A 57,671-nucleotide genomic window follows, 5' to 3' on the forward strand; every position below is an offset into this window, starting at 1 on the left:
GAAGGTTATTCCGTCATTAAATCAACTTCAGTTTTTTTGCCGACGTACCCGCAGCAGATACTGCACCGGGCCCGACACGGCATAACCGAGGAAGATCAACAGCAGAATGCGCGGCGGGTCGCTGAATACCACGGCAAACACCAGCACAACTGCAAGGATCGCCACGAACGGCACCCGCCCACGCAGGTCGAGTTCCTTGAAGCTGTTGTACTTGACGTTGCTGACCATCAGCATGCCCGCAGCCGCCACCAGCAGCGCCACCAGGAACGACAGCTTCGAGCCCTGAATGCCGAAATCGCTGAAGGCCCATACGGTACCCGCCACCACGCCTGCCGCAGCCGGGCTGGCCAGGCCGATGAAGTAACGTTTGTCAGCAGTGCCGACCTGGGTGTTGAAGCGTGCCAGACGCAGGGCAGCACCAGCAACATAGATGAAAGCAACCATCCAGCCGACCTTGCCCATGTCACCCAGTGCCCAGCCGAATGCCAGCAGCGCCGGCGCCACGCCGAAGGCGACCATGTCCGACAGCGAGTCGTATTCAGCGCCGAATGCGCTCTGGGTGTTGGTCATGCGTGCTACCCGGCCATCCAGGCCGTCGAGCACCATGGCCACGAAAATGGCAATAGCGGCAAAGGCGAAGTACTTGCTCGCCTCGCGCGGGTCACCTGCGCTCATGGCGCTCTGCGCGCTGATCGAGCTGATGATCGAGTAGAAGCCGGCGAACAGGTTGGCCGTGGTGAATAGGTTGGGCAGCAGGTAGATACCGCGATGACGGACCTTGCGCCCTTCGGCGTCATGCCCTTCTTCAACGTGCTCATCTACAGGTAGCAGGCTTTCGGCGTCGGAGGGCGTGTTCGGCTCTTCGGGACGTTCGCTCATGAAAATTACCTTGATTGGAAAATGTTCGATACAGGCTTGCGAAGCACAAACTGACGGCAAGCCACTGGTCGCTTTATACCAGAAGCGCGCCGCTTAAACGAAAAAACGCGGCCTAAGCCGCGTTTTTCATCTCATCGCAAAGACTCAGTTCTTGGTCTTGTCGACGATTTTGTTGGCCGAGATCCAAGGCATCATGGAACGCAGCTGCTCACCGATCACTTCGATACCGTGGGCGGCGTTGTTACGACGCTTGGCGGTCATCGATGGGTAGTTGGTAGCACCTTCGGAGATGAACATCTTGGCGTATTCGCCGTCCTGGATGCGCTTCAGAGCGTTGCGCATGGCCTGACGCGATTCGGCGTTGATGACCTCAGGGCCAGTCACGTACTCACCGTATTCGGCGTTGTTGGAGATCGAGTAGTTCATGTTGGCGATACCGCCTTCGTACATGAGGTCAACGATCAGTTTCAGTTCGTGCAGGCACTCGAAGTAGGCCATTTCTGGCGCGTAGCCAGCTTCAACCAGGGTTTCGAAACCGGCTTTGACCAGCTCGACGGTACCGCCACACAGAACAGCCTGCTCGCCGAACAGGTCGGTTTCAGTCTCGTCCTTGAAGGTGGTTTCGATGATGCCGGTACGGCCGCCGCCGACGCCTGCAGCGTACGACAGTGCAACGTTCTTGGCGTTGCCCGAGGCGTCCTGGTAGATAGCGATCAGGTCAGGGATGCCGCCGCCTTTGACGAACTCGGAACGCACGGTGTGGCCTGGGGCCTTCGGCGCGATCATGATCACGTCGAGGTCAGCACGCGGCACAACCTGGTTGTAGTGGATCGCGAAGCCGTGGGAGAAGGCCAGGGTGGCGCCTTTCTTGATGTTCGGCTCGATTTCGGTCTTGTACAGAGTGCCCTGGAATTCGTCCGGGGTCAGAATCATGACCAGGTCGGCAGCAGCGACAGCCGAAGCCACGTCAGCCACTTTCAGGCCGTGAGCTTCTGCCTTGGCAACGGTAGCCGAGCCTTTACGCAGACCGACAGTTACGTCTACACCGGAGTCTTTCAGGTTGCATGCCTGAGCGTGGCCTTGCGAACCGTAGCCGATGATGGCGACTTTCTTACCCTGGATGATGGAAAGGTCGCAGTCTTTGTCGTAGAAAACTTTCATGAAATACCCCTGTTAGATCTCGGCCCCTGCGGAGCCATCGCTATTTGTTTAAGTTAGACGCTGAGCACTTTGTCGCCACGGGCAATGCCGGTAACGCCGCTGCGCACGGTTTCGAGAATCGATGCAGTGCCGATCGCCTGGATGAAGCTGTCCAGCTTGTCGCTGGTGCCGCTCAGTTGCACGGTATACACACTGGCGGTGACGTCGACGATCTGCCCACGGAAAATATCCGTGGTGCGTTTGATCTCGGCGCGCTGAGCGCCGGTTGCCTTGACCTTGACCAGCATCAATTCGCGCTCGATGTGCGCGCTCTCCGACAGGTCGACCAGCTTCACCACTTCTACCAGCTTGTTCAGGTTCTTGGTGATCTGCTCGATCACCTCGTCATGACCAACGGTAGTCAGGGTCAGGCGCGAGAGGGTTGGGTCCTCGGTCGGCGCCACGGTCAGGCTTTCAATGTTGTAGTTGCGTTGGGAAAACAGGCCGACCACGCGAGACAAGGCACCGGGTTCGTTTTCCAGCAGCAGGGAAATGATGTGCCGCATATCAGGTACGCTCCGTCTTGCTCAGCCACATGTCGCGCATCGAGCCGTCTTTGATCTGCATCGGGTAGACGTGCTCGGTGCGGTCAATCGCGATATCGATGAACACCAGCCGGTCTTTCATGGCGAACGCTTCTTCCAGCTTGGGCTTGAGGTCCTTGAGGCTGGTGATGCGGATACCGACGTGGCCATAGGCTTCGACCAGTTTGACGAAGTCCGGCAGCGATTCGACATACGAATGCGAGTGACGGCCGTTGTAGGCCATGTCCTGCCACTGGCGAACCATGCCCAGCACACCGTTGTTCATGTTGACGATCTTCACCGGCAGGCCGTACTGCATGCAGGTAGACAGCTCCTGGATGTTCATCTGGATGCTGCCTTCGCCGGTCACACAGGCCACGTCCTGATCGGGGAAGTTGAGCTTGATGCCCATCGCCGCCGGGAAGCCGAAGCCCATGGTGCCCAGGCCACCGGAGTTGATCCAGCGGTTCGGCTTGTTGAAGCGGTAATACTGCGAAGCGAACATCTGGTGCTGGCCGACATCGGAGGTGATGTAAGCATCGCCATTGGTCACTTCACACAGGGTTTCGATCACGGTCTGCGGTTTGATCACGCTGCCGTCGCCCTTGTCGTAAGGGAACAGGCCGCGGTCGCCACGCCATTCGTCGATCTGCTTCCACCAGGCATCCAGCGCGGCCTTTTCAGGCTGCTGACCGATTTCCTTGAAGATCGCCAGCATCTCGCTGAGCACGCTGTCGACTGGACCCACGATCGGCACGTCGGCCTTGATCGTTTTCGAGATGGACGCCGGGTCGATGTCGATGTGGATGATCTTGGCATTCGGGCAGAACTTGGCCGGGCCGTTGATCACACGGTCATCGAAACGCGCGCCGACAGCCAGGATCACGTCGGCATGGTGCATCGCCTGGTTGGCGGTGAAGCTGCCATGCATACCGAGCATGCCGAGGAACTGGCGGTCGGTACCGGGGAAGCCACCCAAGCCCATCAGGGTGTTGGTAACCGGCAGGTTCAGCGACTTGGCGATCTCGGTCAGGGTCTCGGAGCCACCACCGAGGATCACACCACCCCCGGAGTAGACGATCGGACGCTTGGCGGCGAGGATCATCTCGGCTGCCTTGCGGATCTGCCCCGAGTGACCACGTACGGCCGGGCTGTAGGAACGCAGCTTGACCTTCTTCGGATAGACGTACTCGAACTTCTCCGCCGGGTTGGTCATATCTTTTGGAATGTCGACCACGACCGGGCCAGGACGACCGGATTGCGCCAGGTAGAAGGCCTTTTTCATGACTTCGGGGATTTCCGAGGCATGCTTGATCATGAAGCTGTGCTTCACGATCGGCCGGGAAATACCGATCATGTCGGTTTCCTGGAAGGCGTCGGTGCCGACCATGGTGCTAGGCACCTGGCCCGACAGGATCACCATCGGAATCGAGTCCATGTACGCGGTGGCAATACCGGTGATGGCATTGGTTGCACCCGGGCCGGAAGTCACCAGCACTACGCCAGCCTTGCCGGTGGCACGGGCATAGCCGTCAGCCATGTGGGTTGCAGCCTGCTCGTGACGAACCAGGATGTGCTCGACTTCCGGCTCTTTGAACAGCGCGTCGTATACATGAAGGAGAGCACCGCCAGGGTACCCGTAGATGTGCTTAACGCCTTCGTCACGCAAGAAGCGGACGACCATCTCAGCGCCAGATAAAAGCTCCACGTTGTTCACCTCTAAAACGCCAGAATACCGTCCCTGATGGACGGGTCTTAATAGGTTTACTGCCAAGCAGAGCACGAGCGAACGTCAGCACTGACTGAGCAAGTATTGGGAGCGCCCCAGAGTGTTGCGGGGTTTTCCCACCCAGCGCGAGGTAACGCGTTGCGGGGTGTTACAAGTCGGCGCGGGTATGCGCCTCATGATCTGCTTAGCGGGTCTGCTTCTGGCAGTCCCTCTAAAGCGGAACCTGATTCTTGTGATTCGCCGAGGTTATGTCAAGAAAAATTATTGCCAATTTTTCCTCGAGATGAATTTGTTCCACCACGAATACAGTTCACAGCAGCAGAAAACCAAACAAAAACAAAAAAAAGAGCCGCAATCTGCGGCTCTAGTCTGAAAAAGAGCAGAAATCAGGCGGATGTGCCGATCAATTGGTCAAATTCAGCCAATAGTCGGCGCAGCTCGCGACTTTGCTCCGGGCGATCACTGAAAACCGTTTCAGCCATGACCAGAATGCCCGAGGCGTTCGGCAGCGGCTGGGCGTGTTCGAGGATGAACGCCATGCGTGGCAGGAAAATCCACTGCAGCCACTGCTCAAAGCTCATCACATCGACCGCAAACGGCGTGACACTGGCGAGCGCTTCGGCACTGGGTGCCTGCTCGCTCCACCAGCCCTGACTCCGCAACTCGTGCTCGATCAGCAGCAAATGGTCGGCGATGTCGAGAATGCGTTGCTCGACCATTACAGATTGACCCGGGCTTTCTGCCGAGCCAGAGCGGCACCGGCGCTGTCACCCTGCTTCTCACGGGCCTGGGCAATGGTGTTCCACAGCTCCGCTTGTAAGCTTGGACGACCATTGGCGTAGGTCAGCGCGCGGCGTGCGAGTTGCTCGGCCTGGGCCGAATCACCTTGGGCCAGGCGCACCTGGGCCAGGCGGAACAGCACCTGCGGCTCGCGCGGGGCAATGCGCTGGGCGCGCTCAAGGCTCGACGAAGCGCCATTGAGGTCGCCACCGCCTTGTTGCTGCTGGGCCGTGGTCAACAGCGCCAGTACCGGGCCATCGAGCTGCTCGTCAGCCGACAGGCCGCCAGCTGGCGCGCTGCGCGGGATACCGGTAGGCGCACTGGTCGCCGCCGGGGTGCTGTTCATCGAGGCGATGTCGAACGGCTCGTCGGCAATCGGGTTGGGGTTGGTGGTAATCGGCGTGGTATCGATCGGCGCGCTGCTGATCGGCGCCGCGTTGCCAGCCGGGAAGGTCTGGATCGACGAAGCACCGGCGCCTTGCGGGATCATCACGGTCACGCCGGAGTCCTCAGGCAGCGACTGCGCCTGGCTGGTGCCATTGGCGGTAACCGGCGTGCGCTGGTTGGCGGTGACCCGCTCGCTGTTGGATACCCGGGTGCTCGAGTCGACCACCGGAATGTTGCCGCGTGGAACGCTGGCGCAGCCATGGAGCATGGCCAGCGCGGTCAAGGCAGGAAGCCACCACTTGTTCACTTGTTACCCTCTCTAAATGCGGCTACGGGCCAGTGGGTCATCCCCGCCGGCCCGCAGTGCTCAATTCATCCAACCCTTGACCCAATCCATGACCGAGTCGGCCGGTTGCTGTTCACCACCGCAGGCAGCGCCAGCGGCCGGTTCGCTGCCGCGAATATACGGCATCTGCACTGCTCCCGGACAGCTGCTGTCCGAGCCCTGCCCGCTGTATGGGTCGATCCAGGCCTGGACGATGTTGTCCGGCTGCGGCATGTCCAGTGGCAACGGGTCGGCCTTGCGCATGAAGCTGGTCCAGACCTGCAACGCACCGGTGGCGCCGGTGAACGGTGTCTTGCCGTTGTCGTCGCGGCCGAGCCAGACCACCGCCAGCAGATCCTGGCTGAAACCGGAGAACCAGCTGTCGCGCGAATCGTTACTGGTGCCGGTCTTGCCGGCCAGCGTCAGCGAGCTTGGCAGGACACTGTAGACCGAACGCCCGGTACCTTCACGCATGACCCGCTGCATGGCGTTCTGGACCAGATAAATGGCACCTGGGTCGAAGCTCTGCTGGATCTGGAACGGGTAGCGCTTGAGCGGCTCGCCTTCGGCGGTGAGCACACTGCGAATGCCGCGCATCGGCGTGTTGAAGCCACCGTTGGCGATGGTTTGGTACATGGTCGCGACCTGCATCGGCGACATCCCGCCAGCGCCGAGCAACATCGACGGGAACGCCGGCCAGTCGACATCGACGCCGAGCCGACCAATGGTCTTGAGCACGTTCGGCACGCCGACTTCCAGGCCTAGCTTGGCGGTCGACAGGTTGTACGAATTGGCCAGGCCTTGATACAGGTAAATAGTGCCATGCGCACGGCGGTCGTAGTTCTGTGGACGCCAGACCTGGCCATCCGCACCTTTGACCGAGAACGGCTCGTCTTGCAGCCAACTGGTCAGGGTGTACTTGCTCGGTTTTTCCAGTGCACTGAGGTAAACCGCCGGCTTCACCAGCGAGCCGATCGGGCGCACTGCATCGATGGCGCGGTTGAAGCCGGCAAAGCCGGACTGGCGGCTGCCGATCAAGGCCTGGACTTCGCCGGTTTCCGGATTGGTCACGACCATCGCCGACTCGACCGCATCCGAGCCCTTGCGCCCGGCCAGACGCTTGAACGTCTCGCTCATGGCAGTCTCGGCCTTCATCTGCAGGATCGGGTCGAAGCTGGTGAAGATGCGCAGGCCTTCTTCGGTCAAGTCTTCGTCTCGGTAGTCCTGGCGCAGCTGACGCTTGACCAGATCAAGGAAGGCCGGGAACGAGCTATCGGCGAGGCTGCCGCGCTTGGTCACGCCCAGTGGCATTTTCTTCGCCGCGTCGACTACTTCCTGGCTGGCCACACCCTGCTCGGCCAACAGGTCGAGGACCAGGTTACGGCGCACCAGCGCACGCTCAGGCGAGCGCCGCGGGTTGTAGTAGGACGGGCCCTTGACCATGCCCACCAGCAAGGCGATCTGGTGCAGTTTGAGCTCTTGCAGCGGCTGGCTGAAGAAGAACTGGCTGGCCAGACCGAAGCCGTGCACGGCACGTTGGCCATCCTGACCGACAAAGACCTCGTTGAGGTAGGCCTCGAGAATCTCGCGCTTGTCGTAATGCATTTCGAGCAATACGGCCATCATCGCTTCGGTCAGCTTGCGCGTCAGGCTGCGCTCGCTGGTCAGGTAGAAGTTTTTCACCAGCTGTTGAGTCAGGGTACTACCGCCCTGGCGCATGGCACCGGACGAAGTGTTGACCCAGATCGCCCGGGCGATGCCCTTGGGTGACACACCAAAGTGGCTGTAGAAGTCGCGGTCTTCGGTGGCAACCAGGGTTTCCAGCAGGTACGGAGGCACCTGATCGATCTTGATCAGGATGCGATCTTCGAGGTTTTTCGGGTAGATGCCGCCGATCATCAGCGGCTCGAGCCGGACCACATCGAGCTTGCCGCCATTGGCGCCAGTCATGCCGGCCACATAATCGCCCGAGAAGCGCACACGCACGAACTGCGCAGGTTCCAGGCCTTCATAGAATTGGAAGCCGCGGGTGTTGAGGTCGACATTGTTGCCGTTGACCGACGCCGCGCCTGGGCCATTGGCCGCGGTTTCACGGCGGTAGCCAAGGGCGTCGAGCTCAGTGAGGAAGTCGTCCTTGCTCAGCTTCTGGCCGACGAACAGCTCCAGCGGCCGGGCATACACTTTGGCCGGGATGGTCCAGCGCTTGCCGGAGAACTTCTCCTGGACGATGGCATCGAGGTAGATAGCAAAACCGGCGAGCAGCACCAGGCCGACCAGGCTCAGTTTGAGAGCCCAGCCCAGCCAGACGCGCGAGCGACCAGGCGAGCGTTTTTGCGCAGTACGGGAATTTCGGGATCGAGTCATGGCGGCGGATTATACGCACTTTAATCAAGGCAGGCCCGGCGGTATGCAGGGACGGCACCATTGACCATAATGGCGCATTCGAATTCCCTTATCCCGGAAGGATTGCCCGTGAGCCAAGCCCTCATCAGTGCCCTGCAGAACCCCGCCCTTTACCCGCACCCGGTCAGCGGCTTCCAGCTTATCGAGACGCACATCTCCTGGGTCCTGCTCACCGGTGAGTACGCCTACAAGATCAAGAAACCGATGAACTTCGGTTTTCTCGACTTCACCGGCCTCGACCAGCGTGAACACTTTTGTAACGAAGAACTGCGCCTGAACCAGCGCCTGACCGACGACCTGTACCTGGACGTGCTGCCGATCACCGGCAGCGCCGAGGCGCCGCAACTGGGCGGCGCAGGTTCACCGATCGAGTTCGCCCTGCGCATGCGCCAGTTCCCCCAGAGCAACATGCTCAGCACGCTGCAGGCCAACGGTGAACTGACCGCCAGCCACATCGACCAGATGGCGCGGCAGATTGCCGAGTTCCACCAGCAGACGCCAAAGGTCGCCGCCGAGCAGCCATTCGGCACCCCGGCCAGCGTGATGGCACCGGTCGAACAGAACTTCGAGCAGATTCGCCCGTTCCTCAGCGACAAGGCCGACCTGCAACAACTGGACAACCTGCAAGCCTGGGCCCGCAGCAGCTTCGACCGCCTGCACGGCCTGTTCGAGGCGCGCAAGCGTGACGGCTTCATCCGCGAATGCCACGGTGACATCCACCTGGGCAATGCCACGGTGATCGACGGCAAGGTGGTGATCTTCGACTGCATCGAGTTCAACGAGCCGTTCCGCATGACCGATGTCTGGGCTGACACCGGCTTCCTCGCCATGGACCTCGAAGACCGTGGCCTGAAGTGTCTGGCGCGGCGCTTCGTCAGCCAGTACCTGGAACTGACCGGCGACTACCAGGGCCTGGAGCTGCTCAACTTCTACAAGGCCTACCGCGCCCTGGTGCGGGCCAAGGTCGCCCTGTTCAGCATGCCGGCCGACGCCGATGGCGTGCAGCGCGCCACCACCCTGCGCACCTACCGCAACTACGCCAACCTGGCGGAAAGCTACAGCGCCATCCCTTCACGCTTGCTGGCGATCACCCATGGCGTTTCGGCAGTGGGCAAAAGCCACGTGTCGATGCGCCTGGTCGAAGCACTGGGGGCGATCCGCGTGCGCTCCGATGTCGAGCGCAAGCGCCTGTTCGGTGAACAACTGGCTCAGGCTGCCGGCCAACTGCAAGGCGGCATTTACGCCGAAGATGCCAGCGCCGCTACCTATCAGCGTCTGCATCAACTGGCCGACGTGATTCTGCGCGCGGGCTTCCCGGTAGTGCTCGACGCCACCTACCTCAAGCGCGAACAGCGCCAGGCCGCCGCCAGCGTCGCCAACCAGACCGGGGTGCCATTGCTGATCCTCGATTGCCACGCGCCGGATGCGGTCATCGAAAGCTGGCTGGCACAGCGTCAGGCTGAGCAGCTTGACCCTTCCGACGCCACCCTTGAAGTGGTCAAGGCTCAGCAGGCCAGCCGCGACCCGCTGGACGATCAGGAGCTGCGCGACAGCACCCGCGTCGACACCCAGCAGGGCGCCGCCATGGACGCCGTGATCGAGCAGATTCGTCAGCGCCTGCCCGGCCTGTAACATCTCCAAAGCGCGGGGCAGCAATTGCCCTGTGCTGCCCTGCCCGCCGCGCACGGCGGGCTTTGCGGGCGAATTCGCCAACCCCCGCTACACTCCTGTCTGACCTGCTCACGATTTTCGATATGCCCCCGTTCAGCCATCGCAAGGAGGCTCGATGAACGATGAGTTGCAGCACCTGAAAAACCTCGGCAAGACCTCTGCGCAGTGGTTGCATGCGGTCGGCATCCACAGTGCATCCGACTTGCGCAGGCTCGGCGCGGTCGGCGCTTATCAGGCAGTGAAGAGTAGAGGCTTTCGCGCGTCCAAGGTCCTGCTGTATGCAATCGAGGGGGCGTTGCTCGACATGCATTGGAATGATTTGCCGGCCGAACGCAAGGAAGCACTGAATCAACAGCTGGACGCAAAATGCACGCTGCAGAAAAATCTTAAATAAATTGCAGCGAAGGGATTGACGCAGAAATGAGAATCGTTATGATTATCACAACTGGTCGCGAGACTGGTTGGGTAATTTGAAAGACCTTGGTTCGGACTCTCAGATTATCTCCTCATCAGGCTAATCACGGTTATTGACCCGGCTTTTTGCCGGGTCTTTTTTTGCCTGCGATTCGGGCTCAAGCGCCGCCGCTAGCCGCGGATGATCAGTGCTGGCTGCGCAACTGGGCGCAGTAGTCCTGCTCTGGCAGCGCCGCCGTAAACCAGACATAGTCGGCCATGCCCGGCTGCACTTCGCTGCCGACTTCGGCCAGCAACAAGACTTTGCTCGCGCCCTTGGCGCCGAGATCAGCCAAATGCAGCGGCACGCCGAGGTCGTTGCGCACGTGGGCACTGCCGGCGAACAGTAACGCCGGTTGCGCTGCCGCCAGCAACCGCTCGGCGATACGCCGGTCGCGTTGCTGCTGCACCGCCAGCATTGCCGGCAACTGGCTTTCAGGCAGCAGCCCGCAGTGCCCCTCACGCACTTGCTTGAGCAGTTCGGCTTTGACAGCAGGCGCACTCGAGCGCTGGCCACTCAGCCCAGCAGGCTGCCGGTAGGCCTGGCGCATTTCGCTGGTGGACAGATTGGCCGCCAGCAGCGGGGTCGACTGCTGCAACGCCTGGCGCACGATCGGGCCGTACAGCGCCCAGTCCCAGCCGTCCTGCCAGGCCAGGGCTTTGGCCAGGTCGGCCGGCAGTTGCGCGGCGCCAGCCACCGCGTCGACCCGTGCCTGCTGCTCGGGCTGGAGCATTTCCAACAGCAGGCTGCCTTGCGCTCGGCGCGCCTGCAGCGCCTTTAGCAGCCACAGCTGCAGCGCGTGGTGATCAGGGTTGTCGTGCTTCTCTCCAACCAGCACCCGCGGCGCCTGCGCCAACTCATCCAGCAGTTGCTCAGGGCTGAGCAGGCGGCCACTGGCGAGTTCGCGAATCTGCCCCAGTTGTGCACTGGTGCGGCCCTCGCTGGCTTGCCAGACGGGCAGCGGCGGCAGGCTGGCCTGTCGCGCCTGACAGCCGCCAAATACAACCAGCAAACCAAGCAACAACAGGCGACAGATCATGGGCAAGCTCCTTAGCGCATGATGATCAGCGGGTGGCCGCGTTCAGGATGATCCTGCACCAGCACATCGATGCCGAACACAGCCTTCAGCGCCTCTGGCGTCAGGACCTCGCGCGGGCTGGCCAGGGCGTGGCAACGGCCTTGCTCGAGCAGCATCAGCTGGTCACAGTAGCGCGCGGCCAGGTTCAGGTCATGCAGGATTACCAGTACCGCCGCGCCGCGGTCGGCAAAGCTGCGCACGGCCTGTAAGGTGGTGTGCTGGTGCAGCGGGTCGAGCATCGAGGTGGGTTCATCGAGCAGCAGCGTCGCGCCCGCCTCGCCTGGCCATAATTGCGCCAGCACCCGCGCCAGATGCACACGCTGGCGCTCACCGCCCGACAACGCCAGGTAACTGCGCGCAAGCAGGTGCTGGGCATCTGCGGCGTGCAGCGCAGCTTCGATGATCTCGCGGTCACGCTGCTGGCCGCTGGCATGGGGCAAGCGGCCAAGACCGACCACTTCTTCAACGCGAAAGGCAAAGCCAAGGCTGGACACCTGCGGCAGCACCGCCAATTGCCGTGCCCGCGCCTGCCCGGCCCATTCGGCCAGGCCCCGCCCGCCAAGGCGCACCTGGCCCTGGCTGGGGATCAGTTCACCACACAGCGCGCCGAGCAGGCTGCTCTTGCCAGCGCCATTGGGGCCCAGCACACCAAGGATCTGCCCAGGCTTCACGCTCAGGCTTATATCGTGCAGCACTTCGGTGCTACCACGCTGCAAGTGCAGGCCTTTGGCTTCGAGCATCAGTGGCGCCCCTTGAGCAGCAACAGCAAAAAGAACGGCGCCCCAATGAACGCAGTAACGATGCCGATCGGCAGTTCGGCGGGCGCCAGCGCCAGCCGTGCGACCAGATCAGCGAACAGTAGCAGCGAGCCGCCGGCAAGCAATGAGGCTGGCAGCAGCACCCGGTGATCAGGCCCGGCCAGCAGCCGCACCAAGTGCGGCACCACCAGCCCGATAAAACCGATCAGGCCGGCGGCGGCCACTGCTGCGCCTACGCCCAAGGCGGTGCAGAACACCAGCTCGCGCTTCAGTGACTCGACCTCGACGCCCAGATGCCGCGCCTCCGACTCGCCCAACAGCAAGGCATTGAGTGCCTGCGCCCGCCTGGGCAGCCACAGCGCCACGGCGAGGGTCACCACCAGCAACGGCCACAGCCGGGCATAGCTGGCGCCGTTAAGGCTGCCCAGGTTCCAGAAGGTCAAGGTGCGCAGGGTGGCGTCATCGGCCAGATAGGTGAACAAGCCCACTGCCGAGCCGGCCAGGGCAGTCAGCGCGATACCGGCCAGCAGCATCGTGGCGACATTGATTTGACCGTCACGCCGGCCCAGCCGGTAGACCAGCGCGGTGACTCCAAGGCCACCGGCAAAGGCACATACCGACAGCAGATACGGCGCAAACCACTCCGGGATACCGCCCAGCCAACTGCCGCCGACAATCGCAATAGCGGCGCCGAGCGCAGCACCGCTAGCCACGCCGACCAGCCCTGGGTCCGCCAGCGGGTTGCGAAACAGGCCTTGCATGGCCACTCCGGACAACGCCAGCACGGCGCCCACCGCAAGCCCGAGCAAGGTCCGCGGCAGGCGGATCTGCCCCAGGATCAGCTCGGCCTGCTCCAGCCCATCAGCGGCAATCGGCACGCCGAGCAGGCGCAAGCCGGCGCGCAGGGTATCCAGCAATGGCAGGCTGACCGGCCCCAGCGCCAGCGACAGCCATACTGCGAGCAGGCAGAGCAGGCTCAGACCGATGAACAAGGTGCGCGGCTGAACCCTCTGTTTCATGGGGCGAAGCTGGCCTTGGCCTGTGGATAGAACTCACCCGCCAGCTGCTGCAGAGTCGCCGGCAGACGCGGGCCGAGGCCGCCCACCAGCAGGGTTGGGTCCAGCGACACCAGGCGCTTCTCGCGCACCGCGCGCGAGCTGGCCAGGCCTGGATTTTCCTTGAGCAGCGCTTGCACCGCCTGCTCACCACTCAAGCTGCGGTCGGCAATCACCACCACGTCGGGGTCGAGCGCTGCCAGTGCTTCGACCGAGAAGTTCTTGTAGCCCTGATGCTCGGCAAGGTTACGCCCGCCGGCCTGGCCCAGCAGCCAGTCCCCTGCCGTACCCGCGCCGGCGATCAATGGCTTGGCACCGGCATGGCCGACCAGCAGCAACACACCGGGCGCTTTCTGCGCAGCCTGCGCCTGTTTGACCTTGGTCTGTACGGCGTCCAGCTCATGATGGAACTGTCCAGCGAGCAGCCCGGCGCGGCCGTCTTCGCCAAGCAGACGGCCCAGTTTCTCAAGGTTGGCATCCAGTGCCGCCAGCTCAGGCTTGCTCGAGAACACCTCGACCCGCACCCCGGCCTGGCGAATCTGCGCCAGCACCGGCGGCGGGCCCATTTCGTCAGTGCCGACCAGCAGATCAGGACGCAGGCTGAGGATGCCCTCGGCCGACAATTGGCGCTGATAGCCGATGCTCGGCAGCGCAGTCAGTGCCTCGGGGTGCTGACTGGTGGTATCGACGCCGACCAGCCGCTGCTCACCACCCAGCGCGCTGATCCACTCACTCAAGGCACCGCCGGCACTGACCCAGCGCTGCGGTAGTTCGGCAGCCGCCGTCTGAGTGGACATAACAAGTGCAGCGCACAGGGCAAGCAGAGCAGCAGGACGGCGCATAAGCGGATTCCTTTACAGAAGACAGGCCGTGCGCCTTGTGGCACACGACAGAACTGCGCACCATAGTCGGCCAACGCAACAGCGCACAGTTTGATAATTATTCTCATTGAGCGTCAAGCGCTGCCTTGTGCCAACCTTTTACCGCAGGACGATTTCCCGCGATGCAGCTTCTATGTGCTTCCGAGCAACTTGCTGAAGGCCACAGCCGTGCATTCAACGTAGCAGGCCAGGCGCTGTTTGCCGTGCGTCGCCACGGCCAGGTGTTTGTCTATCGCAACCGCTGCCCGCACAAGGGCATCCCGTTGAACTGGGCAGACGACACGTTTCTGGATGCCAGTGCCAGCCTGATCCACTGCGCCCAGCATGGGGCGCTGTTTCTGATCGAGAGTGGCGAGTGCGTGGCCGGCCCGTGCGAGGGCGAGCAGCTGCACGCCCTGGCCTGCCATGAAGACAGCCAGGGCATCTGGCTCAGCGCGTGAGCAACACCGGCAGCGGGCGGTCGATGCGAATCTGCTGGGCATCCAGGCAGGTGCCGTAGGCGATCACCTCGACGCCTTCGGCAACAGCTGCGCGCAGCGCCGTGGCGTAGGCGGCATCGATTTCTTCGGCAGGCCGCACCGCGTCGATCCCGCTGAGATTGACGCAATACAGCTGCACCGCACGAATCCCCTGGCGGGCCAGTGCCGCCAGCTCGCGCAGATGCTTGGCACCGCGCTGGGTGACGGCATCGGGAAACGCCGCCACTGCGCTGTCCGGGTAGCCGAGGGTGACACTCTTGACCTCGACATAGGCAGGCCCACTGGCAAACTCCAGACGAAAATCAATCCGGCTGCGCTCGCTGCCATAGGCCACCTCGCGCTTGAGTGCGGTAAACCCGGCCAGCTCGCTGATCACCCCGGCGTGCAAAGCCTCTTCAACCAGTGCGTTGGCCCGCCCGGTATTGATGCAGGCCAGCCGGCCCTGTGGCGTCTCGCTGATTTCCCAGGTGCCGGGCAGCTTGCGCTTGGGGTCGTTGGAGCGACTGAACCAGACCTGCCCGCCTTCGCGCATGCAGTTGAGCATCGAACCGGTATTGGGGCAGTGAATGGTCAGCTGCTCGCCGTTGGCCAGTTCGATATCGGCCAGAAAGCGCTTGTAGCGGCGCAGCAGGCGGCCCTGTTCCAGTTGAGGAAACTGCGCCATCAGCCTTGCCAACTACGCAGGCCGCGGGCCAACCGCTCAACCGCCTGTTCCAGCCGCGGCAAGCTCTGGGTATAGGCGAAGCGCACATGGTGCCCAGCCTGATGGCGGCCGAAGTCCAGGCCCGGAGTAAACGCCAGATGCTCGGTTTCGAGGAAGTGCCGACAGAAGGCGAAGGCGTCGCCACCGAACTTGCTGATGTCGGCATATAGATAGAAGGCGCCTTGCGGCTCGACGGCGATGCCGAAGCCAAGGTTGCGCAACGCCGGCAGCAAATAGTCGCGGCGCTTGGCAAATTCGCCACGGCGCTGTTCGAGAATGGCCAGGGTGTCATCCTCGAAACAGGCCAGCGCGGCGTGCTGGGCCATGCTTGGGGCGCTGATGTAGAGGTTTTGCGCAAGCTTCTCCAGATCGGCCACCGCCTGCGGCGGCGCGACCAGCCAGCCCAGGCGCCAGCCGGTCATGCCGAAATATTTGGAAAAACTGTTCAGCACAAAGGCGTCATCGGCCACTTCGAGCACACTCGGCGCATCCATACCGTAGGTCAGGCCGTGATAGATCTCGTCCACCACCAGATGGCCATCACGGGCGCGTATCGCTTGCGCCAGGCCGGCCAGTTCATCGCGGTCGAGCACGGTACCGGTGGGGTTGGCCGGCGATGCAACCAGTGCACCGACGCTGTCCTGGTTCCAGTGCTGCGCGACCAACTCGGCGGTCAGCTGATAATTGACCTCTGGCCCGACCGGCACCAACTGCGCGGCGCCCTCGACCAGCCGCAGGAAATGCCGATTGCACGGGTAGCCCGGGTCTGCCAGCAGCCAGTGTTTGCCGGGGTCGACCAGCAAGCTGCTGGCCAACAGCAGCGCGCCCGAGCCGCCTGGCGTGATCAGGATGCGCTGCGGGTCGATGTCCAGCCCGTAGCGCTTGCCATAAAAGGCAGAGATCGCTTCGCGCAGTGCGGGTAGCCCGCGCGCGGCGGTGTAACGGGTATGCCCCGCCGCCAGCGCAGCCTGCCCGGCAGCGACGATCGGTGCGGCGGTGGTGAAATCCGGCTCGCCGATTTCCAGATGGATCACGTCATGGCCGGCGGCCTGCAGCTCGTTGGCGCGGGCCAACAGGGCCATGACATGGAAAGGTTCGATGGCGCGGCTGCGCGCGCTGTAGGACTGAGCCATTGTGGGCCTTCTATGAAATGCATCTAGACTGGTGAATCAAGCGTCAACATGCCACTGAACGCGTAGCGCGGGCCGCTGTCAACAGTGAGATCGGCCGGGGTAGCGCACCCCCGATCTATCTGGTAAGTTCGGCGGCTCGCAGTCGCAGGGCCGGCGGTCGCCGGAGATGGAGCATCCTGCGCATTGGATCAGATGAGTGAGAGGCGGTCTATTCATGTCCACCCTAGAAAAGCAAAAAGCCAGTCAGAACCTTTATGGGGTTGAGCCCTATCAGGAGAGCAAGGGTGAAGAGTACATGGGTGAACCCATGCGCAAGCACTTCACCAAGATCCTGAGTGCTTGGAAGCAAGAGTTGATGATCGGCGTCGACAAGACCGTTGACCATATGAAAGAAGAGGCGGCCAACTTTGCCGACCCAGCGGACCGTGCCTCGCAAGAGGAAGAGTTCGCCCTTGAACTGCGCGCCCGCGATCGCGAGCGCAAGCTGATCAAGAAGATCGACAAGACCCTGCAATTGATTGTCGACGAGGAATACGGCTGGTGCGAAGCCTGTGGCATCGAGATCGGCCTGCGCCGTCTGGAAGCTCGCCCTACCGCTGACCTGTGCTTCGATTGCAAGGAAGTGGCAGAGAAGAAAGAAAAGCAGGTCGGCAAAGCCTGATCGTGCTTTTCATCGAACGGGGCGCTCAGGCGCCCCGTTTTTCATTGTGAAGATGACGTAAACCATGACTGCCTCCCCCTACGTCGGGCGCTTCGCCCCTACCCCCAGTGGTTTCCTGCACTTCGGCTCGCTGGTGGCCGCCCTGGCCTCGTGGCTGGACGCCCGCGCCGTCAATGGCCGCTGGCTGCTGCGCATGGAAGACACCGACCCGCCGCGCGAGATGCCCGGCGCCCGCGATGCGATCCTGCGCACCCTCGAAGGCTACGGCCTGCACTGGGACGGCCAGGTGGTGTACCAGAGCCAGCGCCATGCTGCCTATGCCGACGTGGTCGAGCACCTGTTCCGTCAGGGGCTGGCTTACGCCTGCACCTGCTCGCGCAAGCAACTGGAGGGCAGCAACGGCATCTACCCTGGCACTTGTCGCAACGCCGGTCACGCCCGCGAGGGCGCGGCGATCCGCTTGCGCGTGCCGGAGCTGAGCTATCGCTTCGATGACCGTGTGCAAGGGCCGTTCGCCCAGCACCTGGGCCGCGAAGTCGGCGACTTCATCATCCAACGCCGCGATGGTTTGTACGCCTACCAGCTGGCGGTGGTGTTGGACGATGCCTGGCAAGGCGTTACCGACATCGTGCGAGGCGCCGATTTGCTCGACAACACCCCGCGTCAGCTGTACCTGCAAGAACTGCTGGGGTTTTCCCAGCCGCGCTACCTGCACATCCCGTTGCTGATCCAGCCCGACGGGCACAAGTTGGGTAAATCGTACCGCTCGCCACCGCTGGCACCTGAGCAGGCCACCCCTCTCCTGCTGCGCGCGCTGCGTGCACTGGGCCAAGCGACCGAGCCTGCGCTTGAGCAGGCCAGCCCGGCTGAGGTGCTGGAGATCGCGCGCCAGCGTTGGCGCCCTGAGGCCATCGCCCGCCAGCTGACCCTGGCCGAGGCTGATCTGCGCTAGTTGCCGGTCCCGCGCCGTGGGCTCGCTGCAGCCCTTGGCGCGCGGTAAAAATCGAGCAAATTCAATTTCTTGCCCACAGCCGTAGAATCCCGCTAGCATCGGCCCGGCCGTTGGCGCCGATTTGCGCCAATAATAAGTGCAAACCCGCAGCGCCCACTCATCGAGGCCCGCATGTACATCTATCGCTTGGTCCTGCTGCTGGTGGTCGGGATCTACCTGTTCTCGCCGGCCATCATGGACTGGTGGATCGAGCCCACCGGCGCCTGGTACCGCCCGTACCTGCTGTGGCTGATCCTGATCGTCGTCACCTTCATCCTGCAGAGCCAACGAGATGCCGATGAGCTTTAGCCTGACCCAGATGATCCTGATCAGCGCCGGGTACCTGCTGGTACTGTTCGGCGTCGCCTGGATCAGCGAGCGCGGGCTGATCCCGCGTTCGGTCATCCGTCACCCGCTGACCTATACCTTGTCGCTAGGCGTCTACGCCAGCGCCTGGGCCTTCTACGGCTCGGTCGGCCTGGCCTATCAGTATGGCTATGGCTTTCTTGCCTGTTACCTGGGCGTGTCGGGGGCGTTTCTGCTGGCGCCGGTGCTGCTCTATCCGATCCTGAAGATCACCCGCACCTACCAGTTGTCATCCCTGGCCGACCTGCTCGCGTTTCGCTTTCGCAGCACCTGGGCCGGCGCGCTGACCACCATCTTCATGTTGATTGGCGTGCTGCCGCTGCTGGCCCTGCAGATCCAGGCGGTGGCCGACTCGATCAATATCCTCACCGGCGAGCCGGTCAAGGCCCGGGTCGCGTTCGCCTTTTGTGCGCTGATCACCCTGTTCACCATCTTCTTCGGCTCGCGCCATATCGCCACACGCGAGAAACACGAAGGGCTGGTGTTCGCCATCGCCTTCGAGTCGGTGATCAAGCTGATCGCCCTCGGCGGGGTCGGCCTGTATGCGCTGTATGGTGTGTTCGGCGGCCCACACGGCCTGGAAGTGTGGCTGCTGCAAAACCAGACCGCCCTCGCCGCGCTGCACACGCCACTGCAGGAGGGCCCATGGCGCACGTTGCTGCTGGTGTTCTTCGCCTCGGCGATCGTCATGCCGCACATGTACCACATGGCCTTTACCGAAAACCTCAGCCCGCGCGCGCTGGTCAGCGCCAGCTGGGGCCTGCCGTTGTTCCTGCTGCTGATGAGCCTGGCCGTGCCGCTGATCCTGTGGGCAGGGCTGCGCCTGGGCGCGAGCACCAACCCCGAGTATTTCACCCTCGGCCTGGGCATTGCCGCCAATAATGAAGCACTGGCACTGCTGGCTTACGTCGGCGGTTTGTCGGCTTCCAGCGGGCTGATCATCGTCACCACCCTGGCGCTGTCGGGCATGGCCCTCAACCACCTGGTGCTACCGCTCTATCAGCCACCGGCCGAAGGCAATATCTATCGCTGGCTGAAGTGGACCCGGCGCGCGCTGATCGTCGCCATCATCACCGCCGGCTTCGTCTTCTACCTGACACAGAACAACCACCAGAGTCTGGCCAACCTCGGCATCGTTGCCTTTGTCGCCACCTTGCAGTTCCTCCCCGGCGTGCTTTCGGTGCTGTACTGGCCGACCGCCAACCGCCGTGGCTTCATCGCCGGCCTGCTGGCGGGCATGCTGGTGTGGATGGTGACCATGCTGTTGCCGCTGCTGGGCAACCTGCAGGGCTTCTATATCCCGCTGCTGGACATGATCTATGTGCTCGACGATACCAGCTGGCACATGGCGGCGATTGCGTCGCTGGCCGCCAACGTCTTGCTGTTCACGCTGATCTCGCTGTTCACCAACGCCAGCAGTGAAGAAGTCAGCGCCGCTGAAGCCTGTGCGGTCGACAACGTGCGCCGGCCACAGCGGCGTGAACTGCACGCCGCTTCGCCGCAGGAGTTCGCCACCCAGCTGGCCAAACCGCTGGGCGCCAAGGCCGCGCAAAAAGAAGTCGAGCAAGCCCTGCGCGACTTGTACCTGCCGTTCGACGAACGCCGCCCTTACGCCCTGCGCCGTCTGCGCGATCGCATCGAGGCCAATCTGTCCGGCCTGATGGGCCCAAGCGTTGCGCAGGACATGGTCGAAACCTTCTTGCCGTACAAATCCGGCAACGAAAATTACGTAACCGAAGATATCCACTTCATCGAAAGCCGTCTTGAGGATTACCACTCGCGCCTGACCGGCCTGGCCGCCGAGCTCGATGCGCTGCGCCGTTACCACCGCCAGACCTTGCAGGAACTGCCCATGGGGGTCTGCTCGCTGGCCAAGGACCAAGAGATCCTGATGTGGAACAAGGCCATGGAAGAGCTGACCGGGATTGCCGCCAAGCACGTGGTCGGCTCGCGCCTGGTCACCATCGCCGAGCCCTGGCGCGGGCTGCTGCAGGGCTTTATCGACCTGCCCGACGAGCACCTGCACAAGCAGCGCCTGGGCCTCGACGGCCAGACCCGCTGGCTCAACCTGCACAAAGCCGCCATCGACGAGCCTTTGGCACCGGGCAACAGCGGCCTGGTACTGCTGGTCGAAGACCTCACCGATACCCAGGCGCTGGAAGACAAGCTGGTGCATTCCGAGCGCCTGGCCAGTATTGGCCGCCTTGCCGCCGGGGTCGCCCACGAGATCGGCAACCCGATCACCGGCATCGCCTGCCTGGCTCAGAACCTGCGCGAAGAGCGTGAGGACGATGGCGAGATCACCGAGCTGTCCAGCCAGATCATCGAGCAGACCAAACGCGTCTCGCGCATCGTCCAGTCATTGATGAGCTTCGCCCATGCCGGCGGCAGCCACCAGAACAACGAAGAGCCGGTGTGCCTGGCCGAGGTCGCCCAGGATGCGATCGGCCTGCTGGCCCTCAACCGGCGCAATTTCGAGGTGCAGTTCTTCAACCTGTGCGACCCGGATCACTGGGCCGAGGGTGACCCACAGCGCCTCGCCCAGGTGCTCATCAACCTGCTGTCCAACGCCCGTGATGCCTCGCCCGCCGGCAGTGCCGTGCGCGTGCGCAGTGAAGTCAGCGAGCACACCGTCGACCTGGTGGTCGAGGACGAAGGCAGCGGCATTCCGAAAAACATCATGGACCGCCTGTTCGAACCGTTCTTCACCACCAAGGACCCTGGCGAGGGAACCGGACTGGGGCTTGCACTGGTCTATTCCATCGTGGAAGAGCATTATGGGCAAATCACCATCGACAGCCCCGCCGATATCGAACGGCAGCGTGGCACCCGGATCCGCGTGACCCTGCCCCGGCATGTCGTAGCGACGTCCCCTGAAATTCGCGACCGTCGAGAGAATTGAATCAATGCCGCATATTCTGATCGTCGAAGACGAAACCATCATCCGCTCGGCCTTGCGTCGTCTGCTTGAACGCAACCAGTACCAGGTCAGCGAAGCGGGCTCGGTGCAGGAAGCCCAGGAACGCTTCAGCATTGCCACATTTGACCTGATCGTCAGCGACCTGCGCCTGCCTGGCGCCCCCGGTACCGAGCTGATCAAGCTAGGCCAGGGCATCCCGGTGCTGATCATGACCAGCTACGCCAGCCTGCGCTCGGCGGTGGACTCGATGAAAATGGGCGCGGTCGATTACATCGCCAAGCCGTTCGACCACGACGAGATGCTGCAGGCAGTTGCGCGCATTCTGCGTGATCGCCAGAACGCCCCGGCGGCCGCCACCAGCAGCCTCGAGCCGCGCAGCAACGGCAAACCGGCTGTTGCCGACAAAGGCAGCCATAATGCCGCCAACGGCGAGATCGGCATCATTGGCACCTGCGCGCCGATGCAGGACCTCTACAGCAAGATCCGCAAAGTGGCACCGACCGACTCCAATGTGTTGATCCAGGGTGAGTCGGGTACCGGCAAAGAGCTGGTCGCACGCGCACTGCACAATCTGTCGCGACGGGCCAAGGCGCCGATGATTTCGGTCAACTGCGCAGCCATCCCTGAAACCTTGATCGAGTCGGAACTGTTCGGCCACGAAAAAGGCGCGTTCACCGGCGCCAGCGCCGGGCGTGCCGGTTTGGTCGAAGCAGCTGACGGCGGCACGCTGTTCCTCGATGAAATCGGCGAGCTGCCACTCGAAGCCCAGGCGCGCCTGTTGCGCGTGCTGCAGGAAGGCGAGATCCGCCGGGTTGGCGCGGTGCAATCGCAAAAGGTCGACGTGCGCCTGATCGCTGCGACCCACCGTGACCTGAAAAACCTGGCCAAGGTCGGTCAATTCCGCGAAGACCTTTATTACCGCCTACACGTGATCGCCCTCAAGCTGCCGGCCTTGCGCGAGCGCGGCAGTGACGTCAACGAAATCGCCAGCGCCTTCCTCGCCCGCCAGAGCGCACGCATCGGTCGCGATGACCTGCACTTCTCCAGCGAGGCCGAGCAGGCGATTCGTCATTACAGCTGGCCGGGTAACGTGCGCGAGTTGGAAAACGCGGTCGAGCGCTCGGTGATCCTCAGCGAGAGCCCGGAAATTTCCGCCGAGCTGCTGGGCATCGACATCGAGCTGAGTGACCCGGACGACGATGACCTGCTTGACGGCATGTCCGCCCTGGGCAGCGTCAGTGCCGGTAACGCCAGCCACGAGCCGACCGAGGATCTGTCGCTGGAAGACTACTTCCAGCACTTCGTGCTCGAGCATCAGGACCACATGACCGAGACCGAACTGGCGCGCAAGCTTGGCGTCAGCCGTAAATGCCTGTGGGAGCGGCGCCAGCGCCTGGGCATCCCACGGCGCAAGAGCAACGCCACCAGCGACAATTGATCGGCGCCCAATAACGGGGCAAGCCGTCTACCACGGGGTTACCGTGGCAGAGGGCTTGCCCCGTTTGCGTTTATGCAGGTAACACCCCAGCGCGCCTGCAAAAATCTGTTACCCATCCCCGCCTGCCGTAACAGCTACCGAGGCGTACGGTAACGAAATTTCTACATTTGCTCCGCTCTCGACCTGAGCAAAACCCGGAAAACCCCCGTATTTGCTGGGTTTTCGAAAGTTGGCACGGCACCTGCTATATCTTTGGTACAAGAACAATAACAAGCATTGCAACTCAGAATAAGAACAAGACGAAACGGCTCACGCACAATAAAAACAAGACGGCGGAGGCGCAGCTAACTGATTCTTTTGGAGAGGAGTTGTGTTTGGGGCTTGCCCCACGACCAGGCAGAGAACAACAAAAACTGCACTAAAGCAGCGCCTACACTGGTTGGATCGACAGATCAGCATCACCTCAGCGGCCAAAGCAATCCGTTTGCTCTTTACCCCCGGTTTGGGGGTCGTCCGCAAGTTTCGCGCTTTGTGGGCAGGGCACTCAACAAAAACAAGAAGCCCAGCAGAAAAACAATAAGAGCACGCAACGACTTCTTGGGGAGCTTAGGCTCCCCTTGTCGTTTCCGCCTCCCGCGCAAGCACCCGTGGCATACCGCCTACACCATCCCCGAAGTAAATGCTAGAATCCCCGCCCATCATGCGGCCATTCTCTATCCCTTGGCCGAACATTCCTTCAAACAGTGCATCCCATGCTGAAGAAGTTGTTCCAGTCGTTCCGTCCTCCCGTTAGTGGTCAACACCACAGGCGCACCACGCCTGAAGTGATCAACAAGAGCCAGCACTCGCTGCAGCGCAGCCAGTTCAGCCGCCATGCGGTGGGCATTGTCGATCGCCTGCAGGCTGCCGGATACCAGGCTTACCTGGTTGGCGGCTGTGTGCGTGACATGCTCCTGGGCATCACGCCCAAAGACTTCGATGTCGCCACCAGCGCCACGCCTGAACAGGTCCGTGCCGAGTTTCGCAATGCGCGAATCATTGGCCGCCGCTTCAAGCTGGTTCACGTGCATTTCGGCCGTGACATCATCGAAGTGGCCACTTTCCGTGCCCACCACAGCGATGAAGACGAGGGCGACAGCCACCGTTCGTCGCATAATGCCAGTGGTCGTATTTTGCGCGACAACGTCTACGGCACCCTCGAAGATGACGCCCAGCGCCGCGACTTCACGGTCAATGCGCTGTACTACGACCCGGTCAGCGAGCGCATCCTCGACTACGCCAACGGCATGCCCGATGTGCGTAACCGCCTGCTGCGCCTGATTGGCGACCCGGTCCATCGTTACCAGGAAGACCCTGTGCGCATGCTGCGCGCGGTGCGCTTTGCGGCCAAGCTCAACTTCGGCATCGAAAAGCACACGGTGCAGCCGATCCGCGAGCTGGCACCGATGCTGCGCGATATCCCGCCAGCACGGCTGTTCGAGGAATGCCTCAAGCTGTTCCTCTCCGGCCACGGCGCCATCGCCTTCGAAATGCTGGTTGACCTGCATCTGTTTGAACCGTTGTTCCCAGGCAGCAGCCACGCCCTGGAAGAGCGCCCAAGCTACACCCACACGCTGATCAGCAACGCCTTGATGAACACCGACCTGCGCGTCAAGCAGGGCAAACCGGTAACGCCGGCGTTCCTCTTCGCGGCCATGCTCTGGCCGGCCCTGCCGGGCCGTGCACTGTACCTGCAGAGCCAAGGCGTACCGCCGATCCCGGCAATGAACCAGGCCGCCCACGACCTGATCGCCGAACAGTGCCAGCGCATTGCAATCCCCAAGCGCTTCACCCTGCCGATCCGCGAGATCTGGGACATGCAGGAGCGCCTGCCACGGCGCAGCGGCAAACGCGCCGACATGCTCCTGGACAACCCGCGCTTCCGCGCTGGCTACGACTTCCTGCTGCTGCGCGAGAGCGCCGGCGAGGAAACCGAAGAGCTGGGCCAGTGGTGGACCGACTACCAGGACGCCAACGACAGCGAACGCCGCGCCATGATCGCCGAGCTCGGTAGCCGTGATGACGGCATCGGCGCCGCGCCACGCAAACGCAAGCGCAGCGGTACCAAGCGCAAGCGCAGCGCTGACGAAGCGTTCGACTGAGCATGAGCGTGCGCGTGTACATCGGCCTGGGCAGCAACCTGGCCGAACCTGCCGAGCAACTGCGCAGCGCCCTCGATGCCTTGGATAAGGCCGAGGGCACGCGCCTGGCAGCGGTTTCCGGCTTCTACGCCAGCGACTCGCTGCTGCCCGGCCAGCCGCGCTACACCAATGCCGTAGCCGCGCTCGACACCACGCTCGAGCCGCTGCAGCTGCTCGATGCGCTGCAGGCGATCGAGAACGATCAAGGGCGCGTGCGTCAGGAACGCTGGGGCCCACGCACCCTCGACCTGGATGTGCTGCTGTTTGGCCAGCAGGTGCTCGACAGCCCACGCCTGAAAGTACCGCACTACCATATGCACGCGCGCCCATTCGTGCTCTACCCGCTGGCTGAGCTGGTGCCTGCCGACTTCGTCCTCGCCGATGGTCGCAGCCTTGCGCAAATGCTCGCCGCCTGCCCGTTCAGCGGCCTCGAACGCCTGTAATTCGGGCGATCTTGACGGCGGTAACGCCAGTAACACCCTTGCCGTAACAATGCGGTAACAGGGTGATTGACTTCCCTCCCCTCGCTCACGACTATAGGCATCCCGTGGCCTCGACGCGCCACACTTAACCTATTTGGGCCCGGGCGGGTCTGAACATCACGAACGATGATGTGCCGCTCCGCATCGCACCTGCGCAAGGTTGTACGCAGGTCGATTGCACAGCGCCTGAACGAGGACTTTCTACATGCCTGAAGTAACCCTGACCACCCTGCATGGCCTCAAGGCCAAGGGTGAGAAAATCGCCATGCTGACCTGCTATGACGCCACCTTCGCCAAGGCTGCCAGCCAGGCCGGGGTCGACGTGTTGCTGGTGGGTGACTCGCTGGGAATGGTCCTGCAAGGGCATGACAGCACGCTGCCGGTGACCACTGCAGAAATGGCCTACCACACGGCCTGCGTCAAACGCGGCAACGACGGCGCACTGATCCTCGCCGATCTGCCGTTCATGGCCCACGCCACGCCTGAGCAGGCCTTCGCCAACTGCGCCAGCCTGATGCAGGCCGGCGCGCACATGATCAAGCTCGAAGGCGCGGCCTGGCTGAGCGAGACCATTCGCCTGCTGGCCGAACGTGGCGTGCCGGTGTGCGCCCACATGGGCCTGACCCCGCAGACGGTCAACGTGCTCGGCGGTTACAAGGTGCAGGGCCGGCAGGAAGCCCAGGCGCGGCAGATGCGCGCCGACGCGATTGCTCTGGAGCAAGCCGGTGCGGCCATGCTCCTGCTCGAATGCGTGCCCAGCGAGCTGGCTGCGGAGATCACCCAGGCCGTGGCCATTCCGGTGATCGGCATCGGTGCCGGTAACGCCACCGACGGCCAGGTGCTGGTGCTGCACGACATGCTCGGCCTGTCGCTGACCGGGCGCATGCCCAAGTTCGTCAAGAACTTCATGCTCGGCCAGGCCGATATCCAAGGCGCCCTGAGTGCTTACGTGGCGGCGGTCAAAGACGTCAGCTTCCCGGCTGCAGAACACGGGTTCAGCGCATGAATACCGTCAAGAGCGTCCGTGAACTGCGCGCAGCCGTGGCCCGCGCCCGCAGCGAAGGCAAGCGCATCGCCTTTGTCCCGACCATGGGCAACCTGCACAGCGGCCACGTCGCCCTGGTGACCAAAGCCACCCAGCGCGCCGACTTCGTCGTGGCGAGCATCTTCGTCAACCCGCTGCAGTTTGGCGCCGGCGAGGACCTCGACAGCTACCCGCGCACCCTTGCCGCTGACCAGGAGCGCCTGCTCGAGGCAGGCTGTCATTTGCTGTTCGCGCCGACCGTGGATGAAATGTACCCCGACGGCACCACAGTGCAGACCCGGGTCAGCGTGCCGCAACTGTCCGAAGGCCTGTGTGGCGCCAGCCGCCCGGGGCATTTCGAAGGCGTGGCCACGGTCGTCAGCAAGCTGTTCAATATGGTCCAGCCCGACCTGGCCGTGTTCGGCGAAAAGGACTACCAGCAACTGGCGGTGATCCGCGCCATGGTGCGCGACCTGAACATGCCGATCCAGATCATCGGCGAGCCGACCGTACGCGCCGACGATGGCCTGGCGCTGTCCTCGCGCAACGGCTACCTGACGCCCGAGCAACGCGCTGCAGCGCCGGCGCTGTACCGCGAGCTGAGCGTGATGGCCGACGCCATCCGCCATGGCCAGCGCGACTTTGCCGAGCTGATCGTGGCCGGTCAGGCCCAACTGCTGGCGGCAGGCTTTCGCCCGGACTATCTGGAAGTGCGCCACGCACTGACCCTGCGCCCGGCCATGGCCGATGACCGCGACGTGGTGGTAATTGCCGCAGCGTACCTGGGCACCACACGCCTGATCGACAACTTGTACCTGCATCTGGACGAGCCCACCGCCTGATTGCAACCCGGGGCCGCCACGCGGCCCCAAATTATCCCCGCCCGACCCCATTCCCCCCGCGCCAGCCATGCCTATAATGATCAACTGCCTGCAACTGCCAGCGGCTGCCAGTTGTCCAAGGCCAGATCATGCATCAAGGAAACCCTTCGCAATGGCGTATTACCGTACCCCCCATGATGTGACGACGCTGCCAGCCTGGCAGGCGCTGCAACAACACCGCGACGCCATGCAGGATTTCAGCATGCGCGACGCCTTCGCGGCCAATCCGCAACGCTTCGATCAGTTCTCCCTGAGCAGCTGCGGGCTGTTTCTCGATTACTCGAAAAACCTGATCAACGATGAGACCCGCAAGCTGCTGGTCAACCTGGCCACCGACGTCGACCTGGCAGCAGCCATCAAGTCGATGTTCAGCGGCGAGATCATCAACGCCTCCGAAGGCCGCCCCGTACTGCACACCGCCCTGCGCCGCCCGGTTGGCGACAAACTCAGCGTCAACGGCGTCAACGTGATGCCCGAAGTGCACAAGGTACTCAACCAGATCACCGAGCTGGTCGGCCGCATTCATGACGGGCTGTGGCGCGGCTACAGCGAAAAACCGATCACCGACGTGGTCAACATCGGCATCGGCGGCTCGTTCCTCGGCCCTGAGTTGGTTTCCGAAGCCTTGCTGCCGTACGCCCAGCGCGGCGTGCGCTGCCACTACCTGGCCAATATCGACGGCAGCGAATTCCACGAGCTGTCGGCCAAGCTTGCGGCCGAGACGACCCTGTTCATCGTTTCGTCGAAGTCGTTCAACACCCTCGAAACCCTGAAGAACGCCATGGCCGCCCGCACCTGGTACCTGGCCCAGGGTGGCTCCGAAGCCGAGCTGTACCGTCACTTCATCGCGGTCTCGAGCAACAAGGCCGCAGCCGTCGCGTTCGGTATCCGCGAAGAAAACATCTTCCCGATGTGGGACTGGGTTGGCGGGCGTTACTCACTGTGGTCGGCGATTGGTTTGCCGATTGCGCTGGCCATCGGCACGGCCAACTTCAAGGAGCTGCTGTCGGGCGCCTACACCATGGACCAGCACTTCCAGACCGCGCCGTTCGAGCAGAACATGCCGGTGCTGCTGGCCCTGCTTGGCGTCTGGTACGGCAACTTCTGGGATGCGCGCAGCCACGCGATCCTGCCGTACGACCATTACCTGCGCAACATCACCAAGCACCTGCAGCAGTTGGACATGGAGTCCAACGGCAAGAGCGTGCTGCAGGATGGCAGCCCGGCGCCAACCGCGACCGGTCCGGTGATCTGGGGCGGCGTTGGCTGTAACGGCCAGCATGCCTATCACCAGTTGCTGCACCAGGGCACCCAACTGATCCCGGCCGACTTTATCGTGCCGGTGGTGAGCTTCAACCCGGTGGCCGACCATCACCAGTGGCTGTACGCCAACTGCCTGTCGCAGAGCCAGGCACTGATGCTCGGCAAGACCCGCGAAGAAGCCGAGGCCGAGCTGCGTGGCAAGGGCCTGAACGAAGCCGACGTGGCCAAGCTGGCGCCGCACAAGGTCATCCCTGGCAACCGCCCGAGCAACACCCTGGTGGTCGAGCGGATCAGCCCGCGTCGCCTCGGCGCGCTGGTGGCGATGTATGAGCACAAGGTGTTCGTGCAGAGCGTGATCTGGGGCATCAATGCCTTTGACCAATGGGGCGTCGAGCTGGGCAAAGAGCTCGGCAAAGGCGTGTATCAACGCCTGGTCGGCGCTCAGGAAGAAGCCGCTGAAGACGGCTCCACCCAAGGCCTGATCAATTACTTCCGCGGTCGTCACCGCGGCTGATCAAGCCCTGCTGCAAGCCCCGGCGCGGGGCCAGCTTGCCCTCTGCAGTAGCGTTCGATTGAGCGGTACTGCAGGGGGCAAGCTGGCCCCGCGCTTTGCATTGCGCCGGCAACCCCGGAGGAACACCCGCGCCGACTACACTGTCCATCGAATAGCCGTTGCACTTCATCCTGCCTTGCGCGCCGCGGTGAGGTGCAGTCCCTTGCCACGACAAGAGCAGGACCACCCGCCATGTTCGATCTCAGCAAGTACCCCACCGCCCTCGCCGTCAGCCAGGCCGCCGAGCTCAGCGCCGACGACTATCAACGCCTCTATCGACAGTCGATCGATGACCCGGACAGCTTCTGGGCCGAGCAAGCCAAGCGGCTGGACTGGATCAAGCCCTGGAGCAGCGTGCAACAGGCCGACCTTGCCAGCGGCGATGCCAAATGGTTCGCCGGCGGCAAGCTCAACGTCAGCTACAACTGCATCGACCGCCACCTGGCCAAACGAGGTGAGCAGACCGCGCTGCTCTGGGAAGGCGACGACCCCAAGGATTCGCAGGCCATCAGCTACCGCGAGCTGCACCGCCAGGTCTGCCGCCTGGCCAACGCACTGAAGGCGCGCGGGGTGAGCAAGGGCGATCGGGTGTGCATCTACATGCCGATGATCCCTGAGGCGGCTTACGCCATGCTTGCCTGCAGCCGCATCGGCGCGATCCACTCGGTGGTATTTGGTGGCTTCTCGCCCGACGCCCTGCGCGACCGCATCCTGGATGCCGACTGCCGCACGGTGATTACCGCTGATGAAGGCGTGCGGGGCGGCAAACGTGTACCGCTCAAGCAGAACGTCGACAAGGCCCTGGCCAGCTGCCCGGCCGTCAGCAGCGTATTCGTGGTGCGCCGCACCGGTGGTGAAGTGGCCTGGGACAACCAGCGCGACCTCTGGTACCACACCGCCACCGAGCTTGCCGGTGACGACTGCCCACCCGAGCCGATGGATGCCGAAGACCCGCTGTTCATCCTGTATACCTCCGGCAGCACCGGCAAACCCAAAGGCGTGCTGCACACCACCGGCGGCTATCTGCTGCAGGCCGCGATGACCTTCAAGGTGGTATTCGATTACCGCGACGGCGAAGTGTTCTGGTGCACCGCCGATGTCGGCTGGGTCACCGGCCACAGCTATATCGTCTATGGCCCGCTGGCCAACGGGGCGATCTCGCTGATGTTCGAAGGCGTGCCCAACTACCCCGACAGCTCGCGTTTCTGGCAGGTCATCGACAAGCATCAGGTGAATATCTTCTACACCGCCCCTACCGCCCTGCGCGCCCTGATGCGCGAAGGCCCAGGCCCCCTACAGGACACCTCGCGGGAAAGCCTGCGCCTGCTCGGCAGTGTCGGCGAGCCGATCAACCCGGAAGCCTGGGAGTGGTACTTCCATCAGGTCGGCAAAGAACGCTGCCCGATCGTCGACACCTGGTGGCAGACCGAAACCGGCGGCATCATGCTCAGCCCGCTGCCGGGCAATGGGCAGATCAAACCGGGTTGCGCCACCCAACCGATGTTTGGCGTGCAACCGGTATTGCTCGACGACAAAGGCGCAGTGATCGACGGGCCAGGCTCGGGCCTGCTGGCAATCAAAGCCAGCTGGCCGGCGCAGATCCGCAGCGTCTACGGCGACCAGCAACGCATGGTCGACACCTACTTCAAGCCCTTCGCCGGCTACTATTTCACCGGCGACGGCGCCCGCCGCGACGCCGATGGCGACTACTGGATCACCGGGCGAGTCGATGATGTGATCAACGTCTCCGGCCATCGGATCGGTACGGCAGAAGTGGAAAGCGCGCTGGTGCTGCACGACGGCATCGCCGAGGCGGCCGTAGTCGGCTATCCGCACGACCTCAAGGGCCAGGGTATCTATGCCTTCGTCACGCCGATGAATGGTGTGAGCGCAGACGACGCCCTCAAGGCTGAACTGCTGGCGTTGGTCAGCAAGGAGATCGGCAGCTTTGCCAAACCGGAGATGATCCAGTGGGCGCCGGCCCTGCCCAAGACCCGCTCGGGCAAGATCATGCGGCGTATACTGCGCAAGATCGCCTGCAACGAGCTGGACTCGCTGGGTGACACCTCGACCCTGGCCGATGCCAGCGTCGTGCAGGGCTTGATCGATACTCGCCTCAACCAATAGCTAGAGGTAGCCCATGGCGGGCTGCCGCGCATTGCAGGTCGCCATGGAAGCCTTACGCCGTCGTATCGAAACCCAGGTCATGAGCCTGACTGGCCTGGCCCTCGGCCAGCTTGACCTGGAGTCACCCAAGGGTGACCCCGGCCTGTTTGGCCCCGACAGCGTCAGCTGGCAGGTCCACGGCGACTTCCCGAGCATGCTGGTCGGCGGTATCAGTGCCTTGATGCTGCAACTGCTGCACCCGCTGGCCCTCGCCGGGGTGTGGGATCACTCCAACTTTCGCGAAGACCTGCTCGGGCGCCTGCGCCGCACCAGCCAATTCATCTCCGGCACCACCTTTGGCTCGACCCGCGACGCCAACTGGTTGATCGACAAGGTACGCACCATCCACCTCAAAGTCGTCGGCACCGCCGCCGATGGCCGGCTTTATGCCGCCAGTGACCCAGACCTGCTGACCTGGGTGCACGTTGCCGAAGTCAGCAGCTTCATGGCCGCCCACCTGCGTTACCGCAACCCGCATCTGGCGCAGGCTGATCAGGACGCGTACTACAACGAAATCGCCCTGATCGCCGAGCGCCTCGGCGCGCGCGACGTGCCACGCTCCTGTGCGCAAATCGAGGCCTACCTGCAACGCATGCGTCCGCAGTTGCGCTGCGATGCGCGCAGCCTGGAGGTGATCGATATCCTGCTCAAGGCACCGGCGCCAAGCCGCCTGGCAGCCCCCGTGGGCAAGCTGATGCTGCGGGCGGGCATCGAACTGTTACCAGGCTGGGGCCGGGATATGCTTGAGCTGCAACAAGGGCCACTGAGCCGGCGCTTGATCCGGGTAGGTATCGAGCGCACCGCGCCAGTCCTGCGCTGGGCCATGCGCGACAGCTCGGCGCACCGCGCGCGGCGGCGAATGGGCATCGAATAAGGTCATTCGGCTGATTCTGCGGAACCGATTTAACGTGCCATACTCCAAGCACTCCCGCTCGGACAGACGATGCTGCACATGCCCAAAGGATTGACTCGCGCCCTCGGCGCCATGCTGGCCCTCGTGGCCTTGTACAGCCTGCTCGGCTTCTTCATCCTTCCAGGCATTGGCCTACGCATTGCCAATCAACAGCTGGCCCAATACGCGACGGTGCCGGCGCAGCTGCAACGCATCGAATTCAACCCGTTCAGCCTAGAGCTGACCCTGTGGGGTTTGCAGGTCGGCGAGCCGGGCAAAGAGCAACTGGGTTTTGAGCGTTTGTACGCCAACCTGTCGCTGGACAGCCTGTGGAGCGGCGCCCTGCACCTGGATGCAGTGGAGCTGGACAAACCGCGCAACGAAATCCTCTTCGGCAAAAACGGCGGCCTCAACCTGACTCAGCTGTTCAAACTGCCGCCCAGCGAAGCCAAGCCAGACGAGCCAGCCAGCGACCCGTTCCCGCTGCGTATCGGCAGCATCAAGCTCACTGAAGGCTACCTGCACTTCCGGGACCTGCGCCCGAGCGAGCCGATCGAGTTTCTTTACGACTCGATGAATTTCGAGCTCAAGAACCTCAGCACCCTCCCCGACGACAGCGCCGACATGACCTTGGTCGCCGTCGGCCCCGCCGGTGGGCGGATCGACTGGAAAGGCACACTCGGCCTGGCGCCGATCAGCTCGCAAGGCACCCTGAAAATCACCGACGGCAACATGAAGGCGTTCTGGCCTTACGTGCGTGACGCGGTGCCGCTGGTGCTGGAAGAAGGCGTGATCAGCCTCGATACCCACTACACGCTCAACCTGTCGAAACAGACCGAGCTGCTGCTCGACAACACTCAGGTACGCATCGCGCCGTTCGCCATCAAGGCACCGGACGGCAGGCAACTGGCGCGGCTGGCCAGTCTCGAAGTCAGCGAAACCTCGATCGATCTGGCCAAGCAACTGGTCACCGTAGGCAAGATCCGTAGCAGCAAGCTGGAGACCTGGGCCGCCTTGGAAAAAGACGGCCAGCTCGACTGGCAGACGCTGTTCGCCAGCCAGCCAGCCAAAGCTACCCCCCAGGAGAAAGCCGAACCTGCCGCGGCCGAGCCGACAGCGCAGGAAAAAGCAGCCGCCGCGCCGAGCAAGCCGTGGCAAGTACTGCTCAAGGACGTTCAAGCGCGTGATTACATGATTCACTTGGCAGACCGCAGCCAGAAAGAACCGGTCACCCTGGATGTCGGCCCGCTCAACCTCGATATGCAGGGCTATGACAGCCTCAACAAGTCGCCGTTTACCCTCAAACTGGATACCGCCGTCGGCAAGCAAGGCAAACTGCAAGCCTCCGGCCAGGTCAACCTGGCCCCGGTCACCGCCAAGCTCGATGTCAGCACCCGCGACATCGACCTGCGCATCGCCCAGGCCTACATCAGCCCGTTCATTCAGCTTGAACTGCGCAGCGGCATGCTCGCCAGCGAGCTCAAGGTCGATCTGCAAAATACGGCGCCGCTGGCCTTTACCGTCACCGGTACCGCAACCGTCAACCAGTTGCATACCCTCGACACGATCAAGGACCGCGACTTCGTCAAATGGCAGCAGCTCGACCTCAATGGGTTGTCATACGTGCACGGCGATGCGCTGACCATCGACCAAGTCAAGCTGCTGCAGCCATATGCGCGTTTCATCATCAACGAAGACCGCACCACCAACGTTGATGACCTGCTGATTCCGCAGCCAGCCGGTGCTACCAAAAGCACCGCAGAAAAACCGGTGACTCCTAGCAACAGCAAGCCACTGGGCATTCGTATCGGCAAGATCGACATCAACGACGGCTCGGCCAACTTTGCCGACCTGACCCTGACACCAAACTTCGCCACAGCCGTGCAGCAGCTCAATGGCCAGGTCGGCACCATCGACAACCGCCAGCCAGCGCCGGCCAAGGTCGATATCAAGGGCAAGGTCGACCGCTATGCACCGGTCACCATCAAGGGCGCGCTCAACCCGTTCAACCCGATGGCCAGCCTGGACATCGCCACCAGCTTCAAACGCGTCGAGCTGACCACACTGACGCCCTACTCAGGCAAGTTTGCCGGCTTTCGCATTCGCAAGGGCCGGCTCAACCTGGACGTGCACTACCTGATCACCAATGGCCAGCTCAAAGCAGAAAACAAGCTGGTGATCGAGCAACTGCAACTGGGTGAGAAGGTCGACAGCCCCGACGCCGTCGACCTGCCGATCCGCTTGGCGGTGGCGCTGCTCAAGGACACCGACGGCACCATCTCGATCGAGCTGCCGGTGACCGGCGACCTCAACAACCCGCAGTTCAGCGTCATGCCGATCGTTTGGCAAACCCTGCGCAATCTGGTCCTGCGTGCCGCCCAGGCGCCGTTCAAGTTCATTGGCGGGCTGGTCTCCGGCGGCAGCTCGCAGGACCTGGGTACGGTCGCGTTCAGCGCCGGCTCCAGCGACCTCAGCGGCGATGCCCAAGCGGCCCTGGACAAACTGGCGACCGCGCTCAACGAACGCCCTGAATTGCGCCTGGAGATCGAAGGCACCAGCGCCCAGACCAGCGATGGCCCGTTGATCGCCGAGCAGCGCCTGGAGCGTGAGTATCAGTCGATCTGGTACAAGATCCTGCAGCGCCGCGGCGACAAGGTGCCGGCCAATGCGTCGATGCTGGTGGTGGATGCTGACGACAAGCCGGCGATGCTCGAAGGTATCTACCGCACCCGCCTGAAACAACAGCCGCCTGCTGAATGGCAGCAGCTGGGGCGTGAAGAGCGTAGCGCCAAGCTGCGTGAGGCGGTGATCAAGTCCTGGGCCGAGAGCGCTGCGCTGCTGCGCCAGTTGGGCCAGGCGCGGGCCGGTAATATCAAGGATTACCTGGTCGACAAAGGCAAGTTGGCGGATGACCGGGTGTACTTCATCGATACCACGCTGGGCCAGGCCGAATCGGATGGGCGCGTGATCACGCCGATGCACCTGGATGCTGAATAAGCGTCTGCATTGAGCGCAACAACGAAAAAGCCCCGGCATGTGCCGGGGCTTTTCGTTATGCGTTGGCCAGATCCATCTGGCCTGCGCAGCAATCCTTATTCGGCTTTCAGACCAGCAGCCGAGACGTCTTTAACGCCTTTGATAGCCTTGGTGATTGCTACTGCACGCTCTTTTTGCGAATCGGTGACTTTCACATCGGACGACAGCGAAACTACGCCTTGATTGGTTTCGACTTTGATATCGCCGCCTGGGATGCCTTTCTCGGTCAGCAGATCAGCTTTGACCTTGGTGGTGATCCAGGTATCGGAGCCATCTTGCTTGGCGCTGTCGACAGTGTTGGCAGCCAGCATAACTGGAGCCTGAACGGCTTGCTGAGCGAAAGCAGCGTTAGCCATGGTCAGAGTCAGAGCGGTAGCAGTAGCGGCAGCAATAGCGAACTTCTTCATACGGGTCACTCCTGTTGTCGAAAGGTCTGCGCCGAGTCAGTTGGCGTCAGATGAATAGACTATTGCAGGGGCTGTGCCAACTTTTCAAAGGCCATAAAACCAATATAAATCAGTAACTTATCAATTTGCTGGAATCCACTCTCTCGTGCATTTTGCAAGCCGGAGCAAATTCCTGCATGCAAGATGCATGTACCCCAGAGTTTTCGCTATCTCGAAATGGACGCGGAAAATGTAGGAGCGGCCTTGTGTCGCGAAGGGGCTGCGTAGCGGCCCTACGATTTAGGCAACGCCGCAGAACTGCCGGGGGCGCTGCGCACCCCTTTCGCGACACCAGGCCGCTCCTACACGGGGCAGTGTTTGACAAATAAAAAGGGCCGCTGTGTGACCCATCGCGACCCAAGATCGCAATGGGCCGCACAGCGGCCCCTATGCGCTGAACATCAGCGCAACCCCGAAGGGTTTATTTCATACCACTACAGCTGGCTTAAACGCCGGAAGCCTTGGCTGCCGCAACGTCTTTGATCGACAGCTTGATACGGCCGCGGTTGTCCACGTCCAGTACCAGTACTTCAACCTCTTCGCCTTCTTTCAGCACGTCGGTGACCTTCTCTACGCGCTCATTGCTGAGCATCGAGATGTGCACCAGGCCGTCTTTGCCAGGCAGGATGTTGACGAATGCGCCGAAGTCGACGATGCGTTCAACCTTGCCGACGTAGATCTTGCCGATCTCGGCCTCGGCAGTGATACCCAGGACGCGCTGGCGAGCTGCTTCAGCGGCTTCTTTGGTTTCGCCGAAGATCTTGATCGAGCCGTCGTCTTCGATATCGATCGAAGCCTTGGTCTCTTCACAGATACCACGGATGGTCGCGCCGCCTTTACCGATAACGTCACGGATCTTGTCGGTGTCGATCTTCATGGCGATCATGGTCGGCGCGTTGGCCGACAGCTCGGTACGCGAAGTACCAATGATCTGGTTCATCTGGCCGAGGATGTTCAGGCGCGCTTCCAGGGCCTGGCCCAGGGCGATTTCCATGATCTCTTCGGTGATGCCGTTGATCTTGATGTCCATCTGCAGCGCGGTAACACCTTTGGCGGTACCGGCTACCTTGAAGTCCATGTCGCCGAGGTGGTCTTCGTCACCGAGGATGTCGGTGAGGATGGCGAACTTGTCGCCTTCCTTGACCAGGCCCATGGCGATACCGGCAACTGGCGCCTTCATCGGCACACCAGCGTCCATCAGGGCCAGGGAAGCACCGCAAACCGACGCCATCGAGCTCGAACCGTTCGACTCGGTGATTTCCGATACCACACGGATGGTGTACGGGAACACGTCAGCAGCAGGCAGCATGGCCTGAACCGAACGACGGGCCAGACGGCCGTGACCGATTTCGCGACGGCCAGCACCACCCATACGACCACACTCACCTACCGAGAACGGTGGGAAGTTGTAGTGCAGCATGAACGGGTCTTTCTTCTCGCCTTCGAGGGTGTCGAGCAGCTGAGCATCACGCGCAGTACCCAGGGTCGCAACGACCAGGGCCTGGGTTTCGCCACGGGTGAACAGTGCCGAACCGTGGGTCTTCGGCAGAACGCCGACTTCGATGTTCAGCGGGCGTACAGTCTTGGTGTCGCGACCGTCGATACGTGGCTTGCCGTTGACGATGTTTTCGCGCACGGTGCGGTATTCGATTTCGCCAAAGATTTCTTTGACCACGGAAGCCGAAGGCTGGCCTTCTTCACCGGAGAACTTGGCGATCGCCTGATCACGCAGCTCGCCCAGACGCGCATAGCGGTCGGCCTTGACGGTGATGGTGTAGCCCTGCGAGATGCCTTCGCCGAATTCAGCGCGGATGGCGTTGAACAGCTCGGTGTTGGCAACGGCTGGTTTCCAGTCCCAGGTCGGCTTGGCAGCTTCGGCAGCCAGCTCTTTGACAGCCTGGATGACCGACTGGAATTCGTCGTGGGCGAACAGTACGGCGCCCAGCATCTGGTCTTCGGTCAGCTCTTTGGCTTCCGATTCAACCATCAGCACAGCGCTGTCGGTACCGGCTACGACCATGTCCAGGCTCGAGGCAGCCAGTTGCTCGTAGGTTGGGTTCAGCAGGTAGCCGGTGCTTTCATGGAAGGCAACACGGGCGGCGCCGATCGGGCCTTCGAACGGGATGCCGGAGATTGCCAGGGCAGCCGAAGTACCGATCATCGCAGCGATGTCCGGATCGGTTTTCTTGCTGGTCGACACGACGGTGCAGACAACCTGCACTTCGTTCATGAAGCCTTCTGGGAACAGCGGACGGATCGGACGGTCGATCAGGCGCGAGGTCAGCGTCTCTTTCTCGGAAGGACGGCCTTCACGCTTGAAGAAACCACCAGGGATCTTGCCAGCGGCGTAGGTTTTTTCCTGGTAGTGCACGGACAGCGGGAAGAAGCCTTTGCTTGGGTCTGCGTGCTTGGCACCGACCACGGTCACCAGCACGGTGACATCGTTATCGACGGTGACCAGGACTGCGCCGGTGGCCTGACGGGCAATGCGGCCCGTTTCGAGGGTAACGGTCGATTGACCGAACTGGAATTTCTTGATTACCGGGTTCACGGTTTCCTACCTTTTCAATGGCTCTGGGGGAACTGGTTTCTTGCGAATTCTTGGGCAGAACGGGGAATCGGCCCCATTGACCGTCCAGATACAACTCGAGGCTGGGAGCCTGGTTGCCGGGCGGATAAACCGCTCGGCAAGACCAGGCTGCCAACCTCGAAGATACGCATGACGAGCCCGTCGGCAACGCTGAAGCAGCGCTGCCAAAGCTTGCGACCCGCCACGCCCACCACTAGCCAGGCCGCTATTAGCGACGCAGGCCCAGACGACCGATCAGGGTGCTGTAACGGGTGGTGTCTTTGCCCTTCAGGTAGTCCAGCAGCTTACGACGCTGGTTAACCATACGGATCAGGCCACGACGCGAGTGGTGGTCTTTACCGTTGATCTTGAAGTGACCTTGCAGTTTGTTGATGTTGGCAGTCAGCAGTGCAACCTGCACTTCTGGGCTACCGGTGTCGCCGACGGCTTGCTGGTAGTCGGTAACGATTTGTGCTTTTTCTTCAACGCTGAGGGCCATTTGGCATCTCCAGTTAAACGGATCCCGCAAGCGGGGTCCAATAGGCCAGGGACGAACCCTGTATTAATAAAAGAGCTGTGACCGTGCCTACTGACAGCCACCCTCGTGTCTTGCGCTGTCGGCTCATGCCGGCAACGCAAGTATCGGTCATTCCGACCGAATCAAGCGACGTGGCGCAACGCGCCCGTCTTCGCTCACTTCACCGATACCGATGAAGCGACCATTGTGATCCTGCACCCGGACCATGCCGAATTGCGGCGCATCCGGTGCACGTACTGCCTGGCCATGCAGCCAGTAGAACGAGCTGTGCTCTGACAACTGCACCACAGGCCAGTCGAGCAGACCGCTGTCGGACGGCATCAGGAAGCGATCGAGCGCTTCGTTGCCACCGTCGGCGTGGGCTTGCTCGAGCTCTTCGAGGGTCACTGTCTGTGCCAGCTCGAAGGGCCCAGCCTGGGTCCGACGCAGCTCGGCAACATAAGCGCCACAGCCCAACACTTCACCGATATCCTCCACCAGGGTGCGGATATAGGTGCCTTTGGTGCAATTTACCGTCAGACGCGCACGGGTGCCTTCGCACTCGAGCAGCTCCAAGCGGTTAATAGTAACAGAACGCGCCTCGCGCTCCACTACCTCTCCCGCACGGGCCAGTTTGTACAAGGGCTGGCCATCACGCTTGAGGGCCGAGTACATCGGCGGTATCTGGCTGATCGGGCCGCGAAATTGAGGCAGGGCTGCCTCGATGTCGGCGCGACCAACGGTCACCTCACGGGTCTGCAGGACCTCACCTTCGGCGTCTGCCGTGGTGGTGGTCTGCCCCATCTGCATGACGGTTTCGTAGCCCTTGTCGGAATCGAGCAGGTACTGCGAAAACTTGGTCGCTTCGCCAAAGCACAGCGGCAGCACGCCACTGGCCAGTGGGTCGAGGCTGCCGGTGTGACCGGCCTTCTCGGCATTGAGCAACCAGCGGACCTTTTGCAACGCTGCGTTGGAGGTAAACCCCAACGGTTTGTCGAGCAGGATGATGCCGCTGACGTCGCGGCGGATTCGTTTGACCTGGGCCACCGATTACTCCTTGGTGTCCGGCTCGACGGGATCCTGGTGCTGGCGGTCTTCTGCCACGGCACGCTCGATCAGTGCCGACAGGTGAACCCCGCGGCTGACGCTCTCATCGTAATGGAAGTGCAGTTGCGGCACGCTGCGCAGCTGCATCGAGCGGCCCAGGTGCAGACGCAGGAAGCTCGCAGCGTTGTTCAACGCCTTGACCGACTGCTTGACCGCATCAGGTTCCTCTTCCTGGCCCATGACGGTGATGAACACCTTGGCATGGCCCACGTCGCGGCTGACGTCGACGGCGGTGATGGTCACCAGGCCGACGCGTGGATCTTTCACTTCACGGCGGATCAGCTCGGCAAGCTCGCGCTGCATCTGATCGCCAATGCGTTGGGTACGGCTGTATTCTTTTGCCATTCGTTGCTACCTGTAACTTAAAGCGGCAAACGCCCGGCCAGGCGTGAAGCCTGACCGGGCGCTACCTGCAGAGGCGTTGCCAACCGCCCTGGGGCGGGGCATCTGCCAGCTCGACCCTTACAGGGTACGAGCCACCTGGACTTTCTCGAAGACTTCGATCTTGTCGCCGACCTTGACGTCGTTGTAGCTCTTGACGCCAATACCGCACTCCATGCCGGCACGAACTTCGGCAGCGTCGTCCTTGAAGCGACGCAGCGATTCCAGCTCGCCTTCGAAGATCACAACGTCTTCGCGCAGAACGCGGATCGGACGGTTGCGGTACACGGTACCTTCGATGACCATACAGCCAGCGACGGCGCCGAACTTCGGCGAACGGAACACATCACGTACTTCTGCAACGCCCAGGATGTTCTCGCGAACATCACTGCCGAGCATGCCGGTCAGGGCTTTCTTGACGTCTTCGATGATGTCGTAGATCACGTTGTAGTAACGCATATCCAGACCTTCCTGCTCGACGATCTTGCGCGCGCCGGCATCGGCCCGCACGTTGAAGCCGAACAGCACCGCGTTGGACGCCAGGGCCAGGTTGGCATCGCTCTCGGTGATACCACCGACACCGCCACCAATCACACGGACCTGCACCTCGTCGTTGCCCAGACCGCCGAGCGAACCCTGCAGTGCTTCCAGGGAGCCACGAACATCGGTCTTGAGGACGATGTTGAGGGTCTTCTTCTCTTCCTGACCCATGGTCTCGAAGATGTTTTCCAGCTTGCCGGCGTGAGCACGGGCCAGCTTGACCTCGCGGTATTTGCCTTGACGGAACAGGGCAACTTCGCGGGCTTTCTTCTCGTCGCCGACTACCGACAGCTCGTCACCGGCTTCCGGAGTGCCATCGAGGCCGAGGATCTCGACCGGGATCGATGGGCCGGCTTCTTTGACTGGCTTGCCGTTCTCGTCAAGCATGGCACGCACGCGGCCATAGTTGGAGCCGACCAGGACCATGTCGCCCTGACGCAGCGTACCGTCCTGAACCAGGATGGTAGCGACCGGGCCGCGGCCCTTGTCCAGACGCGATTCGACGACCACACCACGACCAGGCGCGGTTGGGGTAGCCGACAGCTCGAGGATCTCGGCCTGCAACAGAACGGCTTCAAGCAGTTCGTCGACGCCGGTACCCATCTTCGCCGAAACCTTGACGAATGGAGTGTCGCCACCCCAGTCCTCGGAGGTCACGCCTTCTACCGACAGTTCGTTACGAATGCGGTCGAGGTCAGCGCCTGGCTTGTCGATCTTGTTCACTGCAACAACCAGTGGCACGCCAGCGGCTTTCGCATGCTGAACAGCTTCACGGGTCTGCGGCATCACGCCGTCGTCCGCCGCCACCACCAGGATGACGATGTCGGTCGCCTTGGCACCACGGGCACGCATCTGAGTAAACGCGGCGTGACCAGGGGTGTCGAGGAAGGTGACCATGCCACGGTCGGTTTCGACGTGGTAGGCACCGATGTGCTGGGTGATACCACCGGCTTCGCCAGCAGCAACCTTGGCACGACGGATGTAGTCGAGCAGCGAGGTTTTACCGTGGTCGACGTGGCCCATTACGGTCACGACCGGAGCACGCGAGGTGACTTCACCTTCGAACTTCAGCGATTCGGCCAGGGAATCTTCCAGCGCGGTGTCGCTGACCAGCGTGACCTTGTGGCCCAGCTCTTCAGCTACCAGCTGTGCAGTTTCCTGGTCGAGGACCTGGTTGATGGTGACCGGAGTACCCATCTTGAACATGAACTTGACCACTTCAGCGCCTTTGACGGACATCTGGTTGGCCAGCTCGGAGACGGTGATGGTCTCGCCGATGCTCACGGCACGGATAACCGGGCCGGTAGGGCTCTGGAAGCCATGCTGATTGCGCTTCTTCAGTTTGCCCTTGCCACGGCCACCGCGACGGAAGCCATCGCTTTCTTCTTCGGTGGTACGCGGAGCAGCACGCGGAGTCGGGGTCTTTTCTTTCTCTTTGACCTTGACCTTGACCGACACGCGCGGCGCTTCGCCACGGCCGCGACGGTCTTCGTTGCGGGCACGGTCTTCGGTGCGGCGCACTTCTTCTTTCTTGCGCTCGGCGGCGCGAACCGCTGCTTCCTCGGTCAGAGGCTCTTGCGGCGCAGCTGCCGGGGCCGGTGCAGCGGCTGCAGGAGCAGCGGCGGCAACAGGCTCAGGCTTGCTCGCAACAGCACCCTGCGGGGCGTCACGCTCGGCGATACGCTGACGCGAATCGATGTTGGCTTTTTCGCGTGCGGCGTTTTCAGCCACGCGACGCTCTTCCAGCTCACGCGCCTGCTCAGCCTGGATTTCTTCCGGGCTGCGCTGAACGAAAACTTTCTTCTTGCGTACTTCTACGCTGATGCTCTTGCTACCGGCTACACGCAGGGTGCTAGTGGTTTTGCGCTGCAAGGTAATCTTGCGCGGCTCTTCCGCTTTAGCCTTGTGGCTGCTCTTCAGATGAGTCAGCAAAGCCTGCTTCTCATTGTCGGTCACTACCTGACCGGCGTCGGTGTGCGGCAAACCCGCCTCACGCATCTGCTGCAGCAGGCGCTCAACCGGTGCAGCGACCTCTTGGGCCAATTCTTTCACCGTGACTTGCGTCATGCACTTCTCTCCTCAGGCCGCGCCTAATTACTCGAACCAGTGGGCTCGGGCGGCCATGATCAACTTGCCGGCACGCTCTTGGTCGATGCCGTCGATGTCGAGCAGGTCGTCAATCGACTGCTCGGCCAGGTCTTCGCGGGTAACCACGCCGCGCACCGCCAGTTCAACCGCCAGGTCATTGTCCATACCCTCAAGAGAGAGCAGGTCTTCGGCCGGATGGGCGTCTGCCAGTTTTTCCTCGGTAGCGATGGCTTTGGTCAACAGGCGGTCCTTGGCACGAGCGCGAAGCTCGTTGACGATATCCTCGTCAAAGCCATCGATGTTGAGCATTTCTTCCAACGGTACGTAGGCAATTTCTTCCAGGCTGGTGAAGCCTTCGTCGACCAGCACCTGGGCCAGTTCTTCATCGACTTCCAGCTCGTCGACAAAGTTGCGCAGGATGTCGCCAGTCTCGGCTTGCTGCTTGGCCTGGATGTCCTTCTCGGTCATCACGTTCAGGGTCCAGCCGGTAAGCTGGCTTGCCAGACGAACGTTCTGACCACCACGACCGATGGCCTGGGCCAGGTTGTCCTCGCCAACAGCGATGTCCATGGCGTGGGCATCTTCATCGACGATGATCGCCGCGACTTCAGCCGGCGACATGGCGTTGATGACGAACTGCGCTGGGTTCTCGTCCCAGAGGACGATATCCACACGCTCACCGCCCAACTCGCCGGACACCGCCTGCACACGCGAACCGCGCATGCCGATACAGGCACCTTGCGGGTCGATGCGCTTGTCCTTGGAGCGAACGGCGATCTTGGCGCGCGAACCCGGGTCACGGGAAGCGGCCATGACCTCGATGAGGCCTTCGGCAATTTCCGGCACTTCGATAGTGAACAGTTCGATCAGCATCTGTGGCGCAGTGCGCGACAGGATCAGCTGCGGACCGCGGTTCTCGGTGCGGATTTCCTTCAACAGTGCGCGCAAGCGCACACCGACACGGAAGGTCTCGCGTGGAATGATGTCTTCACGAGCCAGCAATGCTTCAGCATTGTTGCCCAGGTCGACGATAACGTTGTCGCGGGTGACCTTCTTGACGGTGCCGGAGATGATCTCGCCCACGCGTTCGCGGTAAGCGTCGACCACCTGGGCGCGCTCGGCCTCGCGGACTTTCTGCACGATGACCTGCTTGGCGGTCTGAGCGGCGATACGACCGAACTCGATCGAGTCGATCTTCTCCTCGATCACGTCACCAACCTTGGCTTCAGGGTGGGTCTCGTGGATCTTGTCCAGCCAGGTTTCGATCGCCGGATCATCAAGATCCTGCTCATCGACCACGGTCCAGCGACGGAAGGTCTCGTAGTTACCGGTGTGGCGGTTGATTTCCACACGCAGGTCGACTTCGTCTTCAAAACGTTTTTTGGTTGCAGTGGCCAGAGCCACTTCCAGCGCTTCGAAGATCACGCCCGGTGGGACGCCCTTCTCGTTGGATACCGATTCAACAACCAGCAGTACTTCTTTGCTCATCGTACGCCTCGCCTTGCGCAAGCCATTGGGTCCGGTCTAGTCACCGGGCCCGGCACGTCTCAGTCAAAACTGGGAATAATATTGGCCTTTTCGATCGAGTCGATCGGTAGCAGGAACTCTTGATCATCGACCTGGACGATCACATCCTGTTCCTCCACGCCGCGGAGAAGGCCCTGGAAGTTGCGACGACCCTCGAAGGGTGAACGCAGCTTGATCTTCACTTGTTCGCCGGCATGCGAGGCATACTGTTCAAGCGTGAACAGTGGGCGTTCCATGCCAGGAGAGGACACCTCGAGGGTATATTCGGAAGTGATTGGGTCTTCGACATCGAGAACGCCGCTGACCTGACGACTGACAATTGCGCAGTCATCCACCAGCACGCCGCCTTCCTTGTCGATATAGACACGCAAGACCGAATGCTTGCCCTGGGCGATGAATTCCACCCCCCAGCATTGATAGCCCAGACCCTCGACAACCGGGGCCAACAAGGCCTGCAACTGTTCTAGCTTGCTCGACACCTGAACCCCCTCGTGCATGCTGTGCAAATAAAAAATGGGCGAAGCGCCCATCCCTGAAAGCGCCGTTGGACAACGACGCCAAAACTGTTCGGCTAGCAAAAAGCCCCTGAAAAGGGGCTCCGCTCAAAACTGGTTGCGGGGGCTGGATTTGAACCAACGACCTTCGGGTTATGAGCCCGACGAGCTACCAAGCTGCTCCACCCCGCGACAAAGCTGGGGCGAAAGTATAAGACTGAACCCCTGGCGGGGTCAATCAGACTTCCACCGACAAGAAAGCCCGCTAAAGCGGGCTCTCTTGCTTCAATTGGTACCGAGAAGGGGACTCGAACCCCTACACCCTATGGGCACAACCACCTCAAGGTTGCGTGTCTACCAATTCCACCACCTCGGCAATACTACAATTTGAAACCCGTTACTTCTGCTCTTCGGTTGGAGGAACTACATCACCCGCTGGGGCAGTGTTGCTCTTCTGTTCCTGGAGCACCGGTACATCATCATTAACTGCCGGCTTAGGCTGCTGAACTTCCAATACTGCTGGATTTGGCAAACCTGCTTGAGTCAGCTCGTGAGCCTTCTCCTTTGCGAAGTATCCTAACCCAAGTGCAGTTAAAAAGAAAGTGGCAGCGAGTACAGCAGTGAATTTACTTAGGAAGGTTGCCGAGCCCTGGCTTCCGAACACAGTGTTTGAGGCCCCTGCGCCGAAAGATGCTCCTGCTTCTGCACCCTTACCTTGTTGCAACAAGACCAACGCTACCAACGACAGCGCAGCCAACAGATGAAAAACAACTACGACGGTTTCAATCATTTGATCAGTGTCCTGCGGCGCGACAAATTGCACCGAATTCGTCTGCGTTCAGGGAAGCTCCACCAATGAGCCCCCCATCGATGTCCGGCATGCCGAACAGTTCGGCCGCATTGGCCGCTTTCACGCTACCGCCGTAGAGAAGTCGCATATTATCAGCAACTTCCGCGTCCAGCACCTGCAATTGAGCGCGGATGGCAGCGTGCACATCCTGAGCTTGTTGCGGCGTGGCCGTCAAACCTGTGCCAATCGCCCAAACAGGCTCATAAGCAATTACCGCATTGGCCAAAGCCTTAACACCGCACGCGTCGATGATACTGCTTAGTTGACGCCCAACAACTTCAAGCGTCTTGCCCGCTTCACGCTCTTCGAGGGTTTCCCCTACACAGAGCACTGGCGTTAAACCACCAGCCTGTGCCGCTGCAAACTTGCGATTGAGCACTTCATCTGTTTCGCCAATGATCTGACGACGCTCCGAGTGACCAATCAACACCAACTTGCAACCGACTTCAGCCCACTGACTCGGTGCAACTTCGCCGGTCAGCGCGCCTTGCTCAGGCTGTATAGCAGAATTCTGTGCACCTACGGTAATCCCTTTACCCTGCAGGCCGTTAATCACCTCAGTGACAAACAGCGCGGGTGGAAATACCGCAACTTCGACACCGGCTGGCAGGGACAAATTGCCCAGGCCTTCGGTCAGCTCAGCGACGCTAGCGCGGGTACCATGCATCTTCCAGTTACCAGCTACCATGGGGCGACGCATGCTTTACCTCGTCGGTCAAAGTGGGCGCAGATCTTACCCAACCAGATCTGCGCTGGCAAGAGCCTTTCAAGCACAAACTTCAGCAACCACCTTGGCCAGGGCTTCGGCATGGCCGCGGACCTGACTTTCGTCGTCACCTTCGACCATGACCCGCACCAGCGGCTCGGTGCCGGACTTGCGCAGTAACACACGGCCACGACCAGCCATCGCCTCGGTCGCCTTGGCACTGGCTTCGATCACTGCCGGGTGCTCCAGTGGGTCTGCCTGGCCAGCGGCAAAGCGCACGTTGATCAACACCTGTGGGCACTTGCGCAGGGCCTGACGGGTTTGCGCCAGGTTCTCGCCGCGGCGCTTGAGCGCCATCAGTACCTGCAGCGCTGCGATGATCGCGTCGCCAGTGCTGGTGTGGTTGCAGCACACCACGTGACCGGAGTTTTCGCCGCCGATCAGCCAGTCGCGCTCGGTCAGCTCGGCCATCACGTAACGGTCACCGACCTTGGCCCGCACGAACGGGATGTCCAGGTCCTTGAGGGCCAGCTCCAGGCCGAGGTTGCTCATCAGGGTACCGACCACCCCGCCCTGCAGCTTGTTACGCTCCTGCAGGTCTCTGGCGATGATGAACAGCAACTCGTCGCCATCGACGATGGCCCCGGTATGGTCGACCATCAGCACGCGGTCGCCGTCACCATCGAAGGCAATGCCCAGATCGGCATGACCGACCAGCACCGCCGCCTGCAGCGACTCAATGTGCGTCGAGCCGCAGTTGAGGTTGATGTTGAGCCCGTTTGGCTCGGCATGCAGCACGGTGACATCCGCCCCCAGCTCACGGAACACGCTTGGCGCGACTTTGTAGGTGGCACCGTGGGCGCAGTCGATGACCAGCTTGAGGCCTTCGAAACTGGTGCTGCTGGGCACGCTGCTCTTGCAGAATTCGATGTAGCGACCGGCAGCGTCGTTGATGCGCGAAACCTTGCCCAGCTTGCTCGACTCGACTACCTGCATCGGCTGATCGAGCAGCTCTTCGATCATCAGCTCAACTTCGTCAGGCAGCTTGGTGCCCTGGCCGGAGAAGAACTTGATGCCGTTGTCGTCGTGCGGATTGTGCGAAGCACTGATGACGATCCCCGCCTCGGCGTGGAACGTGCGGGTCAGGTAGGCGATGGCCGGAGTCGGCATCGGCCCGAGCAGCATCACATCGGCGCCGGCCGCAGACAACCCGGCCTCCAGCGCAGACTCGAACATGTAACCGGAAATCCGCGTGTCCTTGCCCACCAGCACGCGGCAGGCGCCCTGCTTGCGGAAGGCCATGCCGGCCGCCCAGCCAAGCTTGAGCATGAAGTCAGGAGTAATCGGAGCGACGCCAACGCGACCGCGGATACCATCGGTACCAAAGTATTTTTTGCTCATAGGAACTCCAATGTTCTTATTCGGCGTTTTGCACGGCAGCGATCATGCGCACCACGTCGACGGTCTCAGCCACATCATGCACACGCAGGATGCTTGCACCCTTGGTCATGGCCAGCGCGGCCAGGGCCAGGCTGCCATACAAGCGCTCACCGACCGGGCGATTCAAGGCCAGGCCGATCATGCTCTTGCGCGAGACACCGACCAGTAACGGCCGCCCCAGGCGATAGAGCGCTTCCATGTGCTTGAACAGGCTGAGGTTGTGATCCAGCGTCTTGGCGAAACCGAAACCGGGGTCGAGCACGATGCGCTCGGCACTGATTCCAGCCGCGGCACAGGCGGCCATACGCTGCTCAAGGTAACGCGTCACGTCGACGGTCACGTCGTCGTAATGCGGGTTGTCCTGCATGTTGTCCGGGTCGCCGCGCATATGCATCAGACACACCGGCAGGCCGGTCGCGGCGGCGGCATCGAGGGCCCCGTCACGCTCCAACGCGCGCACATCGTTGATCAGCCCGGCCCCAAGCCTGGCTGACTCACGCATCACTGCGGGCGTTGAGGTATCGACCGAGATCACCACATCGAGGCGGCTGCTGATTGCCTCGACCATGGGCGCAACGCGCTCGAGCTCTTCGGTAACCGATACCGCACGGGCACCCGGACGAGTCGACTCGCCACCGATGTCGATCAGGCTTGCGCCGGCGGCGACCATGGCTTCTGCATGACGCAGGGCCTCGTCGCGCTGGCTGAAGCGACCGCCATCGGAGAACGAATCAGGGGTGACATTGAGGATACCCATGACATGGGTATGCGACAAATCAAGAACCCGGTTGCCGCAAGGCAACCGGGTCGGGTACAGCTGTGAGGTCATGATAAACCTTAGATTTGAGCCGCTGGACCGCCGATCGGCGACTCCGGACGATCATCCTGGGAGGCCGACGTACCCGATGGACCGGTATCGTTGTTATCCCAATCACGAGGTTCACGCGGGGTACGGCCATTCATGATGTCGTCGATCTGATCGGCATCGATGGTTTCGTACTTCATCAAGGCCTCGGCCATGGCGTCGAGCTTGTCGCGATTGTCGGTGAGAATCTGCTTGGCCGTGGCGTAGCAGTGGTCGATGATGCTGCGCACTTCAGAGTCGATCAGCTTGGCGGTTTCGCCGGAAACGCTGGTCTGCTGTGCACCGGCACTGCGACCGAGGAACACTTCGCCGTCTTCTTCGGCGTACATCAGCGGGCCGAGTTTTTCCGACAGGCCCCACTTGGTAACCATGTTACGTGCGATCTGGCTGGCGCGCATGATGTCGTTGGAAGCACCGGTGGTGACGCCATCGAAGCCCAAGGTCATCTCCTCGGCGATACGGCCGCCGTACAGCGAGCAGATCTGGCTGATCAGAGCACGCTTGGACAGGCTGTAACGGTCTTCCTCGGGGAGGAACATGGTCACACCCAGGGCACGGCCACGCGGAATGATCGAGACCTTGTAGACCGGGTCATGCTCAGGCACGACGCGACCAACGATGGCGTGACCGGCTTCGTGGAAGGCCGTGTTGCGCTTCTCTTTCTCGGACATGACCATGGTTTTGCGCTCGGCGCCCATCATGATCTTGTCTTTGGCCAGCTCGAATTCTTTCATCTCGATGACGCGCTTGCTCGAACGTGCGGCAAACAGCGCGGCCTCGTTGACCAGGTTGGCCAAGTCGGCACCGGAGAAGCCTGGAGTACCACGAGCAATCACAGCGGCATTGACGTTGTCGCCAATCGGCGCTTTGCGCATGTGCACTTTGAGGATCTGCTCACGGCCACGGATGTCTGGCAAACCAACCACAACCTGACGGTCGAAACGACCAGGACGCAGCAGCGCCGGGTCAAGTACGTCAGGGCGGTTGGTCGCGGCAATCACGATGATGCCGTCGTTGCCTTCAAAGCCGTCCATCTCGACCAGCAACTGGTTGAGGGTCTGCTCACGCTCGTCGTGACCACCACCCATGCCGGCGCCACGGTGGCGACCGACGGCATCGATTTCGTCGATGAAGATGATGCACGGCGCGTGTTTTTTAGCTTGCTCGAACATGTCGCGAACGCGGCTTGCACCGACACCCACGAACATTTCGACAAAGTCGGAACCGGAAATGGTGAAGAACGGTACTTTGGCTTCACCGGCAATGGCCTTGGCCAGCAGGGTTTTACCGGTACCTGGTGGGCCTACCATCAGCACGCCACGCGGGATACGGCCGCCCAGGCGCTGGAACTTGCCCGGATCGCGCAGGAACTCGACCAGCTCGCCGACTTCTTCCTTGGCCTCGTCGCAACCGGCGACGTCAGCCAAGGTGGTTTTGACCTGATCTTCCGACAGCAGCCGCGCCTTGCTCTTGCCAAAGCTCATCGGCCCGCCCTTGCCACCGGCACCGCCCTGCATCTGGCGCATGAAGAACATGAACACCGCGATGATCACCAGGATCGGGAAGCTGGCAACCAGCAGTTGAGTCCAGATGCTTTGCTGCTCAGGCTGCTTGCCTTCAACAACCACGTTGTTGTTGACCAGGTCACCGATCAGGCCGTTGTCGGCGATGGCCGGACGCACGGTCTTGAAGGTGTCGCCGTCAGAGCGTTTGCCGGTAATGATGGCGCCGTCGACGGTGACGCGCTCGACCTTACCGTCCTTGACCTGCTGAATGAAGTCAGAATAGTTGAGGGTTTGCGGCTCGTTCGGGCTGGAGAAGTTGTTCATCACCGTCACAAGGACGGCAGCGATGATCAACCACAGGATCAGATTCTTTGCCATGTCGTTCAATTAGCTACCCTCTGAGGCCGGCGCAACGACGCAGCCGTGCCTCGCATGATATTCATCGCCCTAACTTACTACATTACCTGCGCAACCGCAGGCACCGTCTGTAACCCTTTGTGAAACCAGACTACACGAAGTTCGGACGATCCTGACGCAGCGGCTGATTGGAATTACCTATCGGCAGCTGCTCAAGCCGCTATCTCACGCCCCTTTGAAGCCTTTAGCCACCATGTATTGCTCACGGGAGCGATCTCGGGACGAGCTCGGCTTGCGCATCTGTACCTTGTCGAATTTGCGACGCACGTCTTTGAGGAACACATCAAAACCTTCACCCTGGAAGATCTTGATCACGAAATCTCCGCCTGGGCGCAACACCCGAGTGCTCAGATCAAGCGCCAATTCGCAGAGGAACATGGCTTTGGGCATGTCTACCTCAGGCGTACCACTCATGTTGGGGGCCATATCGGAAATCACAAGGTCCACATGCGAATCACCTACCGCGGCAAGAATGCTCTGCAGTACCGAATCCTCGGTAAAATCGCCGTGAATGAAGGTGACATCCGGGATCGAGTCCATCTCGAGAATGTCGGACGCGATCAGGCGGCCCTTGCCACCAATCAGACGACTGGTCACCTGCGACCAGCCACCTGGCGCTGCGCCGAGGTCGATCACGCTCATGCCAGGACGGATCAAACGGTCCTTTTCCTGGATCTCCAGCAGTTTGTAGCTCGCACGCGAGCGGTAGCCGTCCTTCTGCGCCTGTTTGACGAAAGGATCGTTGAAATGCTCTGTCAGCCAGTTCTGGCTGCTTTTGGAACGCTGTACCAAGGGGCACCTCGATGAATAGCTTCGTGATTGACTGGGCGCAGCCACGGGCGCTCGGGTAAAATGGCTTCCAATTTTACAGAATCAGACGAAAAGGGTCAGATTATGCCGCTCAACAACGAGCAGAAGAAGCAGTACAAGTCTATTGGTCACGACCTCAAGCCGGTCCTGATTGTCGCCGGCAACGGTCTTAATGAAGGCGTGATCGCCGAACTGGATCGTGCTCTGGCTGACCATGAGCTGATCAAAGTCGAAATTCGCTCGGAAGATCGCGAAGAACGCAAAGCCGCGATCGCCGGACTGTGCAAGGCTGGCCGTGCTGAACTGGTGCAGACCATCGGCAAAAAAGCGCTGATCTACCGCAAGAACCCACAGCCAAACAAGCAACTCTCGAACATCCACCGCAACAAGTGACGGTGGCTCCGCTCAGCGGCGCGCCTGGCGCGCCCTGACCGGGACGGGCTGGGCTACCAGCACGATGCCGGAAAAGCCCAATACCAAAAAGCAGAACATCTGCCAGCGCTCACCTACGGATATACCGTAGCGTAGCGTGTAATAGCTGACGCAGGCAGCAAAGCCGAGCAACAACATCTGCCCGCGAAACTGCCGCCACCAGGCCGGCAGGCCATCGACCCTCGCCAGCACCGCCAGCTGCACCATCAAACCCAACCAGGCCACGCCGACCAACCAACGGTCGATCTGCGTTGCGACGTCCTGCACCAGCAACGGCGCAAGCCCGGTGACCTTGAGTGCGGGCACCAGCCCTACATGGAATACCCACAGGCCGCCGACCCAGAATACCTGGGACAGCTGCCAGAGAATCCCTTCGAGGGAAGGCGCCCGCAGGCGCCGATCAGATGTGTTTGACTTCGACAATCTCGTACTCGACCGTGCCGCTAGGCGTCTTGATCACGACAGTATCGCCTTCTTCCTTGGCGATGATGGCGCGGGCGATAGGTGCACCGACCGAGAGCTTGCCGAGTTTCACGTTGGCTTCATCTTCACCAACGATCTGATACGTAACGCGCTCGTCGGTTTCGGTGTTGGCCAGCTCGACGGTGGTGCCAAAAATGACCTTGCCCGTATGCGGGATGGTCGTCACGTCGATCACCACGGCGTTTTGCAGACGGCCTTCGATGTCGCGGATACGCGCCTCGACCATGCCCTGCTCCTCACGGGCGGCATGGTACTCGGCGTTTTCCTTGAGGTCGCCCAGCTCGCGCGCTTCACCAATCGCTTGGCTCAGGCGTGGACGCTCGGTCTTGCTCAGAAACAGATGCTCTTCTTCCAGGGCGCGAGCGCCCTGGACGGTCATCGGGTATTTGGTAATGCTCATGCTTTGAGTCCTGCATGCAGATCCTGCAAGCGCCGCACGGTCTTTTCAGGGCCGAACTTCAGCGCTTCACAGATGGCTTCACCGGCCGCAATGGTAGTGGTGCAGTAAATCTTGTGCTGCAGCGCATTGCGACGAATCGAATAGGAGTCGGCGATCGACTGGCGGCCTTCGGTGGTGTTGATGATCAGCGACACTTCGTCGTTCTTGATCATGTCGACCACGTGCGGACGGCCTTCGGTCACTTTGTTCACGCGACGTACTTTCAGGCCAGCGGCTTCGATGAGCTTGGCGGTGCCAACGGTGGCAACCAGCTCAAAGCCGAGGTTGATCAGGTCGCGGGCAACGCCAGCCACTTGTGGCTTGTCGTCGTCACGTACGCTGATGAACGCAGTGCCGCCGGTTGGCAGTACTTCGCTGGCACCCATCTGGGCCTTGGCGAAGGCTTCACCGAAGCTGTCGCCGACACCCATGACTTCACCGGTGGATTTCATCTCAGGGCCGAGGATCGGGTCAACCCCTGGGAACTTGGCGAACGGGAACACGGCTTCCTTGACGCTGTAGAAGTTAGGAATGATTTCCTTGGTGAAGCCGATTTCCTTGAGGGTCTTGCCGGCCATGACGCGGGCGGCAATCATCGCCAGCGAGGTGCCGATGCACTTGGACACGAACGGTACGGTACGCGAGGCGCGCGGGTTGACTTCGATCACGTAGATCTTGTCGCCCTGCAAGGCCAGCTGCACGTTCATCAGGCCAACCACGCCCAGTTCCAGTGCCATCTTCTTGACCTGCTCGCGCACTTCGTCCTGCACATGAGCCGGCAGCGAGTACGGTGGCAGCGAGCACGCCGAGTCACCGGAGTGAACGCCGGCCTGTTCGATGTGCTGCATGATCGCGCCGATAACCACGTCGGTGCCGTCGCAGACCGCATCCACGTCCATCTCGATGGCGCAGTTGAGGAAGTGGTCGAGCAGCACCGGGCTGTCGTTGGACACTTGCACCGCTTCACGCAGGTAGCGCTTGAGCTCGTCCAGTTCGTAGACGATTTCCATGGCGCGACCGCCGAGCACGTACGAAGGACGCACCACCAGCGGGTAACCGATCACGCCGGCAGCGCGGATCGCTTCTTCTTCGCTGCGCACGGTAGCGTTAGGCGGCTGCAGCAGGTTCAGGCGCTGCACCATCTGCTGGAAGCGCTCACGGTCTTCGGCGCGGTCGATGGCGTCAGGGCTGGTACCGATGATCGGCACGCCGGCTTCTTCCAGGGCGCGAGCCAGTTTCAGCGGAGTCTGGCCACCGTAGTGGACGATCACGCCTTTTGGCTTCTCGACGCGGCACACTTCCAGCACGTCTTCCAGGGTCAGCGGCTCGAAGTACAGGCGGTCGGAGGTGTCGTAGTCGGTGGAGACGGTTTCCGGGTTGCAGTTGACCATGATGGTCTCGTACCCGTCTTCACGCAGCGCCAGGGCTGCGTGTACGCAGCAGTAGTCGAACTCGATGCCTTGGCCGATACGGTTCGGGCCGCCACCGAGGATCATGATCTTGTCGCGGGTCGACGGGTTGGCCTCGCACTCTTCCTCGTAGGTCGAGTACAGGTAGGCGGTGTCGGTGGCGAACTCGGCAGCGCAGGTGTCAACGCGCTTGTACACCGGGAACACTTCCAGCTTGTGGCGGTGGCGACGCAGGGTCTTGTCGGTAACACCCAGCAGTACAGCCAGACGCTGGTCGGAGAAGCCCTTGCGCTTGAGGCGCAGCATCAGGTCTTTGTCGATGGCCGACAGGGCCAGGGTCTTGACCTTCTCTTCGTCCTTGATCAGGTCTTCCATCTGCACCAGGAACCAGTGGTCGATACCGGTCAGGGCGAAGATTTCGTCGCAGGTCATGCCCGAGCGCATGGCGTCGGCGACGTACCAGATACGCTCGGCGCCTGGCACGGTCAGCTCGCGCTTGAGGATGCTGGCGGCTTCAGGGCTGCTCAGGTCGACTTTCGGGTCGAGGCCGCACGCGCCGACTTCCAGGCCGCGCAGGGCTTTCTGCAGGGATTCCTGGAAGGTCCGGCCGATGGCCATGACTTCACCGACCGACTTCATCTGCGTGGTCAGGCGGGCGTCGGCTTTCGGGAATTTCTCGAAGGCAAAGCGCGGCAGCTTGGTCACGACGTAGTCGATCGACGGTTCGAACGACGCTGGGGTACGGCCGCCTGTGATGTCGTTGGTCAGCTCGTCGAGGGTGTAACCGACAGCCAGCTTGGCGGCGATCTTGGCGATCGGGAAGCCGGTGGCTTTCGAGGCCAGCGCCGAGGAGCGGGAAACCCGTGGGTTCATCTCGATCACGACCATACGGCCGGTGTCCGGGCAGATACCAAACTGAACGTTGGAACCGCCGGTTTCGACACCAATTTCACGCAGCACCGCCAGCGAGGCGTTGCGCATGATCTGGTATTCCTTGTCGGTCAGGGTCTGTGCTGGCGCCACGGTGATCGAGTCACCGGTGTGCACGCCCATCGGATCGAAGTTTTCGATCGAGCAAACGATGATGCAGTTGTCCTTTTTGTCGCGGACAACTTCCATCTCGTACTCTTTCCAGCCGATCAGCGATTCGTCGATCAGCAGCTCTTTGGTCGGCGATAGGTCGAGGCCGCGAGCGCAGATTTCTTCGAACTCTTCACGGTTGTAGGCGATGCCGCCGCCAGTGCCGCCCATGGTGAACGACGGGCGAATGATGCACGGGAAGCCGAGCTTCTCGAGCACTGCGTTGGCTTCGTCCATGCTGTGGGCGATACCCGAACGCGGGCACTCAAGGCCGATGGCCTTCATGGCCTTGTCGAAACGCGAGCGGTCTTCAGCCTTGTCGATGGTGTCGGCGTTGGCACCGATCATCTCTACGCCGAACTTCTCCAGAACGCCTTCGCGCTCCAGATCCAGGGCGCAGTTCAGAGCGGTCTGGCCGCCCATGGTTGGCAGCAGCGCGTCCGGACGCTCGGTCTCGATGATCTTGGCAACGGTCTGCCATTTGATCGGCTCGATGTAGGTGGCGTCAGCCATGGCCGGGTCGGTCATGATGGTGGCTGGGTTGGAGTTCACCAGAATGACGCGATAGCCTTCCTCGCGCAGCGCTTTACACGCCTGGGCGCCGGAGTAGTCGAATTCGCAGGCCTGGCCGATAACGATCGGGCCAGCGCCGAGAATCAGGATGCTTTTAATGTCTGTACGTTTTGGCATTGGGTGCTCACTCAAATCCGCGGGTCAGTCGGCAAGCCGGCTTGAACATGCTCAGGTCAGGCGCTGCCGGACGCAGCCAGGGCTGGTCCGGGGCCTGGATGGCGAATGCTCAGCGGCGCTTGGCCATGGCATCGATGAAACGATCGAACAGCGGCGCGACGTCAGTCGGGCCTGGGCTTGCCTCAGGGTGACCCTGGAAGCTGAAGGCGCTCTTGTCGGTGCGCTCGATGCCCTGAAGGGTACCGTCGAACAGCGACTTGTGGATCGCCCGCACGTTGCCTGGCAGGGTCGCTTCGTCAACAGCAAAACCGTGGTTCTGGCTGGTGATCATGACAACGCCGGTGTCGAGGTCTTGCACTGGATGGTTGGCACCGTGGTGGCCGTGACCCATTTTCACCGTCTTGGCGCCGGAGGCCAGGGCCAGCAGCTGGTGGCCGAGGCAGATGCCGAACACCGGAATCTCGGTCTCGAGCACTTCCTTGATCGCCTGGATGGCGTAGTCGCATGGCTCAGGATCGCCTGGGCCGTTGGACAGGAACACGCCGTCCGGATTGAGCGCGAGGACTTCGCTGGCCGGCGTTTGCGCAGGCACCACGGTCACCCGGCAGCCACGCGCAACCAGCATGCGCAGGATGTTCAGCTTGACGCCGTAGTCGAAGGCGACCACGTGGTAAGGCAGGTCGGCAGCGGCGATTTCGGCATGGTCGTTGGTTTTCAGGTCCCACACGCTGGAGCGCCACTCGTAACGCGCTTTGGTGGAAACTTCCTTGGCCAGGTCCATGCCCTTCAGGCCCGGGAAGCCGCGGGCAGCTGCGATGGCGGCTTCTTCGCTGATGTTGTCACCGGCCAGGATGCAGCCGTTCTGAGCGCCCTTCTCACGCAGGATGCGGGTCAGGCGACGGGTGTCGATGCCAGCGATGGCAACCACGTTGTGCTCTTTCAGGTACTCGGACAGCGACTGGGTCTTGCGCCAGTTGCTGGCAACCAGCGGCAGGTCACGGATGACCAGGCCAGCCGACCAGACGCGGTCGGATTCTGCGTCGCCCGGGTTGGTGCCGGTGTTACCGATGTGCGGGTAAGTCAGGGTAACGATTTGCTGGGCGTAGGAAGGGTCTGTAAGGATTTCCTGGTAGCCGGTCATAGCGGTGTTGAACACCACCTCTCCAACAGTCTGGCCGTCGGCACCGATGGCTTCACCGCGAAAAATGCTGCCATCAGCAAGGGCGAGTATGGCTGGCTTAGTCAAGAAGACCTCCCGTAAATAAAGCCTGAAAGGGCGATCGCAGGTTGCAAAAAAGCGGAGTGACGTATGGACACGTCACCCCGCTTCATGTGCTGAATATCTCTGCGCGCTTTTAGTGAACACACTAAAGCTGTAGCTTACAGAAATTGATGATTTTGGTCTACCGCGCATGTGTCGAAAATGCACACCAATGCGACAGGCACTTTAATTCCGAGTTGGACCCTTCGCGGGTAAACCCGCTCCCACAGGGATCGCTGTGGGAGCGGGTTTACCCGCGAAGCAGACGCCGCCGACCTTACTGATCAGTGCAGTTCGAGCACATCCTGCATGTCGTACAAACC

49 protein-coding genes and 2 tRNA genes (1 of these 51 running past the window's edge) are annotated in these 57,671 nt (G+C 61.7%); 17 read left to right on the forward strand and 34 right to left on the reverse strand.

The features are described 5' to 3' along the window. Positions 1-27: 27 nt before the first annotated feature. The 7 genes from pssA to mrcB form a co-directional block, all read right to left on the reverse strand. Positions 28-879 carry a CDP-diacylglycerol--serine O-phosphatidyltransferase gene (gene pssA / locus K3F44_RS15675; protein WP_101322124.1) on the reverse strand — a complete coding sequence of 284 codons (852 nt, stop codon included), beginning with the start codon at positions 877-879 and terminating at the stop codon, positions 28-30. Between the two features lie 144 nt (positions 880-1,023). Then, entirely contained in the window at positions 1,024-2,040 is a 1,017-nt protein-coding gene (gene ilvC, locus K3F44_RS15680) for a ketol-acid reductoisomerase (protein ID WP_101322125.1), read from the reverse strand. Positions 2,041-2,093: 53 nt separating this feature from the next. Further along, positions 2,094-2,585 (reverse strand): acetolactate synthase small subunit, encoded by a 492-nt coding sequence (gene ilvN / locus K3F44_RS15685; protein WP_101322126.1) that lies wholly within the window; start codon positions 2,583-2,585, stop codon positions 2,094-2,096. A gap of 1 nt (position 2,586) precedes the next feature. Continuing rightward, positions 2,587-4,311 carry an acetolactate synthase 3 large subunit gene (locus tag K3F44_RS15690; protein WP_101323108.1) on the reverse strand — a complete coding sequence of 575 codons (1,725 nt, stop codon included), beginning with the start codon at positions 4,309-4,311 and terminating at the stop codon, positions 2,587-2,589. 407 nt (positions 4,312-4,718) lie between these two features. After that, positions 4,719-5,051, reverse strand: a complete 333-nt coding sequence (locus K3F44_RS15695; RefSeq protein WP_101322127.1) for a YqcC family protein — start codon at positions 5,049-5,051, stop codon at positions 4,719-4,721. After that, positions 5,051-5,806, reverse strand: a complete 756-nt coding sequence (locus K3F44_RS15700; RefSeq protein WP_101322128.1) for a M48 family metallopeptidase — start codon at positions 5,804-5,806, stop codon at positions 5,051-5,053. The genes K3F44_RS15695 and K3F44_RS15700 overlap by 1 nt, the downstream gene beginning before the upstream one ends. Before the next feature lie 60 nt (positions 5,807-5,866). Continuing rightward, on the reverse strand, positions 5,867-8,188 hold the full coding sequence (mrcB, locus tag K3F44_RS15705; RefSeq protein ID WP_220632545.1) for a penicillin-binding protein 1B: 2,322 nt from the start codon (positions 8,186-8,188) through the stop codon (positions 5,867-5,869). 108 nt (positions 8,189-8,296) lie between these two features. On the opposite strand from mrcB, the gene K3F44_RS15710 reads away from it, so the two are divergent. After that, on the forward strand, positions 8,297-9,859 hold the full coding sequence (locus K3F44_RS15710; RefSeq protein ID WP_220632546.1) for a bifunctional aminoglycoside phosphotransferase/ATP-binding protein: 1,563 nt from the start codon (positions 8,297-8,299) through the stop codon (positions 9,857-9,859). Between the two features lie 154 nt (positions 9,860-10,013). Next, entirely contained in the window at positions 10,014-10,292 is a 279-nt protein-coding gene (locus K3F44_RS15715) for a TfoX/Sxy family protein (protein WP_101322131.1), read from the forward strand. A 205-nt stretch (positions 10,293-10,497) separates the two neighbouring features. Here the strand turns inward: K3F44_RS15715 and K3F44_RS15720 are convergent, their stop codons facing one another. From K3F44_RS15720 to K3F44_RS15735, 4 genes are read right to left on the reverse strand one after another with little or no spacing between them, the layout of a single operon-like run. Beyond that, on the reverse strand, positions 10,498-11,391 hold the full coding sequence (locus tag K3F44_RS15720; RefSeq protein ID WP_220632547.1) for a ChaN family lipoprotein: 894 nt from the start codon (positions 11,389-11,391) through the stop codon (positions 10,498-10,500). Between the two features lie 11 nt (positions 11,392-11,402). Beyond that, on the reverse strand, positions 11,403-12,173 hold the full coding sequence (locus K3F44_RS15725) for a heme ABC transporter ATP-binding protein (RefSeq protein ID WP_409077677.1): 771 nt from the start codon (positions 12,171-12,173) through the stop codon (positions 11,403-11,405). Beyond that, positions 12,170-13,153: an iron ABC transporter permease gene (locus K3F44_RS15730; protein WP_220634197.1), complete on the reverse strand. Its 984-nt coding sequence runs from the start codon at positions 13,151-13,153 to the stop codon at positions 12,170-12,172. The genes K3F44_RS15725 and K3F44_RS15730 overlap by 4 nt, the downstream gene beginning before the upstream one ends. A gap of 50 nt (positions 13,154-13,203) precedes the next feature. Next, positions 13,204-14,085: a hemin ABC transporter substrate-binding protein gene (locus K3F44_RS15735; RefSeq protein ID WP_150571331.1), complete on the reverse strand. Its 882-nt coding sequence runs from the start codon at positions 14,083-14,085 to the stop codon at positions 13,204-13,206. A gap of 161 nt (positions 14,086-14,246) precedes the next feature. Between K3F44_RS15735 and K3F44_RS15740 the strand changes: the two genes are divergently transcribed. Continuing rightward, entirely contained in the window at positions 14,247-14,564 is a 318-nt protein-coding gene (locus K3F44_RS15740) for a Rieske 2Fe-2S domain-containing protein (protein WP_150571330.1), read from the forward strand. Here K3F44_RS15740 and sfsA read toward each other — a convergent pair. Together sfsA and K3F44_RS15750 are read right to left on the reverse strand one after the other, a co-directional pair. Beyond that, complete coding sequence (sfsA, locus tag K3F44_RS15745) at positions 14,554-15,267, reverse strand: DNA/RNA nuclease SfsA (RefSeq protein ID WP_220632549.1); 714 nt, start codon at positions 15,265-15,267, stop codon at positions 14,554-14,556. The genes K3F44_RS15740 and sfsA overlap by 11 nt on opposite strands. Then, a complete protein-coding gene (locus K3F44_RS15750) occupies positions 15,267-16,439 on the reverse strand; it encodes a pyridoxal phosphate-dependent aminotransferase (protein WP_150571328.1) in 1,173 nt (390 codons plus the stop codon). Before K3F44_RS15750 ends, sfsA begins: the two co-directional genes overlap by 1 nt. Before the next feature lie 214 nt (positions 16,440-16,653). On the opposite strand from K3F44_RS15750, the gene dksA reads away from it, so the two are divergent. The 13 genes from dksA (at position 16,654) to K3F44_RS15815 (ending at position 35,253) form a co-directional block, all read left to right on the forward strand. Next, positions 16,654-17,100 carry an RNA polymerase-binding protein DksA gene (dksA, locus tag K3F44_RS15755; RefSeq protein WP_101322139.1) on the forward strand — a complete coding sequence of 149 codons (447 nt, stop codon included), beginning with the start codon at positions 16,654-16,656 and terminating at the stop codon, positions 17,098-17,100. Positions 17,101-17,164: 64 nt separating this feature from the next. Beyond that, positions 17,165-18,052, forward strand: a complete 888-nt coding sequence (gene gluQRS, locus K3F44_RS15760) for a tRNA glutamyl-Q(34) synthetase GluQRS (RefSeq protein WP_150571327.1) — start codon at positions 17,165-17,167, stop codon at positions 18,050-18,052. A 171-nt stretch (positions 18,053-18,223) separates the two neighbouring features. Next, entirely contained in the window at positions 18,224-18,400 is a 177-nt protein-coding gene (locus K3F44_RS15765) for a hypothetical protein (RefSeq protein ID WP_003250005.1), read from the forward strand. Beyond that, entirely contained in the window at positions 18,384-21,359 is a 2,976-nt protein-coding gene (locus K3F44_RS15770) for a sensor histidine kinase (RefSeq protein WP_178080795.1), read from the forward strand. Before K3F44_RS15765 ends, K3F44_RS15770 begins: the two co-directional genes overlap by 17 nt. 4 nt (positions 21,360-21,363) lie before the next feature. After that, entirely contained in the window at positions 21,364-22,815 is a 1,452-nt protein-coding gene (locus K3F44_RS15775) for a sigma-54 dependent transcriptional regulator (RefSeq protein ID WP_220632550.1), read from the forward strand. 752 nt (positions 22,816-23,567) lie between these two features. After that, complete coding sequence (locus K3F44_RS15780; RefSeq protein ID WP_220632551.1) at positions 23,568-24,956, forward strand: polynucleotide adenylyltransferase PcnB; 1,389 nt, start codon at positions 23,568-23,570, stop codon at positions 24,954-24,956. Positions 24,957-24,958: 2 nt separating this feature from the next. Next, complete coding sequence (gene folK / locus K3F44_RS15785; protein WP_150571326.1) at positions 24,959-25,438, forward strand: 2-amino-4-hydroxy-6-hydroxymethyldihydropteridine diphosphokinase; 480 nt, start codon at positions 24,959-24,961, stop codon at positions 25,436-25,438. Positions 25,439-25,682: 244 nt separating this feature from the next. Continuing rightward, complete coding sequence (gene panB, locus K3F44_RS15790) at positions 25,683-26,483, forward strand: 3-methyl-2-oxobutanoate hydroxymethyltransferase (protein ID WP_101322146.1); 801 nt, start codon at positions 25,683-25,685, stop codon at positions 26,481-26,483. After that, positions 26,480-27,343 (forward strand): pantoate--beta-alanine ligase, encoded by an 864-nt coding sequence (gene panC, locus K3F44_RS15795; RefSeq protein WP_101322147.1) that lies wholly within the window; start codon positions 26,480-26,482, stop codon positions 27,341-27,343. Before panB ends, panC begins: the two co-directional genes overlap by 4 nt. A gap of 151 nt (positions 27,344-27,494) precedes the next feature. Next, a complete protein-coding gene (gene pgi, locus K3F44_RS15800) occupies positions 27,495-29,159 on the forward strand; it encodes a glucose-6-phosphate isomerase (RefSeq protein ID WP_150571325.1) in 1,665 nt (554 codons plus the stop codon). Positions 29,160-29,390: 231 nt separating this feature from the next. Next, complete coding sequence (acs, locus tag K3F44_RS15805) at positions 29,391-31,325, forward strand: acetate--CoA ligase (RefSeq protein ID WP_150572256.1); 1,935 nt, start codon at positions 29,391-29,393, stop codon at positions 31,323-31,325. A 43-nt stretch (positions 31,326-31,368) separates the two neighbouring features. After that, a complete protein-coding gene (locus tag K3F44_RS15810; protein WP_220634198.1) occupies positions 31,369-32,238 on the forward strand; it encodes an oxygenase MpaB family protein in 870 nt (289 codons plus the stop codon). A gap of 78 nt (positions 32,239-32,316) precedes the next feature. Then, positions 32,317-35,253 (forward strand): DUF748 domain-containing protein, encoded by a 2,937-nt coding sequence (locus K3F44_RS15815; protein WP_220632552.1) that lies wholly within the window; start codon positions 32,317-32,319, stop codon positions 35,251-35,253. Between the two features lie 95 nt (positions 35,254-35,348). Here K3F44_RS15815 and K3F44_RS15820 read toward each other — a convergent pair whose 3' ends face one another. The 16 genes from K3F44_RS15820 to rlmE form a co-directional block, all read right to left on the reverse strand. Further along, complete coding sequence (locus K3F44_RS15820) at positions 35,349-35,699, reverse strand: BON domain-containing protein (protein WP_101322150.1); 351 nt, start codon at positions 35,697-35,699, stop codon at positions 35,349-35,351. Positions 35,700-36,183: 484 nt separating this feature from the next. Further along, entirely contained in the window at positions 36,184-38,289 is a 2,106-nt protein-coding gene (pnp, locus tag K3F44_RS15825) for a polyribonucleotide nucleotidyltransferase (protein WP_101322151.1), read from the reverse strand. Between the two features lie 247 nt (positions 38,290-38,536). Continuing rightward, positions 38,537-38,806 carry a 30S ribosomal protein S15 gene (gene rpsO / locus K3F44_RS15830; protein WP_101322152.1) on the reverse strand — a complete coding sequence of 90 codons (270 nt, stop codon included), beginning with the start codon at positions 38,804-38,806 and terminating at the stop codon, positions 38,537-38,539. A 147-nt stretch (positions 38,807-38,953) separates the two neighbouring features. After that, the gene (truB, locus tag K3F44_RS15835; protein WP_101322153.1) at positions 38,954-39,871 is read right to left on the reverse strand and encodes a tRNA pseudouridine(55) synthase TruB; all 918 of its coding nucleotides are present in this window, start codon (positions 39,869-39,871) and stop codon (positions 38,954-38,956) included. Positions 39,872-39,874: 3 nt separating this feature from the next. Continuing rightward, on the reverse strand, positions 39,875-40,276 hold the full coding sequence (gene rbfA / locus K3F44_RS15840) for a 30S ribosome-binding factor RbfA (RefSeq protein WP_101322154.1): 402 nt from the start codon (positions 40,274-40,276) through the stop codon (positions 39,875-39,877). Between the two features lie 117 nt (positions 40,277-40,393). Then, a complete protein-coding gene (gene infB, locus K3F44_RS15845; protein WP_101322155.1) occupies positions 40,394-42,919 on the reverse strand; it encodes a translation initiation factor IF-2 in 2,526 nt (841 codons plus the stop codon). A 27-nt stretch (positions 42,920-42,946) separates the two neighbouring features. Further along, the gene (gene nusA / locus K3F44_RS15850) at positions 42,947-44,428 is read right to left on the reverse strand and encodes a transcription termination factor NusA (RefSeq protein ID WP_101322156.1); all 1,482 of its coding nucleotides are present in this window, start codon (positions 44,426-44,428) and stop codon (positions 42,947-42,949) included. Between the two features lie 59 nt (positions 44,429-44,487). Continuing rightward, entirely contained in the window at positions 44,488-44,946 is a 459-nt protein-coding gene (rimP, locus tag K3F44_RS15855; protein WP_150571338.1) for a ribosome maturation factor RimP, read from the reverse strand. A gap of 130 nt (positions 44,947-45,076) precedes the next feature. Continuing rightward, positions 45,077-45,153, reverse strand: a tRNA-Met gene (locus K3F44_RS15860). A 98-nt stretch (positions 45,154-45,251) separates the two neighbouring features. Next, a tRNA-Leu gene (locus K3F44_RS15865) sits at positions 45,252-45,337 on the reverse strand. A gap of 21 nt (positions 45,338-45,358) precedes the next feature. Next, on the reverse strand, positions 45,359-45,751 hold the full coding sequence (secG, locus tag K3F44_RS15870) for a preprotein translocase subunit SecG (RefSeq protein WP_101322157.1): 393 nt from the start codon (positions 45,749-45,751) through the stop codon (positions 45,359-45,361). Positions 45,752-45,755: 4 nt separating this feature from the next. Continuing rightward, the gene (tpiA, locus tag K3F44_RS15875) at positions 45,756-46,511 is read right to left on the reverse strand and encodes a triose-phosphate isomerase (RefSeq protein ID WP_101322158.1); all 756 of its coding nucleotides are present in this window, start codon (positions 46,509-46,511) and stop codon (positions 45,756-45,758) included. A gap of 66 nt (positions 46,512-46,577) precedes the next feature. After that, positions 46,578-47,918 (reverse strand): phosphoglucosamine mutase, encoded by a 1,341-nt coding sequence (gene glmM, locus K3F44_RS15880; protein ID WP_101322159.1) that lies wholly within the window; start codon positions 47,916-47,918, stop codon positions 46,578-46,580. A gap of 16 nt (positions 47,919-47,934) precedes the next feature. Then, positions 47,935-48,786, reverse strand: a complete 852-nt coding sequence (folP, locus tag K3F44_RS15885; protein ID WP_220632553.1) for a dihydropteroate synthase — start codon at positions 48,784-48,786, stop codon at positions 47,935-47,937. 8 nt (positions 48,787-48,794) lie between these two features. After that, the gene (gene ftsH / locus K3F44_RS15890) at positions 48,795-50,705 is read right to left on the reverse strand and encodes an ATP-dependent zinc metalloprotease FtsH (protein WP_101322161.1); all 1,911 of its coding nucleotides are present in this window, start codon (positions 50,703-50,705) and stop codon (positions 48,795-48,797) included. 204 nt (positions 50,706-50,909) lie between these two features. Further along, a complete protein-coding gene (gene rlmE, locus K3F44_RS15895; protein WP_101322162.1) occupies positions 50,910-51,536 on the reverse strand; it encodes a 23S rRNA (uridine(2552)-2'-O)-methyltransferase RlmE in 627 nt (208 codons plus the stop codon). Between the two features lie 102 nt (positions 51,537-51,638). On the opposite strand from rlmE, the gene yhbY reads away from it, so the two are divergent. Continuing rightward, on the forward strand, positions 51,639-51,947 hold the full coding sequence (yhbY, locus tag K3F44_RS15900; protein ID WP_101322163.1) for a ribosome assembly RNA-binding protein YhbY: 309 nt from the start codon (positions 51,639-51,641) through the stop codon (positions 51,945-51,947). 12 nt (positions 51,948-51,959) lie between these two features. Here the strand turns inward: yhbY and K3F44_RS15905 are convergent, their stop codons facing one another. From K3F44_RS15905 to dapB, 5 genes are all read right to left on the reverse strand, one after another. Next, positions 51,960-52,409, reverse strand: a complete 450-nt coding sequence (locus tag K3F44_RS15905; RefSeq protein WP_101322164.1) for an MFS transporter — start codon at positions 52,407-52,409, stop codon at positions 51,960-51,962. Continuing rightward, on the reverse strand, positions 52,387-52,869 hold the full coding sequence (gene greA, locus K3F44_RS15910) for a transcription elongation factor GreA (protein ID WP_178080796.1): 483 nt from the start codon (positions 52,867-52,869) through the stop codon (positions 52,387-52,389). The genes K3F44_RS15905 and greA overlap by 23 nt, the downstream gene beginning before the upstream one ends. Next, positions 52,866-56,087: a carbamoyl-phosphate synthase large subunit gene (carB, locus tag K3F44_RS15915; RefSeq protein ID WP_188036681.1), complete on the reverse strand. Its 3,222-nt coding sequence runs from the start codon at positions 56,085-56,087 to the stop codon at positions 52,866-52,868. The genes greA and carB overlap by 4 nt, the downstream gene beginning before the upstream one ends. Positions 56,088-56,196: 109 nt before the next feature. Further along, complete coding sequence (gene carA, locus K3F44_RS15920; protein WP_101322166.1) at positions 56,197-57,333, reverse strand: glutamine-hydrolyzing carbamoyl-phosphate synthase small subunit; 1,137 nt, start codon at positions 57,331-57,333, stop codon at positions 56,197-56,199. 299 nt (positions 57,334-57,632) lie between these two features. Further along, on the reverse strand, positions 57,633-57,671 hold the end of the coding sequence (dapB, locus tag K3F44_RS15925) for a 4-hydroxy-tetrahydrodipicolinate reductase (protein WP_150571317.1). It continues 768 nt past the right edge of the window; the window shows 39 of its 807 coding nt (coding positions 769-807); its start codon lies beyond the right edge, outside the window; its stop codon occupies positions 57,633-57,635.

This window comes from Pseudomonas sp. S07E 245 (assembly GCF_019599025.1).
Lineage (GTDB): Bacteria > Pseudomonadota > Gammaproteobacteria > Pseudomonadales > Pseudomonadaceae > Aquipseudomonas > Aquipseudomonas shirazensis.

What these genes read in the sequence shown, in the direction of transcription:
- pssA (WP_101322124.1), bottom strand. Translation starts at nt 879, where the DNA reads ATGAGCGAACGTCCCGAAGAGCCGAACACGCCCTCCGACGCCGAAAGC.
- ilvC (WP_101322125.1), bottom strand. Translation starts at nt 2,040, where the DNA reads ATGAAAGTTTTCTACGACAAAGACTGCGACCTTTCCATCATCCAGGGT.
- ilvN (WP_101322126.1), bottom strand. Translation starts at nt 2,585, where the DNA reads ATGCGGCACATCATTTCCCTGCTGCTGGAAAACGAACCCGGTGCCTTG.
- K3F44_RS15695 (WP_101322127.1), bottom strand. Translation starts at nt 5,051, where the DNA reads ATGGTCGAGCAACGCATTCTCGACATCGCCGACCATTTGCTGCTGATC.
- mrcB (WP_220632545.1), bottom strand. Translation starts at nt 8,188, where the DNA reads ATGACTCGATCCCGAAATTCCCGTACTGCGCAAAAACGCTCGCCTGGT.
- K3F44_RS15715 (WP_101322131.1), top strand. Translation starts at nt 10,014, where the DNA reads ATGAACGATGAGTTGCAGCACCTGAAAAACCTCGGCAAGACCTCTGCG.
- K3F44_RS15720 (WP_220632547.1), bottom strand. Translation starts at nt 11,391, where the DNA reads ATGATCTGTCGCCTGTTGTTGCTTGGTTTGCTGGTTGTATTTGGCGGC.
- K3F44_RS15735 (WP_150571331.1), bottom strand. Translation starts at nt 14,085, where the DNA reads ATGCGCCGTCCTGCTGCTCTGCTTGCCCTGTGCGCTGCACTTGTTATG.
- K3F44_RS15740 (WP_150571330.1), top strand. Translation starts at nt 14,247, where the DNA reads ATGCAGCTTCTATGTGCTTCCGAGCAACTTGCTGAAGGCCACAGCCGT.
- sfsA (WP_220632549.1), bottom strand. Translation starts at nt 15,267, where the DNA reads ATGGCGCAGTTTCCTCAACTGGAACAGGGCCGCCTGCTGCGCCGCTAC.
- K3F44_RS15750 (WP_150571328.1), bottom strand. Translation starts at nt 16,439, where the DNA reads ATGGCTCAGTCCTACAGCGCGCGCAGCCGCGCCATCGAACCTTTCCAT.
- dksA (WP_101322139.1), top strand. Translation starts at nt 16,654, where the DNA reads ATGTCCACCCTAGAAAAGCAAAAAGCCAGTCAGAACCTTTATGGGGTT.
- gluQRS (WP_150571327.1), top strand. Translation starts at nt 17,165, where the DNA reads ATGACTGCCTCCCCCTACGTCGGGCGCTTCGCCCCTACCCCCAGTGGT.
- K3F44_RS15765 (WP_003250005.1), top strand. Translation starts at nt 18,224, where the DNA reads ATGTACATCTATCGCTTGGTCCTGCTGCTGGTGGTCGGGATCTACCTG.
- K3F44_RS15770 (WP_178080795.1), top strand. Translation starts at nt 18,384, where the DNA reads ATGCCGATGAGCTTTAGCCTGACCCAGATGATCCTGATCAGCGCCGGG.
- K3F44_RS15775 (WP_220632550.1), top strand. Translation starts at nt 21,364, where the DNA reads ATGCCGCATATTCTGATCGTCGAAGACGAAACCATCATCCGCTCGGCC.
- K3F44_RS15780 (WP_220632551.1), top strand. Translation starts at nt 23,568, where the DNA reads ATGCTGAAGAAGTTGTTCCAGTCGTTCCGTCCTCCCGTTAGTGGTCAA.
- folK (WP_150571326.1), top strand. Translation starts at nt 24,959, where the DNA reads ATGAGCGTGCGCGTGTACATCGGCCTGGGCAGCAACCTGGCCGAACCT.
- panB (WP_101322146.1), top strand. Translation starts at nt 25,683, where the DNA reads ATGCCTGAAGTAACCCTGACCACCCTGCATGGCCTCAAGGCCAAGGGT.
- panC (WP_101322147.1), top strand. Translation starts at nt 26,480, where the DNA reads ATGAATACCGTCAAGAGCGTCCGTGAACTGCGCGCAGCCGTGGCCCGC.
- pgi (WP_150571325.1), top strand. Translation starts at nt 27,495, where the DNA reads ATGGCGTATTACCGTACCCCCCATGATGTGACGACGCTGCCAGCCTGG.
- acs (WP_150572256.1), top strand. Translation starts at nt 29,391, where the DNA reads ATGTTCGATCTCAGCAAGTACCCCACCGCCCTCGCCGTCAGCCAGGCC.
- K3F44_RS15810 (WP_220634198.1), top strand. Translation starts at nt 31,369, where the DNA reads ATGGAAGCCTTACGCCGTCGTATCGAAACCCAGGTCATGAGCCTGACT.
- K3F44_RS15815 (WP_220632552.1), top strand. Translation starts at nt 32,317, where the DNA reads ATGCCCAAAGGATTGACTCGCGCCCTCGGCGCCATGCTGGCCCTCGTG.
- K3F44_RS15820 (WP_101322150.1), bottom strand. Translation starts at nt 35,699, where the DNA reads ATGAAGAAGTTCGCTATTGCTGCCGCTACTGCTACCGCTCTGACTCTG.
- rpsO (WP_101322152.1), bottom strand. Translation starts at nt 38,806, where the DNA reads ATGGCCCTCAGCGTTGAAGAAAAAGCACAAATCGTTACCGACTACCAG.
- rbfA (WP_101322154.1), bottom strand. Translation starts at nt 40,276, where the DNA reads ATGGCAAAAGAATACAGCCGTACCCAACGCATTGGCGATCAGATGCAG.
- infB (WP_101322155.1), bottom strand. Translation starts at nt 42,919, where the DNA reads ATGACGCAAGTCACGGTGAAAGAATTGGCCCAAGAGGTCGCTGCACCG.
- nusA (WP_101322156.1), bottom strand. Translation starts at nt 44,428, where the DNA reads ATGAGCAAAGAAGTACTGCTGGTTGTTGAATCGGTATCCAACGAGAAG.
- secG (WP_101322157.1), bottom strand. Translation starts at nt 45,751, where the DNA reads ATGATTGAAACCGTCGTAGTTGTTTTTCATCTGTTGGCTGCGCTGTCG.
- tpiA (WP_101322158.1), bottom strand. Translation starts at nt 46,511, where the DNA reads ATGCGTCGCCCCATGGTAGCTGGTAACTGGAAGATGCATGGTACCCGC.
- glmM (WP_101322159.1), bottom strand. Translation starts at nt 47,918, where the DNA reads ATGAGCAAAAAATACTTTGGTACCGATGGTATCCGCGGTCGCGTTGGC.
- folP (WP_220632553.1), bottom strand. Translation starts at nt 48,786, where the DNA reads ATGACCTCACAGCTGTACCCGACCCGGTTGCCTTGCGGCAACCGGGTT.
- ftsH (WP_101322161.1), bottom strand. Translation starts at nt 50,705, where the DNA reads ATGGCAAAGAATCTGATCCTGTGGTTGATCATCGCTGCCGTCCTTGTG.
- yhbY (WP_101322163.1), top strand. Translation starts at nt 51,639, where the DNA reads ATGCCGCTCAACAACGAGCAGAAGAAGCAGTACAAGTCTATTGGTCAC.
- greA (WP_178080796.1), bottom strand. Translation starts at nt 52,869, where the DNA reads ATGAGCATTACCAAATACCCGATGACCGTCCAGGGCGCTCGCGCCCTG.
- carB (WP_188036681.1), bottom strand. Translation starts at nt 56,087, where the DNA reads ATGCCAAAACGTACAGACATTAAAAGCATCCTGATTCTCGGCGCTGGC.